This window comes from Nonomuraea sp. NPDC049378 (assembly GCF_055586745.1).
Window position 1 is genome coordinate 169557 of sequence record NZ_JBVJHP010000019.1, and the last position, 54398, is coordinate 223954.

57 protein-coding genes (2 of these 57 cut by a window edge) are annotated in these 54398 nt (G+C 72.0%); 29 read left to right on the forward strand and 28 right to left on the reverse strand.

What is annotated here, in order from left to right; translation table 11 throughout:
* Positions 1-48, reverse strand: the start of a protein-coding gene (locus ACZ6SA_RS35900) for a MarR family winged helix-turn-helix transcriptional regulator (protein ID WP_347644587.1). 492 nt of this gene lie to the left of the window's left edge; 48 of the gene's 540 nt are visible here — the first part of the coding sequence; it begins with the start codon at positions 46-48; the stop codon falls past the left edge of the window.
* A gap of 107 nt (positions 49-155) precedes the next feature.
* Between ACZ6SA_RS35900 and ACZ6SA_RS35905 the strand changes: the two genes are divergently transcribed.
* From ACZ6SA_RS35905 to ACZ6SA_RS35915, 3 genes are read left to right on the forward strand one after another with little or no spacing between them, the layout of a single operon-like run.
* Positions 156-1067: an FKBP-type peptidyl-prolyl cis-trans isomerase gene (locus ACZ6SA_RS35905; RefSeq protein ID WP_347644586.1), complete on the forward strand. Its 912-nt coding sequence runs from the start codon at positions 156-158 to the stop codon at positions 1065-1067.
* Positions 1068-1127: 60 nt separating this feature from the next.
* Positions 1128-1778, forward strand: coding sequence for a helix-turn-helix transcriptional regulator (locus tag ACZ6SA_RS35910; RefSeq protein ID WP_465833212.1), 651 nt, complete (start codon positions 1128-1130; stop codon positions 1776-1778).
* A gap of 33 nt (positions 1779-1811) precedes the next feature.
* Complete coding sequence (locus ACZ6SA_RS35915) at positions 1812-2291, forward strand: DUF3291 domain-containing protein (protein ID WP_443153285.1); 480 nt, start codon at positions 1812-1814, stop codon at positions 2289-2291.
* On the opposite strand, the gene ACZ6SA_RS35920 is transcribed toward ACZ6SA_RS35915, so the two are convergent.
* Positions 2237-3310 (reverse strand): DUF3866 family protein, encoded by a 1074-nt coding sequence (locus ACZ6SA_RS35920; protein WP_347644584.1) that lies wholly within the window; start codon positions 3308-3310, stop codon positions 2237-2239. The genes ACZ6SA_RS35915 and ACZ6SA_RS35920 overlap by 55 nt on opposite strands.
* A gap of 39 nt (positions 3311-3349) precedes the next feature.
* Between ACZ6SA_RS35920 and ACZ6SA_RS35925 the strand changes: the two genes are divergently transcribed.
* The 7 genes from ACZ6SA_RS35925 (at position 3350) to ACZ6SA_RS35955 (ending at position 10491) form a co-directional block, all read left to right on the forward strand.
* Positions 3350-4312, forward strand: a complete 963-nt coding sequence (locus ACZ6SA_RS35925) for a helix-turn-helix transcriptional regulator (RefSeq protein WP_347644583.1) — start codon at positions 3350-3352, stop codon at positions 4310-4312.
* The gene (locus tag ACZ6SA_RS35930) at positions 4309-5280 is read left to right on the forward strand and encodes a helix-turn-helix transcriptional regulator (RefSeq protein ID WP_347622111.1); all 972 of its coding nucleotides are present in this window, start codon (positions 4309-4311) and stop codon (positions 5278-5280) included. The genes ACZ6SA_RS35925 and ACZ6SA_RS35930 overlap by 4 nt, the downstream gene beginning before the upstream one ends.
* A complete protein-coding gene (locus ACZ6SA_RS35935) occupies positions 5277-5432 on the forward strand; it encodes a hypothetical protein (protein WP_465833216.1) in 156 nt (51 codons plus the stop codon). Before ACZ6SA_RS35930 ends, ACZ6SA_RS35935 begins: the two co-directional genes overlap by 4 nt.
* Before the next feature lie 67 nt (positions 5433-5499).
* Entirely contained in the window at positions 5500-5823 is a 324-nt protein-coding gene (gene tatA, locus ACZ6SA_RS35940; protein ID WP_465833218.1) for a Sec-independent protein translocase subunit TatA, read from the forward strand.
* A gap of 30 nt (positions 5824-5853) precedes the next feature.
* Positions 5854-6753: a twin-arginine translocase subunit TatC gene (gene tatC, locus ACZ6SA_RS35945; protein ID WP_465833220.1), complete on the forward strand. Its 900-nt coding sequence runs from the start codon at positions 5854-5856 to the stop codon at positions 6751-6753.
* Positions 6754-6769: 16 nt separating this feature from the next.
* Complete coding sequence (locus ACZ6SA_RS35950; protein ID WP_465833222.1) at positions 6770-7657, forward strand: diacylglycerol/lipid kinase family protein; 888 nt, start codon at positions 6770-6772, stop codon at positions 7655-7657.
* Between the two features lie 98 nt (positions 7658-7755).
* On the forward strand, positions 7756-10491 hold the full coding sequence (locus ACZ6SA_RS35955; RefSeq protein ID WP_465833224.1) for a DEAD/DEAH box helicase: 2736 nt from the start codon (positions 7756-7758) through the stop codon (positions 10489-10491).
* Between the two features lie 113 nt (positions 10492-10604).
* Here the strand turns inward: ACZ6SA_RS35955 and ACZ6SA_RS35960 are convergent, their stop codons facing one another.
* Positions 10605-10790, reverse strand: a complete 186-nt coding sequence (locus ACZ6SA_RS35960) for a hypothetical protein (protein WP_465833226.1) — start codon at positions 10788-10790, stop codon at positions 10605-10607.
* A 514-nt stretch (positions 10791-11304) separates the two neighbouring features.
* On the opposite strand from ACZ6SA_RS35960, the gene ACZ6SA_RS35965 reads away from it, so the two are divergent.
* Positions 11305-12972 carry an ABC transporter ATP-binding protein gene (locus ACZ6SA_RS35965; RefSeq protein WP_347644576.1) on the forward strand — a complete coding sequence of 556 codons (1668 nt, stop codon included), beginning with the start codon at positions 11305-11307 and terminating at the stop codon, positions 12970-12972.
* Between the two features lie 329 nt (positions 12973-13301).
* Entirely contained in the window at positions 13302-13880 is a 579-nt protein-coding gene (locus ACZ6SA_RS35970; protein ID WP_465833229.1) for a TetR/AcrR family transcriptional regulator, read from the forward strand.
* A gap of 18 nt (positions 13881-13898) precedes the next feature.
* On the opposite strand, the gene ACZ6SA_RS35975 is transcribed toward ACZ6SA_RS35970, so the two are convergent.
* Positions 13899-14225, reverse strand: coding sequence for an STAS domain-containing protein (locus ACZ6SA_RS35975; RefSeq protein WP_347644574.1), 327 nt, complete (start codon positions 14223-14225; stop codon positions 13899-13901).
* Between the two features lie 614 nt (positions 14226-14839).
* Here ACZ6SA_RS35975 and ACZ6SA_RS35980 point away from each other — a divergent pair.
* The gene (locus ACZ6SA_RS35980; protein ID WP_465833231.1) at positions 14840-15847 is read left to right on the forward strand and encodes a hypothetical protein; all 1008 of its coding nucleotides are present in this window, start codon (positions 14840-14842) and stop codon (positions 15845-15847) included.
* Positions 15848-15974: 127 nt separating this feature from the next.
* On the opposite strand, the gene ACZ6SA_RS35985 is transcribed toward ACZ6SA_RS35980, so the two are convergent.
* Positions 15975-16862, reverse strand: a complete 888-nt coding sequence (locus tag ACZ6SA_RS35985) for a siderophore-interacting protein (protein ID WP_347644572.1) — start codon at positions 16860-16862, stop codon at positions 15975-15977.
* A 235-nt stretch (positions 16863-17097) separates the two neighbouring features.
* Between ACZ6SA_RS35985 and ACZ6SA_RS35990 the strand changes: the two genes are divergently transcribed.
* Positions 17098-19170, forward strand: coding sequence for an alpha-galactosidase (locus ACZ6SA_RS35990; protein ID WP_465833234.1), 2073 nt, complete (start codon positions 17098-17100; stop codon positions 19168-19170).
* A gap of 16 nt (positions 19171-19186) precedes the next feature.
* Here ACZ6SA_RS35990 and ACZ6SA_RS35995 read toward each other — a convergent pair whose 3' ends face one another.
* From ACZ6SA_RS35995 to ACZ6SA_RS36050, 12 genes are all read right to left on the reverse strand, one after another.
* Positions 19187-20077 carry a dihydrodipicolinate synthase family protein gene (locus tag ACZ6SA_RS35995; protein ID WP_465833236.1) on the reverse strand — a complete coding sequence of 297 codons (891 nt, stop codon included), beginning with the start codon at positions 20075-20077 and terminating at the stop codon, positions 19187-19189.
* Positions 20074-21429, reverse strand: coding sequence for an aminopeptidase P family protein (locus tag ACZ6SA_RS36000; protein WP_347644569.1), 1356 nt, complete (start codon positions 21427-21429; stop codon positions 20074-20076). The genes ACZ6SA_RS35995 and ACZ6SA_RS36000 overlap by 4 nt, the downstream gene beginning before the upstream one ends.
* Entirely contained in the window at positions 21426-22724 is a 1299-nt protein-coding gene (locus ACZ6SA_RS36005) for an alpha/beta fold hydrolase (protein ID WP_465833238.1), read from the reverse strand. The genes ACZ6SA_RS36000 and ACZ6SA_RS36005 overlap by 4 nt, the downstream gene beginning before the upstream one ends.
* On the reverse strand, positions 22721-23533 hold the full coding sequence (locus ACZ6SA_RS36010) for an ATP-binding cassette domain-containing protein (RefSeq protein ID WP_465833240.1): 813 nt from the start codon (positions 23531-23533) through the stop codon (positions 22721-22723). The genes ACZ6SA_RS36005 and ACZ6SA_RS36010 overlap by 4 nt, the downstream gene beginning before the upstream one ends.
* The gene (locus ACZ6SA_RS36015; RefSeq protein WP_347644566.1) at positions 23530-24339 is read right to left on the reverse strand and encodes an ABC transporter ATP-binding protein; all 810 of its coding nucleotides are present in this window, start codon (positions 24337-24339) and stop codon (positions 23530-23532) included. The genes ACZ6SA_RS36010 and ACZ6SA_RS36015 overlap by 4 nt, the downstream gene beginning before the upstream one ends.
* Entirely contained in the window at positions 24336-25331 is a 996-nt protein-coding gene (locus ACZ6SA_RS36020) for an ABC transporter permease (RefSeq protein WP_347644784.1), read from the reverse strand. Before ACZ6SA_RS36020 ends, ACZ6SA_RS36015 begins: the two co-directional genes overlap by 4 nt.
* Positions 25331-26275 carry an ABC transporter permease gene (locus ACZ6SA_RS36025; RefSeq protein WP_347644565.1) on the reverse strand — a complete coding sequence of 315 codons (945 nt, stop codon included), beginning with the start codon at positions 26273-26275 and terminating at the stop codon, positions 25331-25333. The genes ACZ6SA_RS36020 and ACZ6SA_RS36025 overlap by 1 nt, the downstream gene beginning before the upstream one ends.
* On the reverse strand, positions 26276-27964 hold the full coding sequence (locus ACZ6SA_RS36030; RefSeq protein ID WP_465833243.1) for an ABC transporter substrate-binding protein: 1689 nt from the start codon (positions 27962-27964) through the stop codon (positions 26276-26278). It abuts the gene before it with no gap.
* Entirely contained in the window at positions 27961-29877 is a 1917-nt protein-coding gene (locus ACZ6SA_RS36035; RefSeq protein ID WP_465833245.1) for a glycoside hydrolase family 127 protein, read from the reverse strand. Before ACZ6SA_RS36035 ends, ACZ6SA_RS36030 begins: the two co-directional genes overlap by 4 nt.
* A 169-nt stretch (positions 29878-30046) precedes the next feature.
* Entirely contained in the window at positions 30047-30349 is a 303-nt protein-coding gene (locus ACZ6SA_RS36040) for a hypothetical protein (protein ID WP_347644562.1), read from the reverse strand.
* Positions 30350-30404: 55 nt separating this feature from the next.
* Positions 30405-30692, reverse strand: a complete 288-nt coding sequence (locus ACZ6SA_RS36045) for a hypothetical protein (protein ID WP_443153303.1) — start codon at positions 30690-30692, stop codon at positions 30405-30407.
* Between the two features lie 165 nt (positions 30693-30857).
* Positions 30858-31598 (reverse strand): GntR family transcriptional regulator, encoded by a 741-nt coding sequence (locus ACZ6SA_RS36050; RefSeq protein ID WP_443153304.1) that lies wholly within the window; start codon positions 31596-31598, stop codon positions 30858-30860.
* Between the two features lie 121 nt (positions 31599-31719).
* Here ACZ6SA_RS36050 and ACZ6SA_RS36055 point away from each other — a divergent pair, with 121 nt between their 5' ends.
* Entirely contained in the window at positions 31720-32511 is a 792-nt protein-coding gene (locus tag ACZ6SA_RS36055; protein WP_347644559.1) for an inositol monophosphatase family protein, read from the forward strand.
* Here the strand turns inward: ACZ6SA_RS36055 and ACZ6SA_RS36060 are convergent.
* Both ACZ6SA_RS36060 and ACZ6SA_RS36065 read right to left on the reverse strand, forming a co-directional pair.
* A complete protein-coding gene (locus ACZ6SA_RS36060) occupies positions 32455-33168 on the reverse strand; it encodes an HAD family hydrolase (RefSeq protein ID WP_465833249.1) in 714 nt (237 codons plus the stop codon). The genes ACZ6SA_RS36055 and ACZ6SA_RS36060 overlap by 57 nt on opposite strands.
* Positions 33165-33839, reverse strand: a complete 675-nt coding sequence (locus ACZ6SA_RS36065; RefSeq protein ID WP_347644557.1) for a GntR family transcriptional regulator — start codon at positions 33837-33839, stop codon at positions 33165-33167. The genes ACZ6SA_RS36060 and ACZ6SA_RS36065 overlap by 4 nt, the downstream gene beginning before the upstream one ends.
* Positions 33840-33918: 79 nt before the next feature.
* Here ACZ6SA_RS36065 and ACZ6SA_RS36070 point away from each other — a divergent pair, with 79 nt between their 5' ends.
* The 4 genes from ACZ6SA_RS36070 to ACZ6SA_RS36085 all read left to right on the forward strand — a co-directional run bounded on the left by ACZ6SA_RS36070 (position 33919) and on the right by ACZ6SA_RS36085 (position 37612).
* On the forward strand, positions 33919-35106 hold the full coding sequence (locus tag ACZ6SA_RS36070) for a CaiB/BaiF CoA transferase family protein (protein ID WP_465833251.1): 1188 nt from the start codon (positions 33919-33921) through the stop codon (positions 35104-35106).
* Positions 35103-35951 (forward strand): HpcH/HpaI aldolase/citrate lyase family protein, encoded by an 849-nt coding sequence (locus ACZ6SA_RS36075; RefSeq protein WP_443153308.1) that lies wholly within the window; start codon positions 35103-35105, stop codon positions 35949-35951. Before ACZ6SA_RS36070 ends, ACZ6SA_RS36075 begins: the two co-directional genes overlap by 4 nt.
* Before the next feature lie 69 nt (positions 35952-36020).
* Positions 36021-37361: a TRAP transporter large permease subunit gene (locus tag ACZ6SA_RS36080; protein ID WP_347644554.1), complete on the forward strand. Its 1341-nt coding sequence runs from the start codon at positions 36021-36023 to the stop codon at positions 37359-37361.
* Between the two features lie 14 nt (positions 37362-37375).
* Positions 37376-37612 carry a hypothetical protein gene (locus ACZ6SA_RS36085; protein ID WP_347644553.1) on the forward strand — a complete coding sequence of 79 codons (237 nt, stop codon included), beginning with the start codon at positions 37376-37378 and terminating at the stop codon, positions 37610-37612.
* On the opposite strand, the gene ACZ6SA_RS36090 is transcribed toward ACZ6SA_RS36085, so the two are convergent.
* On the reverse strand, positions 37609-38247 hold the full coding sequence (locus tag ACZ6SA_RS36090) for a TetR/AcrR family transcriptional regulator (RefSeq protein ID WP_443153310.1): 639 nt from the start codon (positions 38245-38247) through the stop codon (positions 37609-37611). The two genes, ACZ6SA_RS36085 and ACZ6SA_RS36090, sit on opposite strands and share 4 nt — an antisense overlap.
* Positions 38248-38416: 169 nt before the next feature.
* Here ACZ6SA_RS36090 and ACZ6SA_RS36095 point away from each other — a divergent pair, with 169 nt between their 5' ends.
* From ACZ6SA_RS36095 to ACZ6SA_RS36110, 4 genes are all read left to right on the forward strand, one after another.
* Positions 38417-39397 (forward strand): sugar ABC transporter substrate-binding protein, encoded by a 981-nt coding sequence (locus ACZ6SA_RS36095; RefSeq protein WP_347644551.1) that lies wholly within the window; start codon positions 38417-38419, stop codon positions 39395-39397.
* Positions 39398-39452: 55 nt separating this feature from the next.
* Complete coding sequence (locus ACZ6SA_RS36100) at positions 39453-40460, forward strand: ABC transporter permease (protein WP_347644783.1); 1008 nt, start codon at positions 39453-39455, stop codon at positions 40458-40460.
* Positions 40457-41212, forward strand: a complete 756-nt coding sequence (locus ACZ6SA_RS36105) for an ATP-binding cassette domain-containing protein (protein WP_347771688.1) — start codon at positions 40457-40459, stop codon at positions 41210-41212. Before ACZ6SA_RS36100 ends, ACZ6SA_RS36105 begins: the two co-directional genes overlap by 4 nt.
* A gap of 253 nt (positions 41213-41465) precedes the next feature.
* Positions 41466-42086, forward strand: a complete 621-nt coding sequence (locus tag ACZ6SA_RS36110; RefSeq protein WP_465833256.1) for a YigZ family protein — start codon at positions 41466-41468, stop codon at positions 42084-42086.
* Here ACZ6SA_RS36110 and ACZ6SA_RS36115 read toward each other — a convergent pair whose 3' ends face one another.
* The gene (locus ACZ6SA_RS36115) at positions 42087-43316 is read right to left on the reverse strand and encodes an isochorismate synthase (protein ID WP_465833258.1); all 1230 of its coding nucleotides are present in this window, start codon (positions 43314-43316) and stop codon (positions 42087-42089) included. It abuts the gene before it with no gap.
* Between the two features lie 218 nt (positions 43317-43534).
* On the opposite strand from ACZ6SA_RS36115, the gene ACZ6SA_RS36120 reads away from it, so the two are divergent.
* Entirely contained in the window at positions 43535-44371 is an 837-nt protein-coding gene (locus ACZ6SA_RS36120; RefSeq protein ID WP_465833260.1) for an SGNH/GDSL hydrolase family protein, read from the forward strand.
* Positions 44372-44374: 3 nt separating this feature from the next.
* Here the strand turns inward: ACZ6SA_RS36120 and ACZ6SA_RS36125 are convergent, their stop codons facing one another.
* The gene (locus ACZ6SA_RS36125; protein ID WP_347644544.1) at positions 44375-45088 is read right to left on the reverse strand and encodes an HNH endonuclease family protein; all 714 of its coding nucleotides are present in this window, start codon (positions 45086-45088) and stop codon (positions 44375-44377) included.
* A 75-nt stretch (positions 45089-45163) separates the two neighbouring features.
* Between ACZ6SA_RS36125 and ACZ6SA_RS36130 the strand changes: the two genes are divergently transcribed.
* Together ACZ6SA_RS36130 and crcB are read left to right on the forward strand one after the other, a co-directional pair.
* On the forward strand, positions 45164-45628 hold the full coding sequence (locus tag ACZ6SA_RS36130; RefSeq protein WP_347644543.1) for a fluoride efflux transporter FluC: 465 nt from the start codon (positions 45164-45166) through the stop codon (positions 45626-45628).
* Between the two features lie 61 nt (positions 45629-45689).
* Complete coding sequence (gene crcB, locus ACZ6SA_RS36135; protein WP_347644542.1) at positions 45690-46049, forward strand: fluoride efflux transporter CrcB; 360 nt, start codon at positions 45690-45692, stop codon at positions 46047-46049.
* 106 nt (positions 46050-46155) lie between these two features.
* Here the strand turns inward: crcB and ACZ6SA_RS36140 are convergent, their stop codons facing one another.
* The 5 genes from ACZ6SA_RS36140 to ACZ6SA_RS36160 all read right to left on the reverse strand — a co-directional run bounded on the left by ACZ6SA_RS36140 (position 46156) and on the right by ACZ6SA_RS36160 (position 51345).
* Complete coding sequence (locus ACZ6SA_RS36140; RefSeq protein WP_465833263.1) at positions 46156-47508, reverse strand: glycosyltransferase family 4 protein; 1353 nt, start codon at positions 47506-47508, stop codon at positions 46156-46158.
* 395 nt (positions 47509-47903) lie between these two features.
* Positions 47904-48026: a hypothetical protein gene (locus ACZ6SA_RS36145; RefSeq protein ID WP_281284160.1), complete on the reverse strand. Its 123-nt coding sequence runs from the start codon at positions 48024-48026 to the stop codon at positions 47904-47906.
* 89 nt (positions 48027-48115) lie between these two features.
* Complete coding sequence (locus ACZ6SA_RS36150; RefSeq protein ID WP_465833265.1) at positions 48116-49972, reverse strand: GTP-binding protein; 1857 nt, start codon at positions 49970-49972, stop codon at positions 48116-48118.
* Between the two features lie 170 nt (positions 49973-50142).
* A complete protein-coding gene (locus ACZ6SA_RS36155) occupies positions 50143-50643 on the reverse strand; it encodes a DinB family protein (RefSeq protein WP_347644539.1) in 501 nt (166 codons plus the stop codon).
* Positions 50644-50646: 3 nt separating this feature from the next.
* The gene (locus tag ACZ6SA_RS36160; protein ID WP_465833268.1) at positions 50647-51345 is read right to left on the reverse strand and encodes a class I SAM-dependent methyltransferase; all 699 of its coding nucleotides are present in this window, start codon (positions 51343-51345) and stop codon (positions 50647-50649) included.
* A gap of 133 nt (positions 51346-51478) precedes the next feature.
* Here ACZ6SA_RS36160 and ACZ6SA_RS36165 point away from each other — a divergent pair, with 133 nt between their 5' ends.
* The gene (locus ACZ6SA_RS36165; protein WP_347644537.1) at positions 51479-52057 is read left to right on the forward strand and encodes a helix-turn-helix domain-containing protein; all 579 of its coding nucleotides are present in this window, start codon (positions 51479-51481) and stop codon (positions 52055-52057) included.
* 36 nt (positions 52058-52093) lie between these two features.
* Here ACZ6SA_RS36165 and ACZ6SA_RS36170 read toward each other — a convergent pair whose 3' ends face one another.
* Positions 52094-53125, reverse strand: coding sequence for an Rv2578c family radical SAM protein (locus ACZ6SA_RS36170; RefSeq protein WP_347644536.1), 1032 nt, complete (start codon positions 53123-53125; stop codon positions 52094-52096).
* Positions 53126-53259: 134 nt separating this feature from the next.
* Here ACZ6SA_RS36170 and ACZ6SA_RS36175 point away from each other — a divergent pair, with 134 nt between their 5' ends.
* Both ACZ6SA_RS36175 and ACZ6SA_RS36180 read left to right on the forward strand, forming a co-directional pair.
* Positions 53260-53541, forward strand: a complete 282-nt coding sequence (locus tag ACZ6SA_RS36175; protein ID WP_347644535.1) for a DUF3040 domain-containing protein — start codon at positions 53260-53262, stop codon at positions 53539-53541.
* A 253-nt stretch (positions 53542-53794) separates the two neighbouring features.
* Positions 53795-54398, forward strand: the 5' portion of a protein-coding gene (locus ACZ6SA_RS36180) for a TetR/AcrR family transcriptional regulator (RefSeq protein WP_465833271.1). The gene runs 122 nt beyond the window's last position; 604 of the gene's 726 nt are visible here — the first part of the coding sequence; the start codon lies at positions 53795-53797; its stop codon lies beyond the right edge, outside the window.

Below are 54398 nucleotides of genomic sequence, written 5' to 3' on the forward strand. Positions count from 1 at the left end.
CAGCGCGGTGGCGCCCAACAGGTTCGCTGTCGTGTTGGAATCATGCATTCCTCATTTTAACATGCACTACTCATGATTGCCGGTCCGCGGCGTGGCGGCGCGGTAGCATCGCGTGGCCCCGGCAGCCCCCGCCTGGGCCACGCGGGAGGTCTCCTATGCGTCGCCGTATCGTCGCGCTGCTGCTTGCGGCGCTGCTCGCGCCGGCCGGTTGCACGGGCGAGGCCGCGGACGGCCCGGAGCTGAAGGTGGACGGCGCGTTCGGCGCCCGGCCCACGATCGTCTTTCCCGCCGGCAAGCCGGTGGACGAGCTGCAGGTCGACGAGCCGGCCGCGGGCAAGGGCGAGCGGCTGCGCCCCGGCGACGTGGCGATCGTCCAGTACACCGCGCACGTCTGGAACGGCAGGGACAACCGCCTGGTCGACTCCAGCTTCACCCGGGGCACCCCCGCCGCGTTCCCGGTGGGGCGGCTGCTGCCGGGGCTGGAGCGGGCTCTCCAGGGCCGCAGGGTGGGCAGCAGGGTGATCGCCGCCATCCCGCCGGGCGACGGCTTCGGCGCCAACCCGCCGCGGGGGATCGCGCCGGACGAGGAGCTGCTCTACGTCGTCGACATCCTCGGCGCCCACCCCAAGGGCGTGTCGATCGAGGCGCGCGGCGGCTCGCTGGCCGGCGTGCGCGTCTCCGGCGGCGCCAGGAACGGCAGACCGCCGGCGCTGTCGGTGCCGGCGACCGCGCCGCCCGCCCGGTTCGCGGCCAAGGTGCTGCACCGCGGCAAGGGGCGCAGGACCCAGGCGGGGCAGCTCGTGGTCGCCCAGTACGAAGGCGCGATCTGGGGCCGGCGCCGCGTCTTCGACGCGACCTGGACGACCGGCGGGCCCAGAGCGTTCAAGCTCGGCGACGGAAGCTTGATCAAGGCGTGGGACAGGGCGCTCGTCGGCGTCCCCACCGGCAGCCGGGTCGTGATGATCGTGCCGCCCTCCGACGGGTACGGACGCTCCGGCAACCCCGCGTACGGCGTCAAGGGCTCCGACACGCTCGTCTTCGTCGTGGACGTCGTCGCGGCCTACTGACGCCGCCGGGGCCCGCCGGGGCCCGCTCCGGCCGGCCGGAGGCTTTCGTAGACTCCCGCTGTGAGTAGCGACGACCTCGACGCGCTGGCCCTGCTGCACGACCCCGTACGCCGCAGCCTGTACGACGTGGTGGCGGGCAGCGGCGGCGACGTCGGGAGGGGAGAGGCGGCCGAGGCCGCGGGCGTGTCCAGGACCCTCGCCGGCCACCACCTCGACCGGCTGGTCGAGGCCGGGCTGCTGGAGAGCGGCCTGCGGCGGCCGGAGAAGAAGGGGCCGGGCAGCGGCCGGCCCGCCAAGGTCTACCGCAGGGCCGGGGGCGAGCGGTCGGTGAGCCTGCCGCCGCGCGACTACACGACCCTCGCCTCCGTCCTGGCCGGCGTGGTCGACCTGCTCGGCGCCGAGGAGCAGGCCGAGCTGGCGGCGCGCGGCGCGGGCGCGAGGATGGCGGGGCGGCACCGGGGAGAGCCGGTGGAGCGGGTGCTGGGCGAGCGCGGCTACGAGCCCTACGAGGAGGACGGCCTGCTGCGGCTGCGCAACTGCCCGTTCCACGTGCTGGCGAAGGAGCAGCCGCTGCTGGTGTGCTCGGTCAACCTGGCCCTGTGCCAGGGGCTGCTTGAAGGGCTGGGCGACGACCCGGGCAGGGCGCGGCTCGACCCCCGGCCGGGGGAGTGCTGCGTGGCCTTCGCCGCTTCTAAAACAAATGAAGATTGACATAGAAGGCGGAGGGGTGATGTGCTGAGCGGCATGCATCTGGCCCAGCTCAACGTCGCGCACTTGCGCGCGCCCGTCGACAGCCCCGAACTCGCCGAGTTCATCGCCCTGTTCGAACCCGTCAACGCGATCGCCGACGCGGCGCCGGGGTTCGTGTGGCGGCTGAAGGAGAGCGAGACCGACCCCACCGCCACCGTCGTGCACGACTACGGCGACCACCTGCTGGTCAACTTCTCGGTGTGGGAGTCGCGCGACGCGCTGTGGAACTACGTCTACCGCAGCCCTCACCTGGGCGTGCTGCGCCGGCGCAGGGAGTGGTTCCTGCGCGTGGCGGAGCCGTACACCGTCATGTGGTGGATCCCGGAAGGGCACATCCCGCCGCTGGCTGAGGGCATGCGGCGGCTGGAACGCCTCAAGGCCGAGGGGCCGAGCCCCGAGGCGTTCACCTTCAAGGACTCCTACGCCAGCAGCGAGGCCGCCAGCCTGCCGGCCGCCGCCGAGGCCAGGAAATAGGGCAGATCCTCCTCGAGGCCCCTGCCCATCGTCGACAACCGCACCGGAGACCCGCGCAGCGCCTCGTGCAGGCCGTCCACCGGCACCGGGACGAGGCGGTGGCGCACCGCCAGCAGCTCCGCCTGGTCCCTGACCCGCTCGCCGAACGCGCCCGGCAACTCGGGCACCGGCACGTCGGCGGGCGACAGGGCGACCCGGCCGTAGGCGGTCAGCGAGTGGTGCGAGACGCCGTAGTGGCGCTCGCGCTTGTCGCCCTCGCTGACCCGCAGCGCGGCCACCGGCCGCCCCAGCAGCACGCCCGCCGCGTTCACCGCCTCACCCGCCGACACCCCCGAGAAGCCCCACCGGGTCCCCGTGCCCAGGTTGCCCGGCCCCTGCGTGACGATCGCCAGGTCGGCCTCCAGCACGTGCCTGGCCGCCAGCAGCCCGGTGTGGACGGTGACCGCCTCCACGTCACCGCCGAACGACTGCCCGACCGTCACCACGCCCGCCAGCCAGCCGGTCTCACGCAGCCGGGCCGCCGCCATCGAGAACCACGCCGGCAGCGCGCCGCCGTCCAGCATCACGTACGCCACGCGGATCCCGGATCGCGCGGCCGAGGCGTACAGGCCGCACAGGATCGGCGGCAGCGCCGAGTGCAGATCCGCCACGATCACCGGCATGCCGTCCAGCGAGTCGGCCTCCCGCAACCGGTCGTGATGAGGGGAGTCCTGCTCGTCGGCGCCCAGCACCGTGGCCTGCAGCGGTGTGTACCGGGCCTTCACCAGGTGCCCGGGACCGTCAGGATCTTGCGGCAAACGGTTCGGGACGGCCACCACCATGGCGTAACCTCCCGTACCGAGACCCATCGCGAGCGCGGTCGTGTTGAGCAGCACCTCGTCGCCGGGTTCCGGGCGCCCGACCAACGGCGGATACGCCAGCGCCCGGCACTCCCCCTCGGGGACGGCGACATCCAGCTCCACCGCTCCCGGCCACTCGCGTCGGATCCGGACAACCTCGCCCTTGCGCCATCTGATCACGGGGGCAGGGTAGCGTCGATCGAAGGAGGAGTGAGGCAGATGTCGCGCCGGAAGACAGAACGGTTGCTCAATCTGGTGATCTGCCTGCTCGCCACCCGGCGCCCGCTGTCGGCCGAGCAGATCCGCCACGCCGTCCCCGGCTACGACCGCGACGGCGACGAGGCGTTCCAGCGCATGTTCGAGCGCGACAAGAACGAGCTGCGCGAGCTCGGCATCCCCATCGACGTGGTGCGCGACCCGTGGGAGGACGAGCCCGGCTACCGGATCGAGCGGCAGTCGTACGAGCTGCCCGAGATCACCCTGGAACCCGACGAGGCCGCCGTGCTGGGGCTGGCCGCCCAGGTGTGGCAGCGCGCCAGCCTGGCCGAGGCCGCCTCGGGGGCGCTGCTGAAGCTGCGCGCCGGCGGCGTCGCCACCGACCAGCCCGTCGGCGCGGCGATGGGCGGGGGAGCGCTGGAACTGCGCGTCGACACCCGCGACCCCGCCTTCCCCGCGTTGTGGAACGCCGTACGCGACCGGCGGGTGGTGCGCTTCGACTACCGCGGCGCCGGCAGCGAGGAGGTCCGCACCCGCACCGTGGAGCCGTGGGGCGTGGTCAGCAGGCGCGGCCGCTGGTATCTCGCCGGGTTCGACCGCGGCAGGGACGCCCCGCGCGCCTTCCGCCTCAGCCGCATCACCGGGCAGGTCGCGGCGGTCGGCAAGCCGGGCGCGGTCGAGGTGCCGGAAGGCGTCGACGTGCGGTCCATGGTCGGCTACCCCGACGAGGCGACGGACGAGCGGGTCGCGGTGGTCCGCGTGCGCCAGGGGACGTGCGAGGGGGTTCGCCAGCTGGCCAGGGCCGTGCACACCGGCGCGGACGGGTGGGACGACGCCGAGCTGACCTTCTCCGACCCCGAGCGGCTGGCCGGGTGGATGGCCAGCCTCGGCGGCGACGTCGAGGTCGTCGAGCCCCCCGACGCCCGCGAGGCCGTCATCCGCCGACTGAAAGGGGCGCTCGCATGAGCGGGTCCGCCGACCGGCTGCCGCGACTGCTGTCGCTGGTGCCGTACTTGATGTCCCACCCCGGGGCGCAGGTCGGCGAGGTGGCCGCGATGTTCGGGCTGAGCGAGAAGCAGCTCATCGACGACCTGCAGCTCGTATGGATGTGCGGGCTGCCCGGTCACACCCCCGGCGACCTCATCGACGTGTCCTGGGACGGCGGCGAGATCCTCATCGACAACGCCGACACCATCGCCAGGCCGCTGCGGCTGGGCATCGACGAGGCCAGCGCGCTGCTGGTCGCGCTGCGCATGCTGGCCGCCACCCCGCAACTGGCCGACATGCAGGGGGCGGGCGACGCGCTGCCCCGCGTGATGGCCAAGCTGGAGCAGGCGGCCGGCGAAGGCGCGGCCACCGTCAGCAGCCAGGTCGCCGTCGACGTCGAGGCCGCCCCCGACGCCCTGCCGCGCGTGCGCGAGGGCCTCACCAAGGGGCGCAGGTTGTCGCTGCGCTACTACGTGCCGGGCCGCGACGAGGTGACGCCGCGCGAGGTCGACCCCATGCGCATCGTGGTCGTCGACGGCCGCGCCTACCTGGAGGGCTGGTGCTACCGCGCCGAGGCGATGCGGCTGTTCCGGCTCGACCGGATGCTCGGCGTCGACGTCCTCGACGTGCCCGCCGACCCGCCGGCCGAGGCCGAGCCCATCGACCTCGCCCAGGGGGTCTTCCGGCCCTCGCCCACCGACGAGCTGGTCGAGCTGGAGGTCAGCGCCGCCGGCCGGTGGATCGCCGAGTACTACCCGTGCGAGCAGGTCACCGAGCTGGGCGAGGGGCGGCTGCGGGTGGCGCTGCGCGCCCGCGACCAGGACTGGATCCTCAAGCTGGCGCTGCGCCTCGGCGACACCGGCAGGGTCGTCGCGCCGCCCGCGATGGCCGAGGCCGTGCGCCAGGAGGCCGAGCGGGCCCTGGCGCTGTACGCTCACCGGTCATGACGTGGATACTCCTGGCCGCCGGGCTGTGCCTGGCCGGGCTGGCCGTGCTCGGGGTCGCGGGCGCCCGGGTCGTGGCCGCCGCACGTGACCTGAACAGGGAGATCGCTCAGGTTCATGAGCAATTCAGGAATAAACAGGACGCCAAGGGATGAGGCAGCGGCCCCGGCAGCGTACGATCGGTCGTGAAGGACAGCACTCGTTAACCATGAAGGACGTCACATGAACTTGGGACCTGCGGAGATCATCCTGATCCTGGTGGCCCTGGTCCTGCTCTTCGGCGCCAAGAAGCTGCCCGACCTCGCCCGTGGCGTCGGACGGTCCCTGCGCATCTTCAAGGCCGAGACCAGCAAGCTGCACGATGACGACGATGACAAGCCGACCGTCGTGCAGACACAGCCCGAGGCCCAGCAGCAGCCGGCCGCGCCGCAGCAGCTCCAGGCCGCGGCGCCCGCGCCGGAGCCGCCGGCCGAGGAGCAGGCCCGTCGGCTCGAGGAGCAGGCCGCCAAGCTGCGTGCGAGCGCCCAGGCCGACAAGCGCCCCTGACCCCTCTCCTCCTCACTCCCTGGACTGGTGATGGCGCTGCTGAAACGGTCGGGGCCCAAGCGCAAGCCTGAGCCCGATCCCGAAGGCCGGATGCCGCTCATGGAGCACCTGCGCGAGCTGCGCAACCGGCTGCTCATCGCGCTCGCCGCCCTCGTGGTGGGCCTGATCATCGGGTGGATCGTCTTCGACCCGGTGTGGGCGGTGCTCAAGGAGCCCTACTGCTCGACCGCCCAGTCGCGTCAGCTCACGGGCGAGTGCAGCCTGACCTACAACGGCATCTTCTCGTCGTTCTTCCTGACGTTGAAGGTCTCGCTGATGGTCGGCCTGGTGCTGTCGTCGCCGGCCTGGCTCTACCAGATCTGGGCGTTCGTCACCCCGGCCCTCTACCGCACCGAGAAGCGTTACACGGTGCTGTTCCTGGCGCTGGCCATCCCGCTGTTCGCGCTGGGCGCGGGGCTCTCCTACTTCATCATGGACACCGCGCTCGGCTTCCTGCTGGGCTTCTCGGTCGACGGCTCGGTCGCCACCATCGCGATCGACGAATACCTCGACTACGTCCTGATCATGTTGCTGATCTTCGGGGTGTCGTTCGAGCTGCCGCTGCTGCTGGTGTTCCTCAACATCATCGGGGTGCTGTCCCACGAGGCGGTGGCCAAGCACCGGCGGCTGGTCATCTTCCTGATGTTCGTGTTCGGCGCCGTCGTCACGCCCGGCGGCGACCCCATCACCATGATGGCGCTGGCCGCGCCGATGATCGTGCTGTTCGCGGCGGCCGAGCTGTTCATGTACCTGCGGGAGAAGCGCAACCCGGCGAGCGAGTTCGGGCACCTGTCCGACGACGAGGCCTCACCGCTGGAGGCGGACGACACGCCGCTCGACGACGGTCCCGACACCACCCGCGCCGAAGAGGATTCCGGTTCCGGGCGATAGGCGATAAGTTCCGGGCGTGTCCCCTCAACTCGCCCTGCTCGTCAACCCCGCCGCGCGCGGCGGCCGCACCCTGCGCCTGCTGGAGCCGGTGGCGCGCCGCCTGCGCGCCGGCGGGGCCGAGCTGTCGGTGATCGTCGGCGACGACGCCGGCGACGCCCTCGACCGTGCCTGCACCGCCGTCGCCGAGCGCCCGGACGCGCTCGTGGCCTTCGGCGGCGACGGCCTGGTGCACCTCGCCGTACAGGCCGTGGCCGGCACGGACGTGCCGCTCGGCATCATCCCCGCCGGCACCGGCAACGACATCGCGGCGGCGCTCGGAGTGCCGTGCGGCAACCCCGTCGCCGCCGCCAGGACCGTGCTGCGGATGAGAGCGCGGCGCGTCGACGCCGCCCGCGTCGTGGCGGGGCCGGCGGACGAGCTGTTCGCCGGGGTGATGTGCTGCGGGTTCGACTCGCGGGTCAACGAGCGCGCCAACCGGCTCACCTGGCCGCCGGGGATGCTGCGATACGTCGTGGCGATGGTGGACGAGCTGCGGTCTTTCCGGCCCATCCCGTTCCGCGTCACGCTCGACGAGGACGAGGTGATCGAGCGGGAGGCCATGCTGGTGGCCGTCGCCAACACGCGTTCGTACGGCGCGGGGATGCGGGTGTCGCCGGACGCCAGCCCCGACGACGGGCTGCTGGACGTGGTGATGCTGGAAGCCGTGCCGAAGGCCGAGTTCCTGCGGGTCTTCCCCAGCGTCTACCGGGGCACGCACGTGGCTCATCGTGCCGTGTCGATCCGGCGGGCGCGCAGCGTGCGGCTGGAGGCGCCGGACGTCGTCGCCTACGCCGACGGCGAACGGGTGGGGCCGGTGCCGGTGCACTGCGAGGTCCGGCCTGGGGCGTTACGCGTTCTCGTATGAAATCTACATAGTAAAGGCGCCTGGTCCGGGCGCCCGCGCGCCCTCCCCGCAAGCCCGGCGGGACGGACCGGAATGGCGATTTCGGTAGGCTGGCCGGTATGACAACGCCAGCGGAACGCTATGCGGCCTTCCGTCAGAAGCACGGAGACGACGGGGCCGCTCTCAGATCGTTCCGAGGCCTCTACGACTTCGCGCTGGACGACTTCCAGCTGGACGCCTGCCGGGCTCTGGAGGCCGGTGACGGCGTCCTGGTGGCGGCCCCCACGGGGTCGGGCAAGACGGTCGTCGGCGAGTTCGCCGTCCATCTGGCGCTGGAGCAGGGCCTCAAGTGCTTCTACACCACCCCCATCAAGGCGCTGTCCAACCAGAAGTACAACGACCTGGTCAAGCGCTACGGCACCGCCAAGGTGGGCCTGCTGACCGGCGACAACAGCGTCAACGGCGAGGCGCCCATCGTGGTCATGACCACCGAGGTGCTGCGCAACATGCTCTACGCCGGCTCGGCGACGCTGGCCGGGCTCGGGTTCGCCGTGATGGACGAGGTCCACTACCTCGCCGACCGCTTCCGCGGCGCGGTGTGGGAAGAGGTCATCATCCACCTGCCCGAGTCGGTCCGGCTGGTGGCGCTGTCGGCGACCGTCAGCAACGCCGAGGAGTTCGGCGAGTGGCTGGGAGAGGTGCGCGGCGACACCACCGTGATCGTCGACGAGCACCGCCCGGTGCCGCTGTGGCAGCACATGATGGTCGGCAACCGCGTCTACGACATGTTCGTCAGCGACGACCTGACGCCCCGCATCAACCCCACGCTGATGCGGGTGACGCGCGACGCCGAGCGGCTGACCGCGGGCCGGGGCAGGCGCGGCTACGGCAGGCCGCAGCGCTCCCGCCCGCCCGACCGGGTGCAGGTGATCGAGAAGCTCGACGCCGAGGGGCTGCTGCCGGCGATCACGTTCATCTTCTCCCGCGCCGGCTGCGACGCGGCCGTGCAGCAGTGCCTGTACGCCGGCATCCGGCTCACCACCGAGCGCGAGCGGCACGAGATCAGGCAGCTCGTCGACGAGCGCACCGCCCACCTGCCCGACGAGGATCTCGCGGTGCTCGGCTACCTCGAGTGGCGCGACTGCCTGGAGCGGGGCCTGGCCGCGCACCACGCGGGCATGCTGCCGGCCTTCAAGGAGGTCGTGGAGGAGCTGTTCACGCGCGGGCTCGTCAAGGCCGTGTTCGCCACCGAGACGCTGGCCCTGGGCATCAACATGCCGGCCCGCAGCGTGGTGATCGAAAAGCTCGACAAGTGGAACGGCGAGACCCACGCCGACCTCACCCCCGGCGAATACACCCAGCTCACCGGGCGGGCCGGGCGCCGCGGCATCGACGTCGAGGGCCACGCCGTGGTGTTGTGGCAGCCCGGCATGGACCCGCTGTCGGTGGCGGGCCTGGCCGGCACCCGCACCTACCCCCTGCGCTCCAGCTTCCAGCCCTCCTACAACATGGCGGTCAACCTCGTCGGCCAGTTCGGCAGAGAGCGTGCCCGCGCGCTGCTGGAGGAGTCGTTCGCGCAGTTCCAGGCCGACCGGGCGGTCGTGGGGCTGGCCAAGCAGCTGCGCAAGCACGAGGAGGCGCTGGAGGGCTACCAGGAGGCCATGACGTGCCACCTGGGCGACTTCCCCGAATACGCCGCGCTGCGCCGCCGCCTGTCCGACCGCGAGGCCGAGCTGTCACGGCAGCGCGGCGCCGCCCGCCGCGCCGCCGCCGTGCGGTCGCTGGAGGCGCTGCAGCCGGGCGACGTGATCCGGGTGCCCGGCGGGCGCCGGGCGGGCCTGGCGATCGTGCTCGACCCCGGCCGCAACCCGCGCGGCCGCGCCGCCGGCACCGGGCCCAGCCCGCTGGTGCTGACCATCGGCAAGCAGGTCAAGAAGCTCGACCCGGCCGACTTCCCCGTGCCGGTCGAGCCGCTGGAGAAGCTGCGCATCCCGAAGAACTTCAACGGGCGCTCGCCCAAGGAGCGCGCCAACCTGGTCTCCACGCTGCTGGCCAAGATCGGCGACCGGGATCTGGGCAAGCCGCCCAGGGTCCGCGACCACGCGGTGGAGGACGACGAGGTCAACGAGCTGCGCCGGCGCATCCGGCAACACCCCTGCCACGGCTGCGACGAGCGCGAAGACCACGCGCGCTGGGCCGAGCGCTACCACAAGCTGCTGCGCGAGACCGAAGGCTTGCGCCGCCGGGTCGAAGGCCGCTCCCACGTCATCTCCCGCACGTTCGACCGCATCTGCACGGTGCTGGAACAGCTGGGCTACCTCGACGGCGAGGCCGTCACCGACGAGGGCCGCCGGCTGGGCCGCATCTACACCGAGCTCGACCTCCTCACCGCCGAATGCCTGCGGATGGGGTTGTGGGAGGAGCTCGACCCGAGCGAGCTGGCGGCGTGCGTGTCGGCCCTCGTGTTCGAGTCGCGGGCGGCCGACGACGCCCGCAGGCCCAAGATCCCCGCGGGACGGGCCCAGGACGCCCTGACCTCGATGGCGCGGTTGTGGGGCGAGCTGGAGGCCATCGAGTCCGACCACGGGCTGTCCACGATCAGGGAGCCCGACATGGGCTTCGCGTGGGCGGCGTTCCGCTGGGCCAAGGGGCACAGCCTCGACGCGGTGCTCCTGGAGGGCGTCAACGGCAACGAACTGGCCGCCGGCGACTTCGTACGGTGGGTCAAGCAGCTGATGGACCTGCTCGGCCAGCTGGGGAGCGCCGCGCCGCAGGGCAGCAAGATCAAGCAGACGTCGGTCAAGGCCATGGACGCCATGCGGCGCGGCGTGGTGGCCTACTCCTCGCTCACCTGAGCACCCGCCCGCGCGCGAGCCCCGTACGAGCCGCGCGCGGGCGTCAGGGAGTGCTCCGCAGCGCTGGTTCCCCGGGCTGTTTCCCGGGCTGTTTCTCGGGCTGCCTCTTCGGGCTACTTCCCGGCGCGGCCGCCGAACACGGTCAGTGCCAGGCCGAGCAGGCCGGCGACGACGCTGGCGGCCGTCAGCGCGGCGCCGTCGAGCACCAGGTGCAGCAGGCCGAAGTGACGGTCGAAGGCGAAGTCGGCGATGAGGCCGCCGAAGCCCTGGATCATGAGGAGCACACCGAGGATTGCCATGCCTCGACGATCGCAGGTCGAGGCGGCCGGATCATCGAACCAAAGTATCGGCGCCCCTGTTCCTTGGAACCAGTTCTCAGAAGCATCCTTGACGTTCGCCTGACTTCTCCTAGGACATTATCCCGTTTACATGAGATTTAACGGCGATGCGAAGTGCCGTTCTCGCCGGGATTCTCCGGTCAAGTCTCTTTTAAATGGCGAATATGCCGTGCTATATCGCAATTCGGGTGCTAGTGTCCGTTTTGTGCAAGTTAGCCAACGGGGGAGGAATCATGGCTAGCACGCAGTTCACACAGGTCGGCCACCAGCTCGGATGGGGATGCCGTAGGCGGCGTCGTCGCCGCTGGTGCGGCGGATGCCGTCGTCGCCGCTGGTGGGGCTGGGGGTGGTAAACCGCCCCGCTGAGAGCCGGCGGCTGAGCCGCCGGCTCTCATTCTCTGTCTCCGGCCGAGAGCTCGCTCCGGCGATTTCCATTCGCCGGACATTCCGCCAGTTCTGGCCGGACACTCGCGGATTGCGCCGCCTATTCGCGGCCGGTGTCGTCCTCGCCATCGTCGCCGCGCTCTGCGAGGTCGCCGCGATCCGCCTGTTCGGTCACATCACCGATGAAGTGCTCACCACCAAAGAACTCGGGGCCTTCTGGACTCCGGCATTCACCTGGCTCGGCCTCGCCGCGATCGCGGGTGCGGCGTCCTTCGGCGGGACGTACATCACCGCGCTCGGCGCCGAACGGTTCCTGCTGAAGTTGCGCGACCGGGTCTACGCCCACCTGCAGACGCTCGCGCCGGAGTTCTCGGAGAAGCGGCGGCTGGGCGACCTGATGGCACGCCTGACCGACGACGTCGAGGCCATCGAGGAACTCGTCGGATCGGGTGTGGTCAAAGCCGTCACCACGGTCGCCAGTGTGATCTTCTTCGCGGGAGCCGCCTTCTTCATCCGGTGGGACCTCGCGCTGATCACGATGGCCCTGATCCCGGCGTTCCTGGTGGTCTCCAAGGTGTTCGCCGCCAAGTTCAGGATCGCCGCGGCGCGCGAGCGCCAGAGCAACGGCGTCATGAACAGCGTCCTGGAGGAGGGGCTGGCCAACCAGCCGCTCGTGCAGGCGTACAACCGGCAGGGCGCGGAGTCGCGGCGCCTGCACGGGGAGGGCCGCAACTGGCTGCGCGCCAACATGACGCAGGCCTGGCTGTCCGGCCTGTACGGCCCCGCCGTGCAGGTCATCGAGACCGTCTGCCTGATCGTCATCCTCGGGTTCGGCGCGTGGGAGATCGCCGCCGGCCGGCTGACCATCGGCGGCCTGCTCGCCTTCGCCGCCTACCTGGCCATGCTGTACCCGGCCGTGCAAGGGCTGGGAGAGCTGGCCCTGACGGTGTCCGAGGCGGCGGCCGGGTCCGACCGGGTCATCGAGATCCTGCGGACCGGGGCCACCGTCACCGACGCTCCCGACGCCGTGCCCGCGGGCAGGAGCAGCGGGCGGATCGCGTTCGAGCGGGTGGGCTTCGCCTACCCGGGACGAGGGCGGCCGGTCCTGCGGGACGTGTCGTTCACCGCCGAGCCGGGCGACGTCGTCGTCATCGCCGGGCCCAGCGGATCGGGCAAGTCGACGCTGGCCAAGCTGCTGCTGCGCTTCTACGACCCGGACGCCGGACGCATCCTGCTGGACGGCGCCGACATCCGGGGCCTGACGCGCCGGTCGCTGCGCGAGAACGTCACGATCCTGCACCAGGAGACGCTGATGTTCTCGGGGTCGGTCCGCGACAACATCGCCTACGGGCGGCCCGGCGCCTCGCTCGACGAGGTCATCAGGGCCGCCGAGGCAGCGGGCGTGCACGACTTCGTCAAGGTGCTGCCCCAGGGCTACGACACGCCGGTGGGGCAGCGGGGACGGCTCCTGTCCGGCGGGCAGCGGCAGCGGATCGCGATCGCCAGGGCCATCCTGCGCGACGCGCCCGTGCTGGTGCTGGACGAGCCCATGACCGGGCTGGACGCCGCGACGGCCGCGCAGATCATGCAGCCGCTGCGGCGCCTCATGGCAGGGCGTACGACGCTGATGATCACGCACGACCCGCGGCACGTGCCGGAAGGCGCGCGCAGGGTGGAGCTGGAGCCGGTGCGAGCGCCGGAGCGCATCCGGCTCAAGCGCGTCGGCGCCCGCGGCACCCGCTCCCCGGTGCGCTGCTGACCCCCTCTCTGACCCGCCGGATGGTTGCCCCGGCCCGCGACACCCGCCCTACGGGGCGGGTGTCGTGGTTCCTGGCCCGGCTCGCCGCCGGAGCGGCCGCCCGCTAGAATCGCGAGGCTCTCTCCGCTCGCGCCCGACCGCGTGGAGAGACTCTCCCCGCGTCGAAGGCAGGTTCCCCTCGTGACTCCTCCAGTGCCTGGTGGGAGCGGCTTCTCGCGTCCCCATGCCGAGACCGGCGACACCCGGGCCCTGCCCGTCACGAGCACAGGAACTCCGCCAGGGAGACGGCGTCCCCGCGGGGTCGCGCGGCAGTCCTCACGCCGGGTCTGATGGGCGACGACCACAGCTCGGCCCGGCCGCTGCGCGCCGACGCCCGGCGCCACCGGGAGCGGGTGCTGCAGATCGCGCGGGAGGCCCTGGCCGGAGACGGGCTGACGATCTCCTTCGACGAGATCGCCCGGCGGGCCGGATTCGGGGTCGGCACCGTCTACCGGCACTTCCCCACCGAGGAGGCGCTGTTCGAGGCGGTGCTGCTGGGGCGGATCGAGAGGTTCCTGGCCGACGCGCGCGGGCTGGCCACCTCCGAAGACCCGGGCAGGGCGTTCTTCGGCTGGTTCGCGAAGGTCGTCGATGAGGCCGCGGCCAACCAGGCGCTCTGCGACATGCTGGGAGGAGGCCCCCGGCCGGCCTTACGGCCGGGTTCCACGCTGGAGGACGACTTCGCCGCCGCGATCGACCGTCTGCTGGCCAGGGCCCAGCGGGTCGGCGCGGTACGCCCGGGCCTGACCGGCCAGGACGTGGCCGACCTGCTGAGAGGATGCCTGGTCGCCGAGCGGAGGGCGCGGTCCAGGCACGGCACGGTGCGGATGGCGGAGGTGGTCTGCGACGGCATGCGGCCCCCCGGCTGACCTCTTGGCCGGGGCACGTCAAGGTGATGTGAGGTGCGCGTCCAGGCCGGTGATGCGCAGGAGCCGTCTCATGGGGGGCGGTGCGCCCGTGACGCGCAGCGGGGTGTCCTGGCTCATGGCCTGATTCCGGACGGAGACGAGGGCGCCGAGCCCGGCCGCGTCGATGAAGGACAGGCCGCTCACCTCGACGACCAGGTTAAACGTGCCGTTGCGGGCACCGGCCTCCCGCAGCAGCCGGGCCAGCCGCCCGCGGAGCACCTCGGCGGTGGCGATGTCGAGCTCGCCGGAGACGCTGACGGTCACCGTGCCGTCGTGGCGGCTGGTGGTCAGGTGCAGTGGGTCCATCCGCGTTCTCTCCAGGGCTGGAATCGTCCCGTAGGTGGCGCGAACCCCGCCCTTGCCGTACACGCCGGATGCTGTATTCGTGTTACACGTAGTTTCGTGCGTGTTTCTGGTGGAGTGTACAGGTCCGGCGCCGCTTGTTCAGGGGACTTGCGGGGTTTCGGGGGAAAAGAGAAATCTCGAGGAAAACAATTCCGGTTACCAGATGCAAGATTCCCTGCCCTTCAGCGTCGTTTGGCCCCGAGAAGGATGACCGGCGAAGTCCCGCGGGTCGCCGGGCAGCTCAGCGCGCCGGGACGGTGGCAGGCGGCCCCCGCCACGGCCCGCCACGGCCCGCACGGCCCGGCGTCCGTGCGGGCCGCGGCGGGGGCCGCGCGGGCGAGCTCGCCGGACCACGGGCGGGAGCGGGGCGAACGGTGTCGCGCGGAGGCCTGTCGCCGTGGAACGGCGCCGACCACCCGGGTGCTGTTCTCATGCCGGAGGCGACCAGACGAAATTTAGGGAAATTGTATGATTTGACAGGCAAGATCACACTACGCTGCTCCTCGGTAAGATACGAGGGAAAGTACAGAACAGTGTGGATCGCAATCGCAGTGCCGGCCGCCATCGTCGTGGGCATGGTGATCTGGTGGCTCCGCAGGGACACCGTCGGTGGCGATGCCGCCGGTCAGTTCGAGGTGGAGCGGAAGCGGGGCTGGGAGCTCCGGCTCACGCCGGAGGCCCAGGCGGCGTTCATGGAAGGCCTGCGGGCCTACAACGACGCGGGCAACCGCCTGGCCGTCGCCGGCGAGCAGGGAGTGCTCACGACGTACGACCCGCCGCGGCTCATCTCGCTGCACCTGCTCGCCGACGTGTTCGCGGCCCGGGGGGACGCCGCGCTGCACGACCCGCAGGAGACGGTGGCGGCGCTGATGGACCGGCTGGCGGGAGCCGAGCGGCCTGGAGTGCTGCACCTGCGCCCCGGCTGGCTGAGCGGTGAGGTCGACGGCATGGACCGGGCGCGCTTCACCGAGGCGGTGCGTGACATCGTGTGCGGCGAGCGGGCCGCGGGCGTCGTGAGCCGGTCGGCTGACGAGACGGTGGGGGCGCTCCAGGTGGCCGTGCTCGGCGAGCCGTCCGCCGCGCAGGCCGGGGAACCGGCGCCCGTCAACGGCAGGCCGGTGCCCGCGACGGCCGGGCCGGCCACGACGGCGGTCAAGGACCGCACGGACGAAACCCCCGTCTCGGACGCTCCGCTCGGGTCGGACGCTCCGCTCGGGCAGCATCCCCCGCCTGTGTCGGATCCTCCGCCTGTCTCGGACCCTCCGCCTGTGGCGGACGCTCCGCTCGGACAGCACGCTCCGGCCGTGCCGGACACTCCAGCTGCGCCGGACGCTCCACCGCTCGGCGCTTCGCCCGCGCCGGGAGGGCGCGTCAACACGATGATGCTGGATCTGGCCCGGGTGCTCGACCGCTACCGGGAGGCTCGCGGCAAGCAGCCGGACGCCACCCCCGAGGCGCTGCTGCGCGAGGTCCTGCCGCGCCTGATCGCCTCCGGCGGGCCCGGGCTGACCTGGACCCGGCCGCCCTCACCGGACGACCTGCGCATCGTGCTCGCCGGCACGGGCTCGCCCGGGCTGCGCTGATCCGGCCTGTACGGGCTTCGCCGACGCCGGCGCCCTCCGCCGTGCGGGCCCGCGGCAGAGGGCGCGGGCCGGGCCTTCGCGGCGCGCGGCGCCGGAGGCGCGTCGCACGAGGCGGGACGGTGTGCCGTCAGTTCTCGGCGCGGCCCTGGCGCCAGTAGCCCATGAAGGCCACCGCGCGCCGGTCCATGCCGCGTTCGGCGACCAGGTGCCGGCGCAGGGTCCTGATGACGGACGCCTCGCCGGCCAGCCACGCGTACAGCGGCCCGTACGGCGGCGCCTCCTGCGGCACCTCCCACAGCTCCTCGGCGTCCACGTCGACGTCGTCGAAGGTGTCGGGCACGGGCAGCGGGGGCAGCAGGCGCCCGGCGGCGGCCCGTACGGCGGGGACGAGGTCCGCGCCGCGCTCACCTCCGTTCCTGGCCAGCCAGGTCACCTTGACGGAGGCGGCCGTCTCGACCGGCAGGAAGTCGTCCTCTCCCGGTACTTCCATCAGCACCTCGCCCGCCAGGTCGGCGGGCAGCCGCTCCAGCACGCCGCAGATCGCCGGCACCGCGGTCTCGTCCCCGGCCAGCAGCACGCAGCCGGTGCCGGTCGGCGGGCGGAACTCCAGGCCTCCGTGCGTGCCCTCGTAGCGCGCGTCGGGGCCGAAGAGCGCCGCGACGTCGCCGGGGCGCACCTTCTCCGCCCACCGCGCGACAGGGCCGCCGTCGGGGTGCATGACCACGTCCACGTCGACCTCGCCGGCCTCGGGGCGCACCAGCCTGGCGGTGTACGTGCGCATCGGGTTGCGCTTGTCGTCGTCGAGCTCCCGCCAGCGCATGTACCAGTCGGGGCCGGTCGGCAGGTGCGCCAGGCCGTGCCCCGGCAGCGGCAGGATGAGCTTGAGCCGCTGGTCGTAGCCGTTGTCGGCGAACACGCGCAGGTTCTCACCCTTGAAGGTGACCCGGAGGAAGGACGGGCTCAACCGCTCGAGCCGGTCCACCCGTACGTCGAACATGCGATACGGCTCGGTCATCCCCGCGCACTCTCCGATCTTAATTAGGTGAGCCTAACCTAACGGATCGGAAGCGGTATGGCCAGCCGGGGGAGGTGGATGCAAGGTCGCCGGATATTTCCGTATATGGCGGAAGACGTGCAACTCCCGCGCCAGGCCCCTCGGTCGCGGTGCGGCGAAAGGCCGTCCGGTAGCGTCGTACCGCTGAAACCTCAAGGCGCCGGCCCGCGCCTGCCCCCGAGCCGAGGAGGCCGACGTGTCCCCCCACATCCTTTCCGCCGCGGGCGTCGCCCTGGTGCTCGACGGCTCCGGTCCAGGTCTGCCACGGGTGCTCCACTTCGGCGCCGGCCTGGGGCCGGTCGCCGGATCCGCGCTGGAGCCGGTGCTGGCGTCCCTGACTCCCGCGCCGCCGCTGCTGCCCGCCCAGGGAGACGGCTGGTACGGCAGGCCGGGCCTGTCGGGTGGCCGGGCCGGCGAGCACTGGCCGGTCCGCTGGAGCCTCGACCGGCTCGACGTGACGGCAACCCCCGGAGCGGGCGGCACGGTGACCGTCGCGGCCTCCGACGCCAGGGCCGGGCTCGCGCTGGAGAGCGAGCTGGCCATGGACGCCCGTGGCCTGGTGACGATGCGGCACACGGTGACCAACACCGCCGCCTCCCCCTACCGGCTGGAGGGGCTGACCTGCTCGCTGCCGGTGCCGCCGCGGGCGGGGGAGCTGCTCGACTTCACCGGCCGGTGGGCGATGGAGAAGGCGCCGCAGCGCCGGGCGTTCGGGTTCGGCGTGTGGTCGAGGGAGAGCCGGCGGGGCCGCACCGGGCACGACGGCACCGGCCTGCTGGTGGCCGGGACCGAAGGGTTCGGCTTCCGTTCCGGCGAGGTGTGGGGGGTGCACGCGGGCTGGAGCGGCAACCACCTGCACCACGCCGAGCGCCTGCCCGAGGGCCCGGCGCTGCTGGCCGCGGGCGAGCTGCTCGAGCCCGGCGAGGTCGTGCTGGCGCAGGGGGAGAGCTACCGCACGCCCCGGGTGTTCTTCACCTGGTCGGGCGGTGGGCTCGACCAGGCGAGCGGACGGCTGCACGACCACCTGCGCGCGCAGGGCCCGCTGCCGGTGCGGCCCGTCACCCTCAACAACTGGGAGGCCACCTACTTCGACCACGGCCTCGACCGGCTGCTCGAACTGGCCGAGCGGGCCGCGGCGGCCGGGATCGAGCGGTTCGTGCTCGACGACGGCTGGTTCCGCCACCGCCGCGACGACCGGGCCGGGCTCGGCGACTGGTACGTCGACGAGGGCGTGTGGCCGGACGGCCTGCACCCGCTGGCCGACCGGGTGCGCAAACTCGGCATGCAGTTCGGGCTCTGGTTCGAGCCCGAGATGGTCAACCCCGACTCCGACCTGGCCCGCGAGCATCCCGACTGGATCCTCGGCCAGGCCGAACGCCTGCCGCCGCCGCAGCGCAACCAGCAGGTCCTCGACGTCGCCAGGCCGCAGGCGTACGCGTACCTGCTGGAGCGGCTGGACACCCTGGTCGGCGAGTACGCGCTCGACTACATCAAGTGGGACCACAACCGCGACATCGCCGAGCCCGTGCACGACGGAGCGCCGGGCGTGCACGCGCAGACCGAGGCCGCCTACCGGCTGATCGACGAGCTGCGCCGCCGCCATCCGGGGCTGGAGATCGAGTCGTGCTCGTCCGGCGGCGCGCGCGTCGACTACGGCATCCTGGCCCGCACCGACCGGGTGTGGACCTCCGACAGCAACGACGCGCTCGACCGGCAGGCCATCCAGCGCTGGACCGGGCTGCTGGTGCCGCCGGAGCGGCTGGGCTGCCACGTCGGCGCGCCGAAGGACCACGGCTCCGGCCGCCGGCTGCCGCTGGCCTTCCGGGCCGCCACCGCGCTGTTCGGGCACATGGGCGTCGAGTGGGACCTGACCTCGGCGAGCGAGGCCGAGCTCCAGGAGCTGGCCACGTGGATCGCCCTGCACAAGCGGCTGCGCCCGGTGCTGCACGCGGGCCGGGTGGTGCGGGCCGACCACCCCGACCCGTCGGCGCTGCTGCACGGCGTGGTGACGCCCGGGCGCGGGGTGTTCGCGTTCGTGCAGCTCACCACCCGGCTCACCACCGGGCCCGGCCCGCTGCGGCTGCCCGGCCTCGACCCCGCGGCCACCTACGACGTGCGGGTGGCCGGGCCGCTCCCCGAGGGGGCAGGGCTGCCCGGGTGGACCGCCGCCCCGGTGCGGCTGCCGGGCTCGGTGCTCGGCGAGCTCGGGCTGCCGGCGCCGACGCTGCGGCCGGCGTCGGCGCTGGTCATCGAGGTGGAGCGGGCCTAGAGGCGCGGGCGAAGGCCTAGCGGTAGCCCTTCGCCAGCACCTCCTGCGTGTCGTGGGTGATCCGGGCAGCCAGCTCGGAGGGGAGCGCGGTGCGCGGCGGGCGGCAGACGCCGCCCTTGCGCCCCGCCAGGTCCATCGACAGCTTGATGGACTGCACGAACTCCGTCTTGGAGTCCCAGCGCAGCAGCGGGTGCAGGTCGCGGTAGATGGGCAGCGCCTTGTCCAGGTCGCCGGAGGTGGCCAGACGATAGAGCTCGACCGTGGAGCGCGGGATCATGTTGGGGTAGCCGGCGATCCAGCCGACCGCCCCGGCGATGCCCAGCTCCAGCAGCACGTCGTCCGACCCGATGAGCAGGTCGAGCCCGGGCGCCAGCTCGGCCAGCTCGTACGCCCTGCGCACGTCGCCGGTGAACTCCTTGACGGCGACGATCAGCCCTTCCTGGTGCAGCTCGGCCAGCAGGTCGGGAGTGAGGTCCACCTTCGTGTCCAGCGGGTTGTTGTAGGCCACGACCGGCAGCCCCGCCTTGGCGACCTCCCGGTAGTGGCCGACCACGGCCTGCCGGTCGGCGCGGTAGGCGTTCGGCGGCAGCAGCAGCACGGACCCGGCGCCCGCCTCGGCCGCCTGCTCGGCCCAGCGCCGCGCCTCGGCCGCGCCGTAGGCGGCCACGCCGGGCATGACGTGGAAGCCGTCGGGGGCGGCCTCGATGGCGGTGCGCACCACGCGGGCACGCTCCTCGGCCGTGAGCGTCTGGTACTCGCCGAGCGAGCCGTTGGGGCAGACGCCGTCGCAGCCGCCCTCGGCCAGGAACCGCACGTGCTCGGCGTAACCGTCGTAGTCGACGGACAGGTCGTCGTTGAAGGGCAGCGCGGTCGCGACGTGCACGCCGTGCCAGACGGGGGCGTTCATGATCTCTCCTTGCTCCAGTTCTCCAGCCCGCTCGCGTCGATGGGCAGGGCGGCGGAGAGGTTCTCCGCGCCGCCCGCCGTGACCAGCAGGTCGTCCTCGATCCGCACGCCGATCCCGCGCAGCTCCGGGGGGAGCGTGCGGTCGTGGGCGTGGAAGTACAGTCCGGGCTCGACGGTGAGCACCATCCCCGGCGCCATCTCCGCGCCGTGGTACGCCTCGGGGCGGGATCGTGCGCAGTCGTGCACGTCGAGGCCCAGGTGGTGGCCGATGCCGCAGACCAGGTAGCGGCGGTGGTGCTGGCCGCGCTCGGACAGCGCCTCGTCCACCGAGACCGGCAGCAGCCCCCAGTCGTGCAGCCCGCGCGCGATGACCTCCATGGCCGCGTGGTGGAAGTCGGTGAAGCGGCGGCCCGGCGCCACCTGTGCCAGCCCCGCCCGGTGCGCCCGCTCGACCAGGTCGTGCACCTGCCGCTGGGCGGCGGAGAAGGCGCCGGAGACGGGGAAGGTGCGGGTGACGTCGGCGGTGTAGTGGCCGCGCACCTCCACGCCCATGTCGAGCAGCAGCAGCTCGCCGGGCACCACGGGGCCGTCGCAGCGCACCCAGTGCAGCGTGGGGGCGTGCGCGCCGCCGCCGACGATGGTGGCGTAGCCGGGGCCGTTGCCGTGCGTCCTGGCGTAGCGGTCGAAGGTGCCCTGCAACCAGCGCTCGCCGCCGCCCGCGACCGCGGCCGGGATCTCGGCGAGCACCGCGGCGAAGCCCTCCACGGTACGGTCGACCGCCTCGCGGAGCCGGGCGGTCTCCCACCCGTCCTTGATCATGCGCAGCTCGGCCAGCACCCGCCCGAGCTCCTCGGACGGTTCCGCCCAGCCGGGTCCCGCGAGCAGCGCGCCGCCCGGCGGCCCGGCGAACTCCGGCAGCGGCCGCACCCCCACCCCGAGCGCCCCGGCCCACTCGGCCAGGGACGGCGAGGGGCCGACCCACAGCTCGCCGTAGGCGGCGTCGGCGTAGAAGCCCTGGTCGCCGGGGCGGGCGGGTGCGGGCAGGTAGAGCGTGGCCTCCCCGCCCGCGACGACGGCCACGGCGTTCTCCACCGCGCAGCCGGTGAGCCAGTAGAAGTCGCTGTCCACCCGGAAGTCGTAGGCGGTGTCGTTGCTGCGCACCGGAGCCCGGCCGGCCGCCACGACGGCGGTCGTGCCGGGCAGCGCGGCGGCGAGCCTGGCCCGGTGGGCCGCGGCGGCCTCGGCCGCGCCGGGCTCCACCGGAGGTGTGCACGCGGGGGAGTCCCAGCCCTCGGCGATGTACGCGGCGAACGCGGGGATCTCCGCCAGCTTGGGCAACCGGCCGTCGGTCACGGGGTGATTCCTCCTCCTAGGTCGCGGACGAGCCCGGTCAGCCGGGTGAAGACCCGGTCGTCGCCGATGCCGTCGTGCTCGTACTCGTTGGTGACCCACGCCTGGGTGTTGCCGACCCGGGCGGCGGTGTCCAGTTGCAGGCCGGCGTCGACGTACATGTCGTCGAAGTAGACGGCCGCGGCCACCGGCACCTCGTTGGCGGCCAGCCGGTCGAGGTCGTACAGCGGCGGCCACGCGGCGCGCTCGGCGAGCAGTTCGACGGCCGGGCCGAAGGGGCGCAGCGCGCGGATCTCCCCGAACATCCAGGGGTAGATCATCTCGCCGGTGAACAGCAGCGGCCTGGCGTCCTCGGCGAAGGCGGGATGCCGGGCGCGCTCCCGCTCGGCCGCCCACGCGGTCGCGCCGGGCCCCGAGCCGTAGATGCTCTCCTGCAACGCCGCGAACAGCGGGTTGTCGGCGTAGGAGGAGCGGGCCAGCACCTGGTGCAGGAACGTCTCCGGCAGGTCGCCGCGCCCGCCGGGCAGAGTCTTGTCGGGCAGCTCGTCGAGCAGCCAGTGCATGCGCTCGTAGCCCGGCTTCATGCCGAAGTCGATGCCGAGCGACTGCAGCCGCCGCACGGTGAGGGTGTCGCCGTCGGGCAGGAGCACGTCGCCGGCGGCCAGCCGGTCGGCCAGCCGGCCGGTGGTCTCCACGTGGTGCGGGTAACGGCGGTAGAAGGCGTCGTTCCTGGCCGCCACCCGGGGATAGGTGCGCCGGTAGACCTCCGCGGCGTCGGGGTCGAGCGAGGGCAGCCCGCCCGCCACGTAGCAGGCGCTCAGCCCGCCGGGCGCGCGCGAGAGGTAGGTGAGGGTGAGGAAGCCGCCGTAGCTCTGCCCCAGCGTCGACCAGCGCCGCCCGCCGAACACGGTCGTGCGCAGGTGCTCGGCGTCGGCCACGATCGAGTCCGCGCGGAAGCGGGCCAGGTGGTCGGCTCCCTCCCGCGGGCTGAGCGCGCTCATCACGCGCCCGTCGACGCGCGAGCTGCGGCCCGTGCCCCGCTGGTCGAGCAGGATCACGCGGTACGTCTCCAGCGCCTGCCCGAGCCAGCCCGACGTGCCGGTGGGGCGCGGCCCCTTGCCTCCGGGGCCGCCCTGCAGGTAGAGCAGGCACGGCAGGTCCTCGCCGTCGCGCGCCGGGTCCACCACCTCGCGGGCGAAAACGGTGATGGTGGCATCCGGGGCCGACCAGTCGAGCGGCACCTCCACGACGTGGTCGCGCATCCGCATCCCGGGGATCGTGTAAGTCGCGCTGATCAAGCTTTCTCCCTCCTGCGGCGCTCCCACTCCGGGTCGATGCGCGGGATGGCCGCCAGCAGCGTGCGCGTGTACTCGTCCTGGGGGTCGTCGAACACCTGGCCGGTCGTCCCCAGCTCGACGATCCTGCCCTCGCTCATCACGGCGACGCGCTGCGCGATCTGCCGCACCACGGCCAGGTCGTGGGCGATGAACACGTAGCTGAAGCCGCTCTCGCGCTGGAGCCGCCGCAGCAGCTCGATCACCTGCGCCTGCACGGACACGTCCAGCGCCGACACGGCCTCGTCGCAGATCACCAGCTTGGGGTTGACGGCCAGCGCGCGGGCGATGCCGATGCGCTGCGCCTGCCCGCCGGAGAACTGCGCCGGGTAGCGCAGCGAGTGGTCCGGGTTGAGACCGACGCGTTCCATCAGCTCCTTGGCATGCGCCCGGCGGCTGCCGTTGGGCGCGATGCCCTGGTAGACCAGCGGCGCCATGAGGATGCGCTCCACCGTGTGCCGCGGGTTCAGCGAGGAGAACGGGTCCTGGAAGACGACCTGGACGTTGCCGCGGAAGCGGGCCAGCGCCGCCCCCTTTGCGCGGGTGACGTCCTCGCCCTCGAACTCCAGCGTGCCCTCGCTCGGCTCCAGCAGCTTGGCGATCATCCTGGCGGTCGTCGACTTGCCGCTGCCCGACTCGCCCACCACGGCCAGCGTCTCGCCCAGCCGTACGTCGAAGCTCACCCGGTCGACGGCCGTGAACCCGGCCTTCGCGCCGAGCGGGCCGCGGGCGACGAAGCGTTTGGTCAGGTCCTTCGCGCGCAGCAGCGTCATGCGCTCACCTCGTCGAGGGGGTCGTCGATGCGGGGGATGCTGTCCAGCAACATCCGGGTGTAGTCGTGGCGGGGCTCGGCGAAGACCTGTTCCGCGGTGCCGTACTCGACCTGCTCGCCGCGCCGCATCACCAGCACGCGGGTGGCGATCGAGCTGATCACGGCCAGGTCGTGCGTGATGAACACCATGCCCATGCCGCTCTGCCCGCGCAGCTCGGCCAGCAGGCGCAGGATCTGCGCCTGCACGGTCACGTCCAGGGCCGTGGTCGGCTCGTCGGCGATCAGCAGCGAGGGCGAGCACACCAGCGCCATCGCGATCATGATGCGCTGCCGCTGCCCGCCGGAGAACTGGTGCGGGTAGTGGCGCGCCCGCCGCTCGGGGTCGGGCAGCCCCACCTGGCGCAGCGCGGCGGTGACGACCTCGCGTGCCGCCGCGCGCGAGCCGCCGCGGTGCGCGCGGTAGAGCTCCTCGATCTGCAGGCCGACCGTGTAGTACGGGTTCAGCGACGACAGCGGATCCTGGAAGATCATCGACATCCGGTCGCCGCGCAGCCGCCGCAGCTCCCTGGCGGAGGCGCCGAGCACCTCGGCGCCGTCCAGCCGGATGCTGCCGCGGGTCGTGGCGCCCTTGGGCAGCAGGCCCATGATCGCCAGGCTGGTCATCGACTTGCCGGAGCCCGACTCGCCGACGATGCCGACGGTCTCGTCCCTGCCGACGGTGAAGGAGACGTCCTTCACCACGTCGACGGGGCCGCGCGTGGTGGGGAAGGTGACGGTGAGGTCCTCTACGACCAGCAGCTCGCTCATCTCGCCGCGATCCTCACTCTCGGGTCCAGCCTCGTGTAGACGACGTCCACCACCACGTTGCCGATCACCACGAAGAACGCCGCCAGCAGCGTCACCGCCATGATCACCGGCTGGTCGTTCTTGGCGATGGAGTCGGCGGCCATCTTGCCGACGCCGTTCAGCCCGAACACCGTCTCGGTGATCAGCGCGCCGCCCAGCAGCGCCGCGAAGTCCATGCCGAAGATCGTGGCGATCGGCGTCAGCGCCGGCCGCAGCGCGTGCCTGCGCATGGTCAGCGCCGGGCTGAGCCCTTTCGACCTGGCCGTGCGCATGAAGTTCTCGGCCAGGGTGTCGATCACGTTCGCGCGGGTGAGCCGCGCGTACAGGCAGGCGTAGCCGGTGGCCAGCACGAGCCACGGCATCAGGTACGACTGGAACCAGAGCGCCGGGTCGTCGGCGAACGGCACCGCCTGCGGGAACGGCAGCACCTGCAGCTGCACCACCAGCACGTACTGCAGGGCCAGTGCCAGCACGTAGTTGGGGATGCTGGAGCCGCCCAGTGCCAGGCCCATCGCGGCGCGGTCCCACCAGGTGCCCTCCTTGACCGCGCTGAGCAGGCCCGCGACGACGCCGAGGAGCAACCACAACACCGCCGCGCCGATCGCCACGGTCGCGCTGACCGGCAGGCGCTCGACGACCATGTCCCACACGGACTGGTTGGTCTGGAAGCTGTAGCCCAGGCAGGGCGCGGCGCAGTGCACGAGGTTCGCGCCCTCGCCGTAGTCGCGCCCGGCGAGGATCCCGATGAGGAAGCCGAAGAACTGCGCCAGGAAGGGCTCGTCGAGGCCCAGGACGTCGCGGATCTGGTCGATGCGCTCCGGCGTGCACGTCTTCCCGCAGATCATCACCGCCGGGTCGGGGGAGAGCGTGAAGAAGATGACGAACGTGAACAGGCACACCAGGAAGAGGATCAGCACCACCCCGGCGGCCCGCCCGGCCAGGTAACGCGCCATCACGCGGCCTCCCCGGAGTCGAACGCGGCCCGCAGCCGGTCGCCGAGCACGGTCAGCGACAGCACGGTGAGGAACAGGAACGTGCCGGGGATGGCGAAGTACATCGGGTCGACGGCGTACCAGCCGACGGAGCTCGCGATCATCTGTCCCCACGACGGCGTGGGCGGCGTGACGCCGACGCCCAGGAACGACAGGCCCGCCTCGGTGCCGACGTAGCCGGGCACCGCCAGCGTGGTCATGACGATCAGCGAGCTGCGCAGGTTGGGCAGGATCTCCTTGAACACCAGCGCCCCCGTGGAGGCGCCCGAGGCCCGCGCGGCCTCCACGAACTCCCGGTTCACCAGCGTCATCGTCTGCCCGCGCACCACCCGTGCCAGGTACGGCCAGCCGAACACGCTGATCACCACGACCAGCAGCACCGGCCGGTTGCCCTGCGGCAGCGACGACAGGATCGCGATCATGAAGATGAGCGCGGGGAAGGCCATCAGGAAGTCCATGACCCGGCAGATCACCTGGTCCGCCCAGCCCTGGTAGAACCCGGCCAGCAGGCCCAGCACCACGCCGAGCAGGGTCGTGAGCGCGGTGGCGGCGAGCGCGATCAGCAGGGACACGCGGGCGCCGTACGCGATGCGGGCGAGGATGTCGCGGCCGTTCTGCGGTTCGACGCCGAGCGGGTGTTCGGCGCTGATCCCGCCCAGCGGCCCGTGCGGGACGCCGCCCAGGTCGGTGTCGACCGCGGCGGTGTCGAAGTCGTTCGGGCCGTGCCCGGTGATCAGGCTGATCAGCGGCGCGCAGATCGCCATCAGCACGATCAGCGCCAGGAACGCGCTGCTGAGCACGGCCGCCCTGTCGTGCAGCAGCGCGCCCGCGACCCGCCGTCCCGAGGTGGTGGGCGGGGTGGCGGGCGCGCCCGCCACCTGCTGTGAGTGAGCTGCGACGGTCATCTACGTGGTCGGCTTGGCCAGGCCGACGGAGATGAGGTCGATGCCGCCGGAGAACGAGCTGGACTGGTAGGCGCCCGCGATGTTCGAGCCGACGACGAGGATGAGCTTCTCGTAGGCCAGCGGCACGATCGGCGCCTGCTTCATGATCTCCTTGTCCAGCTCGCCGTAGGCGGCGTTGGCCTCATCGACGTCGGTCATCGCGGCGATCTCGTCGATCCGCTCGTTGATCGCCTTGTCGTCGATCTGGGCCAGGTTCGCGTTGCCCTTGGTGGTGATGTTGCGGCCGTCGAACAGCGGCGGCAGGAACGTCGCGCCGGAGGCCCAGTCGGGGCACCAGCCGGTGACGGCGGCGTCGTGCTGCTGCGCCGGCGTGCCGATGACCTCGTAGAACGTCGAGGTGTCGATGTTGTTGATCTTGACGTTGATCTTCACCTGCTTGAGGGCGTCCTGGATCGCCACCGCCACCGCCGCCATCTTCGGGTCCGGGCGGGTGTCGAGCGTCAGGGAGAACCCGTCCGCCAGGCCCGCCTCGGCCAGCAGCTTCGTGGCCTGCTCGACGTTGTACGGGTACGGGTCGTAGTCCACCCGGCCCGCGACCGTGGGCGGCTGGATCGAGGTGCCCTTGGCGGCCAGGGCGCTGCCGCCCATCCCAGCGACGACGGTTTCCTTGTTGATCGCGTGGTTGATCGCCTGCCGCACCCGCACGTCGTCCAGGGGCTTCTTGGTGGTGTTCAGGCTCATGTACGTGGTGCAGCCGTTGAGCCCGGACAGGGTGCGCTGCTTGATCTGCGGCTGCTGCACCCGCGCCACGGTCGCCGCCTGGATCGACTCGCCGATGGCGTCGGCGTCGGCGCCCTGCCCGGCCAGCATGCGCTCGTCGATCGTGGCCGGGTCCAGGCCGAACGTCCACTCGAAGGCGTCCGGCTTGGCCGCCCGCACGCTGTCCGTCTCGGGCTTCCACTGCGGGTTGCGCACCAGCTTCAGTGAGGAGCCGCGCTGGTAGCTCGCCACCTTGTACGGCCCGCTCGCGATCGGCTTGGTGTCGAACGCCGCGCCCGCCCCCGTGCCCTTGGGGAAGGGCGTGAAGTTGGCGAGCGCCAGCGCGCTCGGGAAGTCGGCGAAGGGCTTCTTCAGATGGAAGACGACCGTCTTGTCGTCGGGCGTCTCGATGGTGTCCAGGTCGCCGTCGAGGTACGGGCCCTGGTAGTCCTTCGGCGCGTCGAGCAGCAGTTTCCCGTACGGTGAGCCGATCCCGGCCTCCGGGTCGAACGTTCGTGAGAAGCCGAACTTCACTGCCTCGCTCGTGATCGGCGTGCCGTCCTCGAAGAACAGGTTGTCCTTGAGCGTGAACGTCCAGGTCTTGGCGCCGTCGGACGGCGTGCCCGTGTCCGTGGCCAGGTCGGGCACGATCTTCGTGCCCTCGGCGCCCGGACCCGCGCCGAACATCGTCAGCCCCCGGTAGATGAGCCGGTAAAAGTTGTTGACGCCGCCGTCGAAGCCGCGCACCGGGTCAAGGTGGGAGAAGTCCGCCTTGGCGAGGACGTGCACCGTGCCGCCTGTCGCGGGTTCCGCGGCCGGCCCGGCCGCCGCCGTGCCGGGGCCGGGAGCCGCGCCGCCACCCCCTCCGCACGCGGTCAGCGCCAGCACGACGGTCATGGTCACGCTCGCGAGCGCCGCCGATCTCCTCATGTCGCCTTCTTTCCGTTGGTCGCGGGGGTCCTGACCCAGACCCGCATGGCTTGGGGGCCGCGGTTGCCCCACAGGAAGTAGGGGGTGAAGGTCGCGGTGACCTCCACTCGCGGGGACGTCTCCTCCAGCGGCAGCTCGGGGTAGAGCTCGGCGGAGGGCGGGGGAGCGGCGCCGGCCGCCACGCGGAGGACGACGGTCCCGTCCCGCCGCTCGATGTTCGCGTTAACAATGTCGGCGACGCCGAGCACCAGGTCATCGACGGGCACGGGGCTGTCCTGCTGCTCCACGCAGTAGACGAGCGGGCCGCGGGCCAGGGCGACCGCGCCCCTGGTGGCGTCGAGGTAGGGGTGGGAGCCGTGCGCCCTGACCGGCATGGGCAGGCTCAGCCGTACCTCGTCGCCCGCCGACCACGCGCGCCGCAGGGTGATCCATCCGTCGCGGGCGGCGGCCTCCGGCGGCTCGCCGTTGACGGTGACGGTCACGTCCCTGGCCCAGCCGGGAACGCGCAGCACCAGCTCGTACGGCTCGCGCGGCGCCCGCTCGACGGTGAGGCGCACGTCGCCGTCCCACGGGTAGCCGGTCTCCATGGCCAGGCCCAGCTCCGAGGCCTCGATCCTGGCGGTGGTGTAGGCGGCGACCAGCACGGCGCCGTCCCGCTCGGCCGCCACGTAGTCGGCCAGCTGGGCCATCCACCGCACGACGTTGGGCGGGCAGCAGGGGCAGCCGAACCAGGCCCGCCGCAGCGGCTCGCCGCCGGATTCCGCGCCGCTGCGCTGCTCGTGGTCGGGGCGGCGCTGGAGCGGGTTGTCGTAGAAGAAGGCCGTGCCCTCCGCCGACAGCCCCACGGCGTAGGCGTTGTGGAGCACGCGCTCGAACACGTCCACGTACTTCGCGCCGCCCGTGGCCAGGAACATCCGCCAGGCCCACTGCATGACGGCGATGGCCGCGCAGGTCTCGCTGTAGGCCCGTTCCGAGGGCAGCTCGTAGCGGTCGCCGATCGCCTCGTCGGAGTGCCGGCTGCCCAGCCCGCCCGTGATGTACAGCTTGGTCGCGACCATGTCGTCCCACAGCCGCTCCAGCGCTCCGGCCAGCGACGGGTCGCCCGTCTCCAGGAGGACGTCGGCCGCGCCGGCCGCCAGGTAGCCCATGCGCACCGCGTGCCCGGTCACCGACGGCAGCTCGCGGAAGGGCAGGTGGTCCTGGAAGTAGTCGCCGGGGAAGATGGTGTGCCTGAGCGCGCCCGTGCCGCGGCGGTCGACGAACCGCGCCGCCTGGGCGAGATAGCCCCGCTCGCCCGTCTCCCTGTACAGCTCGACCAGTGCCATCTCGACCTCGGGGTGCCCGCAGACGCCCGCCTCGCCGAACCGGGAGACCACCAGGTCGGCGAAGCGCACCGCCACCCGCAGCAGCCGGTCGTCGCCCATCCGGCGGTGCGCGGCGACGGCGGCCTGGATCAGGTGGCCCAGGTTGTACAGCTCGTGTCCCCAGCCCGGGTCCTCCCACGGCTTCTTGGCCGCCGCCGGGTCCTGGAAGAAGGAGTTGAGGTAGCCGTCGGGGGCCTGGACACGTTCCAGGAGGCCGACGACCTCCTCGTAGAACTCCCGCACCGGCTCCGCGGCGACGCCGTCGCCCAGGTCGTACGCGAGCCCTTCGAGGGTCTTGTACAGATCGGTGTCGAGGAACGGGTAGCGGCCGCGGTAGGGGGCGGGGTCCGGCTCCAGGAGGCGGCTCAGGTTGGCGACGTTGCCGGCCGCCCTGAGCTGCTCGATGGTGTGCGGGATCGTGGCCGTGCTGTTCCGGCGCCGCCAGTCGTGGAGCAGACCGCCGGTCATGCGCACCCCGGAGACGGGCCGTACCGCTCCGGCGGCCGTACGCACGGCGCCCGCCGGGGGCTTGACCTGCTTAGACGTCATGAACCATCCCAGTAATGTGTGGCATTGCACTGAACGATAAATGTCGGGATGGTCTGTTGCCAAGGGCCGGGAGTGCACTGGTGACAAGAAGATGACCCGTCCGGAAATTTCCGGACGGGTCGGGATTCGTGGCTGCCAGGCCGGCGCCGGCGCGCGCGGCCGGCGTGTCTCAGCAGGTCCTGAGCCCGTCGAAACGCTGCGGCCATTCCCAGGTGAACTTGCTGTAACGGCTGCCGGGCTCCTTGTACGTGCAGACGCCGTCCGGTCCGTTGGCCAGCCGGACCCGGAACTCCACGCCCTTGGAGCAGTTGTTCCAGACCCACAGCTCGTCCTGGGCGCCGTCGTCGTCGAGCTTGTACGCCAGGCAGGAGGGCGCCCGCCCCGAGGCCGCGGCGGCGGCGTGAGCGGGGGCGGCGACCGTCGTGGCCGCGAACCCGGCCAGGGCGAGCATGGCGATGGTGGTTGCGCGCATGGTGGGGGTGCTCCCTGTTCGTTTGTGAGGGTTCGTCGGTGTGAAGGAGGTACGGTCAGCAGCTCACGAGCCCGTCGAAGCGGCGTGGCCAGTTCCACCACCACTTGTCGTAGCCGCTGCCGGGCTTCTTGTACGTGCAGGGCATGTCCTGGCCGTTGGCGAGCCTGACCTTGTAGCTCTTCGCCCCCTTGCAGGTGTTCCAGACCCACAGCTCGTCCTTGCCGCCGTCGTCGTCGAGCTTGTAGGTGAGGCAGGACGGCGCCGCCGCCTGCGCGGGGGCGGGGGAGACGGCTATGGCGGCGGCCGCGAAGACGCCCGCGGCGACGATCGTTCTGGTGCGCATCTTTCCTCTTCCGTCGGTGTCGGTCCCCGTGACCGGGCTGATGACAGGACGGTAGGCGGCGCCGTGTTGAGAACCTGTTGAGTCCGTGTGAGCCCGCCTGCCGGAGTACATGTGCTCGCGGTGCGGCGCATATCCGTCCGGCTGGGCGCGCGAGGAGTCGCGGCCTCAGCGCTCGATGAGGGTGACCTCCAGGGAGTAGTGCGAGGCGCGGTAGACGTGCGAGCCGTGTTCGACGGCCCGGCCCTGGTCGTCGTACGTCGTCCGGATCATGGTGAGCAGGGGGGCGCCGCGGCGCTCGTCCAGCAGCTTCGCCTCGGACTGGCTGGCGGCGCGGGCGCCGATGCGCTGGTTGGCCACCCTCATCCGCACGCCCGCGCCGCGCAGCAGCTCGTACAGGCCGCGGCCCTCGAGGTCGGCGGCGGTGAGCGGGGCCAGCCCGAGCGGCAGCCAGTTGTGCAGCACGGCCAGCGGCTCGCCGGCCGCGAAGCGCAGGCGTTCGAGATAGAGGATCTCCGTGCCGGCCTCCACGCCCAGGATGGCGGCGATGTCGTCGTCGACCGGGCGCGGCTCCAGGGCCAGCACCTGCGTGGCCGGCTCCTGGCCGGCCCTGCGCAGGTCGTCGTAGAGGCTCGTCAGCTCCACCGAGCGTTTGACCTGCCCGTGCACCACCTGCGTGCCGACGCCGCGCTTGCGGACGAGCAGGCCCTTGTCCACGAGATACTGGATCGCCTGGCGGATCGTGGGCCGCGACAGGCCGAGCTTGTCGGCCAGCAGGATCTCGTTGTCCAGCCGCGAGCCCGGAGCCAGGTCACCCCGCCGGATCGCCTCGGCGATCTGCTCGGCCACCTGGAAATAGAGCGGCACGGGGCTGGATCGATCCAGGTCGATGGCGAGATCGCGGCTCATACTGATCAGCTTAACCGAGGTCATAATGTCCTGACAAACAGGTCATGAAAGGGCGTGCGTGGCGCTCGGGATTGGGCATGACGGTTGCGATGACCTCGATCGGCTGAAGCTGGAGCACCACATGGACGTGACCCCTCTGCTGGACACCGCCACCGAAGCGGCCAGGGCCGTCGGGCCCAGGCTGCGCAAGGCCTTCAGATCCCGGCCCGGTGTGACCACCAAGCGGGACTTCCACGATCCCGTGACCGAGCACGACAGGGCGGCCGAGGAGACCATCCGCGCGGTCATCGGCGCCCGTTTCCCCGTCAGCGTGATCGTGGGGGAGGAGGGCGGCACGACCGGCTCCGGCGACCTCGTCTGGTACGTCGATCCCATCGACGGCACCGCCAACTTCGCCGCCGGGCTGCCGTTCTTCTGCGTGTCCATCGCCGCCGCCGTCGGGGGCGAGCTGGTGGCGGGGGTGGTGTACGACCCGGTGCGCGAGGACGAGTTCACCGCCTCCGCCGACGGCGCCTGGTGTAACGGCACCCCGCTGCGCAGCGCCGGCGCCGCCGCCGACCGCGAGGCGATGCTGCTGACGAGCTACCCCTCACCCCACGACCTGGACGCGGAGGGCGACGAGGCGCTGCGGCGCTACCGGCGCTTCCTCGAGTCCTTCGCCGCCGTGCGCAGGCCGGGCAGCGCGGCGCTGAACCTGGCGCACGTGGCCGCCGGATGGTCCGACGCCGCGTACGGCACCCGGGCCAACCCGTGGGACGTGGCGGCGGGAGCCCTGCTGGTGCGCCGGGCGGGCGGCGTCTACCTGGGAGATCCTCTGGCCCCCGGCGACTACCTGGCGCACGTGGGCGGCTTCGCCTTAGAGCACTCCGTGCTGGCCGAGGTCGCCGACGAGCCGCGCCAGGCCGGTCAGTGAGGTGATGCGGGGGAACCCGGCGGGCGGCCGCTGCACGCCGAGCCGGTCGAGCCAGACCGAGCGCATCCCGGCCGCCGCCGGCCCCGTCACGTCGTTCACCACGTCGTCGCCCACCAGCACGACCTCCTCCGGCGCCAGGCCGAGCGCCGCGGCGGCCCTCGTGTACGACGAGGGTGACGGCTTGAAGTGCCCGCCCAGCACCTCGCCCGTCAGCACCGGGCCGACCAGCCCGCCCAGTCCGATCGCCCGGACCTTCTCCTCCTGCACCGGTTGGGCGCCGTTCGTCAGCACGCCGAGCGCGAACCCGCCCAGCTCCTTCACCGCCTCCGCCGCGTCGGGGAAGGCCGCCCAGCCGCGCCGGTAGCGGCCGGTGAAGTCGGCGTAGGCCGCGTCGAGGTCGCCGGGCTCGGGCACGGCCAGCTCGGCGCAGAGCGCGCTCAGCCGCAGCCGCCGCTGCTCCTGCACCGAGCACTCGCCGCGCTGCCACATCGCGAGGTACGGCCCCTCCAGCTCCGCCCAGAGCGCGGCCACCTCGCCCAGCCGGGGATGGCCGGGCGCGCGGGCGGACACCCAGGAGACGATGGCGCCGTCGGCGGCGCCCCGGTGGTCGAGCAGCGTGCCGTCCAGGTCGAACAGGACCCCCTTGACGCCGGTCATGCCAGGCCGCCCGTCAGCGGGCCGGGGGTCTCCTTGCGGAACTCGCCGGCGCGGTTGACGTGGTCGACCATGATGCGTTCCGCGGCCGCCCCGTCGCCGGCCGCGAGCGCCGCGAGGATGCCCTCGTGCGCCGCCATCTGGGCCTTGACCTGGGCCTCGTCCAGCCAGAGTGACGCCTCGGCGGGCACGGGGAAGCTGTTGCGCACCGATCGGGCGTGCCCGCCAAGGAAGGCGGGGCCGCCGATGTCGACGATGCTCAGGTGGAAGCGCCTGCTCTGCTCGCCGAGCAGGTCGTACCGGCCGTGTTCGGCGTCCTCGGCCATCGCGGCGTGCAGCTCGCGCAGCGAGGCCAGCTGCTCCGGAGTGATCCTGGCCGCCGCCAGCCGCGCGCCCAGGCCCTCGACGACCGCGCGCAGGCCGTAGTATTCCGCGAGCGCCTCGTCGCCCAGGTCGACCACGGTCGCGCCGTGGTGTGCCTCATAGCTGATCAGCCGGTCCTTCTCCAGCCTGCGCAGGGCCTCGCGCACGGGCGTGACCGACACCCCGAGCCGTTTGGCCACCTCTCCGGCCCGCAACGCCGTGCCGCCGGGGATCCGCGCGCTGCGGATCTCGTCGAGGAGCACGCTGTAGACGTACTCGGCCTTGCTCATGGGCGGTCGTGGGGTCGGCATGCGTCAAGTGTCTCCCAGATTCAGGACCAATCAGGCGAACGTCTTGACCTATGACATATTTCTTATAAGTTACATTCCCATGACTAGCCTCGCTGACCTGCGGGTCATCGACGCGGCGACGTTGTTCGCCGGTCCCTCCGCCGCGATGATGCTGGGCGACTTCGGCGCCGATGTGATCAAGATCGAGCATCCCCGCCGCGGCGACCCCTCACGCGGGCACGGTGCCTCCGTGGACGGTGTGGGGCTGTGGTGGAAGACGCTGTCGCGCAACAAACGCAACGCGGCCGTCGACCTGTCGCAGGCCGAGGGGCAGGAGATCCTGCGCCGCCTGGCCGAGCGGTCCGACGTGCTGATCGAGAACTTCCGCCCCGGCACCCTGGAGCGCTGGAACCTGGCCCCCGAGGACCTCCTGCGCGTCAACCCGCGGCTGATCGTCGCACGGATGACCGGCTTCGGGCAGTTCGGGCCGATGTCCGCGCGGCCCGGGTTCGGGACGCTGGCCGAGGCCATGAGCGGGTTCGCGGCCATGACCGGCCAGCCCGACGGCCCGCCGACGCTGCCGCCGCTGGCCCTCGCCGACGGCATCGCCGGCCTGGCCATGTCGTACGCGATCATGGTGGCGCTGCGCGCCCGCGAGAGCACCGGGCGCGGGCAGGTCATCGACCTGGCCATCATCGAGCCCATCCTCGGCCTGCTGGGGCCGCAGGTGAGCGCGTACAAGGCGCTCGGGATCGTGCCCGAGCGCACCGGCAACCGCTCCACCAGCAACGCCCCCCGCAACACCTACCGCACCCGCGACGGCCGCTGGCTGGCCATCTCCACCAGCGCCCAGCCGATCGCCGAGCGGGTGGTGACCCTCGTGGGGCGGCCCGACCTCGTCGAGCAGCCGTGGTTCGCCAGCGGGCACGGGCGGGTCCAGCACGTCGACGAGCTGGACGAGGCGGTCGCCTCCTGGATCGCCGAGCGGGACGCCGACGAGGTCATCGCCCGCTTCGAGGAGGTGCAGGCCGCGGTCGCGCCCATCTACGACGTCTCCGACGTCGCGGGCGACCCGCAGTACGCGGCGCTGAACACGTTCGTGGACGTGCCCGACGAGGAACTCGGCTCGGTCACCATGCAGAACGTGCTGTTCCGCATGTCGGACACGCCGGGCGAGATCCGCTGGCCGGGCCGGCCCCTGGGCAGGGACACCGACGAGGTGCTCGCCGGGCTGGACTACCCGGACGAGCGGATCGCGGCGCTGCGCGAAGCCGGAGTGATCGCGTGAACCCGCCCGTGACCTGGTTGTACGTGCCCGGCGACCGGCCCGAGCGGTTCGGCAAGGCGGTCGCGTCCGGAGCCGACGTCGTGATCCTCGACCTCGAGGACGCGGTCGCCCCCGCCCGCAAGGACGAGGCCCGCGCCAACGCCGTCGCCTACCTGCGTTCCCGCCGGGACGGCCCGTCCGGCGACGCGGCGGTCCAGGTGCACGTCCGGGTCAACGACCTGGCGACCGGGCGCGGCCGGGCCGATCTGGAGGCGGTCGCCGGCCTCGCCGACGGTGTACGGCTGCCGAAGGTCGAATCGCCCGCCTCGTTGGACACGATCGCCGGGGTGCCCGCGTACGCGCTGCTGGAGTCGGCGGCGGGGATCGTCGCCGCCCGCGAGATCGCCGCCCACCCGAGCGTCGCCGGGGTGGCGCTCGGCGAGCAGGACCTGGCCGCCGAGCTGGCCGTCACCGACGAGCACGCCATGAACCACCTCAGGCTCCAGGTCGTGCTGGCCGCCGCCGCGGCGGGCCTGCCGCCGGTGCCCATGTCCGTCTATCCGGACGTCAAGGACGAGGCCGGCCTGCTGGCCTCGTGCCGGGCCGGCCGCGCGCTCGGCCTGTTCGGCAGGACCGCGATCCACCCCCGCCAGATCCCCGTGATCCGGCAGGCCTTCCGCCCGGACCGCGAGGAGGTGGCCAGAGCCGCCGAGATCGTCGAGGCCGCCGAACGGGCCGAGCGGACCGACACGGGCGCGCTCGCGCTGCCCGACGGCCGTTTCGTGGACGCTCCCATCGTCGCCAGGGCCCGCCGCACCGTGGAGCTGGCCCGCAGGCTCGCCGACCCGCCGTCCTCGGACGGCTGACCCCGGACCCCCGTCCGCCGTCCGCCGTCCGGAACGCGTGGAATCGTCCCCCACTGGAGGAATTTCGCCATGGGAATCGCCGTATGGGCGCTCGTCGCCTACATCGCCATCATCGTCGTCTGGAACGGCGTGCTGAAACGCGGCATCGGTGAGGCGATGCTCCTCGGGTTCGTCGCCATCTGCCTGTTCGGCGGCACCGAGTTCTTCGGCCTGGCCTGGGCGGGCATCACCGAGGCGCTGGCCGAGGAGGTCGTCTTCGCCGCGCTGGCGTTCGTGTTCATGGGTTACCTGCTCACCAAACTGGGGCTCATCCAGGAGCAGGTCACCGTGCTGAACTCCGTCTTCGGCCGGCTGCGCGGCGGCGCGGGATACGTCTCCACCTCGGCGGCCGCCCTGCTCGGCGGGCCGTCGGGCTCGGGGTCCGGCATCGCCGCGTCCGTGGGGTCGGTGACCATCCCGTGGATGACCAGGTCGGGCTGGCGGCCCGACCTGGCCGCCTCGCTGGTGGCGGGCAACGCCGGGCTCGGCATCTCGATCCCGCCGAGCTCGTCGATCTTCCTGCTGCTCGGTTCCGCCGCCGTGGCGCCCGTGCTGACCGCCGACCAGCTGTTCGTGCCCGCGCTCGTGGGCGGGTTGTGGACGGTGGCGTACCGGTTCGTCCTGGTGTTCCTCTGGGTGCGGCGGCACAAGATCGCCGCCACCGATGCGGCCGACATCGTCCCGCTGCGGGCCGCTCTGCGGGCCGGGTGGACGTCGCTGCTGGTGTACGCGGGCATCGTCATCCCGGTGCTGATGACCCTGGACTTCGGCGTCAAGCTCATGGAGTCGCGGGTGGGGGAGGCGGCGGCCGACGACGTCAGCATCGTCGTGTGGATCCCCGTGCTGACCGTGCTGGTCACCCTCGCGGTGGCGTGGAAGCGGCTGCCGCGCACCGGCCGCGCCTGGAGCGAGCTGCTCGCCGACATGGGCCCCAGGTACGCGGTCATCGGCGCGACGTTGTTCTTCGCCTTCGCGGCCGCCGCCACCCTGGGCGAGCTGGGCCTGGTCGAGCAGCTGACCACGATCATGCAGGCGCTCGACGCCCCCGCCGTGGTCATCGCCACCGTGGTCGGCCTGCTGATCGTGGTCGTCGCCGCGCCGCTGACCTCCACCGCGACGATCGCCGCGGTCGGCGGGGTGGCCTTCAGCGCGCTGACCGCGGCCGGGATGGACCCCGCGGCCGCGGCCACCGCCGTCATGATCTTCGCCTCGACGGAGGGGGCGTCCCCGCCTGGCGCGGCCCCCATCTACATCGCCTGCGGCATCGCCCAGGTGGACCCGGCCAGGACGTTCGTCCGGCTGATCGTCTGGTTCGTCATCCCGACCCTGGTCATCGGCGTGCTGGTGGCGACCGGCGCGCTGCCGATCTGAGAGGAAGTCACATCGTGAACGCCGTCAAGACCGTGACCATGGTCCTGTTCAAGATCGGCCTGGTGCTGTTCCTCGCCCTCGGGGTCGTCGTCGTGCTCGCCCAGGCTGTCGGCCTCGTCGCCGGAAGCCCGGGCCTGGTCTCCGGCGTGGTGTCCGCGCTGGGCCTGCCGATGACCGTGGCGGCGGGCGCGACCGGTCTGCTCGCCTTCGTGATGGCCTACGTGTTCGGCTGGAAGCCCGGCGAGGACTAGCCGGCAGGGTTCCAGCGGGCCTTGAGCTCGTCGTCCTCAGGTGGCGGGCCGGGCAGCTCGCGGTGGCCGGGCGGCACCCTCAGCGCGTCCGTCGCCAGCGCCAGGAAGCGGTGGCGCAGCTGCGCGGTGCGCTTCTCGTCGCCCAGCTTGATCGAGGCGATCTGCTCCAGCAGCAGCGCGATGTCGGCGACCGTCACGTCGGGCCGCAGCGCGCCCGCCTCGACCGTGCGGCGATGGATCTCCGTGGCCAGGCCGTCGGCCCTGACGGCGTCGCGATAGAGCTCCTCCGTCGGGCGGAAGGTGCCCGCCAGCCTGATCGTCAGCGAGTTGGTGTCGGCGTCGACGATGCCGCGCAGGTAGCCGGCGAACGCCTCCCACGCGTCGCCCTCCTCGGCCAGCGCCCGCTCGGTCACCTCGATGTAGAGCTTCAGCCCGTCGCCGCAGAGCTTCTGCAGCAGGGCCTCCTTGCTGGGATAACGGCGGTAGAGCGCGCTGATCCCGACCCCCGCCCTCTCGGCCACGGCCGCTATGGGGGCGCCGGGGTCGGCGGTGAACACCGCCCTGGCCGCCTGGAGGATCAGCTCGTCGTTACGTGCGGCCTGGGCCTTGCGGCCGCTCATGGGTGCGCTGGTCATGCCGCCATCATATGGGAACGTACGATTCCGTTCTACTCTCTGTGCTATGCGTATACGATACGCACCAGGCTGCGAAGAGAAGAAGATCGCCGCATTAGTCCGCATGTCTATACATGGTGTTGACATTGAGGTAGAACCGTGGCTAGCCCGTTGGTCTTGGAGGTGTCCTGTGAGACGTACCCCGATCGTGCTGGCCCTGGTGGGCGCGCTGGTCATGACAGGTTGTTCCTCGGGAGGAGAGAGCGCGCAGAGCGCCCCTCCCGCCTCCTCCACCGGCGCGGGCGGGGGCGGTGACGCGAGTTTCTCGGTCATCACCCACGGCGCGCCCGGCGACTCCTTCTGGGACGTGGTCAAGAACGGCGCCGAGGCCGCGGGCGAGCAGTACGGCGTGCAGGTGACCTACCAGGGCGACGGCGACCCCGCCAAACAGTCGCAGCTCATCGACCAGGCCGTCTCCGGGAAGGTGGACGGCATCGTGGTCTCCATGGCCAACCCCGACGCGCTGAAGGAGGCCATCGGCAAGGCGGTCGCGGCGAAGATCCCGGTGGTGACGATCAACTCGGGCGCCGAGTCGTCCAAGGCGTTCGGCGCGCTCACGCACGTCGGCCAGTCGGAGGACGTCGCCGGGCGCGGCGCGGGCGAGCAGCTCAAGGCGGCCGGCGTCACCAAGCTGGTCTGCGTCGTCCACGAGGCCGGCAACGTCGGCCTCGACCAGCGCTGCAAGGGCGCGGAGGAGACGCTGGGCGGCACGGTCGAGCGGCTGCAGGTGGACATCAGCAACCTGGCCGACGTGACGTCCAAGGTCACCGCGAAACTCCAGTCGGACCAGCAGGTCAACGGCGTGCTGGCGCTCAACCCGGCCATCGCGGTCGCCGCCAGGGACGCGATCAGCGACTCGGGCTCGCAGGCCAAGCTGGCCACGTTCGACCTGTCGGCCGACGTGGTCGACGCGATCAAGGCGGACGAGATCCTGTTCGCCGTGGACCAGCAGCAGTACCTGCAGGGCTACCTGCCGATCACGTTCCTGAACCTGTACAGGACCAACCTCAACACCGTCGGCGGCGGCCTGCCGGTCAACACCGGGCCGGGCTTCGTCACCAAGGACAACGCCGAGCAGGTGTCCAAGCTGGCCGAGGCGGGCACCCGATGACGCCGTCCGCCGGGGAGGCCGCGTGACGGGCGCGCAGGCCCGGGCAGACGACCGCATGGCCGACGTCGGCATGGTCCGGCGGCTGCTGATCAGGCCCGAACTGGGCGCGGTGGTCGGCCTGGTCGTGGTGTTCGTGTTCTTCGCCACCCAGTCACCGGTGTTCCGGTCGCCGGCCGGCATCGCCAACTGGCTCGACCCGGCCGCCACGCTCGGCATCATGGCGGTCGCGGTGGCGCTGCTGATGATCGGCGGCGAGTTCGACCTGTCCGCCGGCGTGCTGACCGGCACCAGCGGGCTGATCCTCGTCACGCTGGCCACCCGGTTCGGCCTCAACGTGTGGCTGGCCATGCTCGCCGGCCTCGTCGTGGCGCTGGCCGTCGGGTACGCCAACGGCCTGATCGTCACCAGGACGCGGCTGCCCAGCTTCATCGTCACCCTGGGCACGTTCCTCATGCTGCAGGGGATCAACCTCGGCGTCACCAAGGCCATCACCGGAACCGTCCAGGTCAGCGGGCTGCGCCGGGCGGAGGGGTTCGAGGGCGCGAGCGCGATCTTCGCGGGCACGGTCGAGATCGGCGGCACCTCGTTCCGCGTGGCGATCCTGTGGTGGATCCTCGTGACCGCGCTGGCCACCTGGGTGCTCATGCGCTCCAGGGCCGGCAACTGGATCTTCGCGGTGGGGGGCAACGAGCAGGCCGCCCGCGCCGTGGGCGTGCCGGCCGCGCGGACGAAGATCGCGTTGTTCATGACCACGGCGTTCGCGGCCTGGCTGGTGGGCTCGATCATGGCGCTGCGTTACACGTCCGTGCAGGCCAACATCGGCATCGGTCAGGAGTTCATCTACATCATCGCGGCCGTGATCGGCGGCTGCCTGCTCACGGGCGGCTACGGCTCGGCCGTCGGGGCCGCCATCGGCGCGGTCATCTTCGGCATGGCCGACAAGGGCATCGTCTTCCTGGGCTGGGACGCCGACTGGTTCAAGTTCTTCCTCGGCGCGATGCTGCTGCTGGCGACGCTGGCCAACCGCCTGGTCCGGCGGTACGCCGAGGAGGTGCGGCATTGATTCTCGAGACCCGTGGCATCGGGAAGACGTTCGGCTCCGTGCTGGCGCTGCGCGACGTGTCGATGAGCGTGACGGCCGGGCAGGTCACCTGCGTGCTCGGCGACAACGGCGCGGGCAAGTCGACGCTCATCAAGATCCTTGCCGGGGTGCACCGGCATGACGCGGGCACGCTGCTCGTCGACGGCGCGGAGGTGAGCTTCGCCAGCCCGCGCGAGGCGCTCGACCGCGGCATCGCCACCGTCTACCAGGATCTGGCCATGATCCCGCTCATGTCGGTGTGGCGGAACTTCTTCCTCGGCTCCGAACCGCGCAAGGGCCTTGCCTTCGACGTGGCCAAGGCCCGGAGGGTGGCCCGCGACGAGCTCCGCGCGATGGGGATCGACATCCGCGACGTGGACCAACCGGTCGGAACGCTGTCCGGGGGCGAGCGGCAGTCGGTGGCCATCGCCAGGGCCGTGTACTTCGGCGCCCGCGTCCTCATCCTGGACGAGCCCACCTCGGCGCTGGGGGTCAAGCAGGCGGGTGTGGTGCTGCGCTACATCGCCAGGGCCCGCGACCGGGGGCTCGGCGTGGTCTTCATCACCCACAACCCGCACCACGCCTACCCGGTGGGCGACCGGTTCCTGCTGCTCAACCGGGGCACGAGCCTCGGCGAGTACGGCAAGGGCGAGATCACCACGCAGGAGCTGACCGCGCTCATGTCCGGCGGGGCGGAACTGGAGGAGCTGGCGCACGAGCTGGAACGGGAGTGAATTTGGGCGACACTTGACCGATTCCGGCGTTCACCTGGGCGGATGCACCGGGCAAAGACCCCATAGGTACGTCTAGTGCCATCGGGGGATCTGTTGATCTACAACGTAAAGGCGCCGGGCGTCGTACGGTGGCGCTCGCTCCTGTACGGCCCCTTATTACCCGGAGCGACGGCCGCCCGAGCTCCAGGCCGGGCGGCCGTCGCATGTCATGCCCGAGCGTGGTGCGAGGCGGGAAGGCAATACCCTGTCGGATGTGCCTGCGCCGTACCTGACCATCACCACCACCGTCGAGCACGAGACCGAGGCGCGGCGTTCGCGGTTCATCTGCGCGCTGGCGCCGGCGCGCACGGTCGAGCAGGCGGCGGCCTTCATCGGCGAGCGCAGGCAGCGGCATCCGTCCGCCACCCACAACTGCACGGCCTACGTCATCGGCGAGCGCATCCAGAAGGGCGACGACGACGGCGAGCCGGGCGGCACCGCGGGCACGCCCATGGTGCAGGCGCTGGTGGGCAGGGGGTTCAGCGACGTGGTGGCGGTGGTGACCCGCTATTTCGGTGGCACCCTGCTGGGCGCCGGCGGGCTGGTGCGGGCCTACGGTTCGGCGGTGACCGAGGCACTGGACCGGGTCGAGCCGGTGCGGATGGTGCCGGCCAGGCTGGTGCGCGTGGCGGTCGCCCACGACCAGGCCGGCCGGGTGGAGAACGACCTGCGCGCCTCCCGCCACACGGTGCGGGACGTGACGTACGCGGGCGAGGTCTGCTTCGGCGTGGCGGTGGGCGCCGACGAGGTGGCGGCGTTCACCGACTGGGTGGCCGGGCTGACGGCCGGCCGGGCCCGCGTCTCGCTGGGCGAAGACCTCCACGTCCCGGAGTGATCAGCCCTCCAGGGCGTACTGCATGACACGGAACTTCGCCTGGGCCTCGGCCAGCTCGGCGGCCGGGTCGGAGTCGCCCATGATGCCGCCGCCGGCGAACAACCGTGCCCGCCGCCCCTGCACCAGCCCCGAGCGCAGCGCGATGCCCCACTCGCCGTCGCCGTTGGCGTCGATCCACCCGACGGGGCCGGCGTAGCCCGCGCGGTCCATGCCCTCCAGCTCGCGGATGACCTCGATGGCGGTGCCGGTGGGGGTGCCGCCGACGGCCGCCGTCGGGTGCATCGCGGCGACCACGTCGAGCACCGACGCCCCGTCGGCCAGCCGGCCGGTGACGTGGCTGGCCAGGTGCTGGACGTTGGGCAACATCAGCAGCTCGGGCTCGTCGGGCGTCATCAGCGCGGAGCACAGCGGCGCCAGCGTGTCGCGTACGGAGGCGATCGCGCACTCGTGCTCGTGGCGGTCCTTCGCCGACGCGAACAGCGCGGCGCCCCTCGCGAGGTCGTCGGCGGGGCCGGTGCCGCGCGGGGTCGTGCCGGCCAGCACCAGCGACTCGATCTCCTGGCCCGTGCGCCGGATCAGCAGCTCGGGCGTGGCCCCCACCAGCCCCGCCACCGAGAACGTGTAGCACTCGGGGTAGCGCCGCGCCAGCCGGGTGAGCAGCAGGCGCACGTCGATGGGCCGTTCGGCGGTGGCGAGCAGGTCGCGGGCCAGCACCACCTTCTCCAGCTCGCCGTCGCGGATGCGCCGCGCGGCGCGGGCGACGACGTGCTCCCACGCGGGAGCGCTCAGGCTGCCGTCGCCGTAGCTGATGCGGCCCGGCGCGCGTACGGGGGAGAACGTCTCCAGCGGCGCCTCGCCGATCGTGGTGAGCCAGGCGCGCCCGTCGCGCCGGGCGAGCACGGCCCGGGGCACGACCAGGACGGAGCCGCGGGCGTCCTCGTCGAAGGTGAAGCTGCCGAAGGCGACGGGGCCCGAGGCGGGGGTGCGCACGGCGTCGTCGACGTGGGCGTCGCCGAGGACGGTGGCCAGCCACTGGCGGGCCCAGGCGAACCGGCCGGGGCCCGGTGGGACGGTGACCCGAGCGGCCTCGCCCCAGCCGACCAGGCCCTCGCCGTTTCTGACCCAGGCGTAAGGTGTCGTCCTGGGCAGGGAAGCCAGCAGGTCACCGGGGTCGCCGACAGGGGTGGTGCGAACCGGTAGCGGGCGGGTTGTTCCGAGCGCGACACTCACCCGAGACACTCTATGCGGGAACTGAACATGTTCGACTCGGACCCCCGCGAATGTGAGGTTGTGGACATCGAACCCGGATATGACCGCACGGGCAGGGGCATCGGCCACACTCTCACCACCTGCGGCCCTGTCAAGCGGCGATATGAAGTCGGTCCTGAAATGACAGACCTTGCCCTGACGTCATAGGACCCTCGTGATCGGCTCCCTACCTTAGGGCCATGATCGCTCGTCTGGGCTCCGCCTCCCTCGCCGCCGTGGTCGTCCTCTCCGGCTCAGGTGTCGCGCGCGCCGCCGCCGTCCAGCCCGTTCCCGAGATCATGGCCGCGCTCGGCGACTCGATCTCCACCGGGTTCAACGCCTGCGGCTGGTACGTCTCCTGCCCCTCACGCTCCTGGTCGTCGGGCGACCACGGCGAGGTGTCCAGCCACTACCTGCGCCTGTCGCAGCTCTCTGGAACGCTCCACAAGCACAACCTCAACTTCGCCGCGCCCGGCTCGACCAGCGCCGACCTGCTCGGCCAGGTGAAGAAGGCGGTCGCGGCCAAGGCCGACTACGTGACGATCCTCATCGGCGCCCAGGACGCCTGCGTGCGCACCGAGCAGGCGATGACCCCCGTGTCGACCTACCGGGCCCGGCTGGACCGGGCGCTGCACGAGTTGCGGGCGGGGATGCCCGGCGCCAGGGTGTTCATCGCCAGCATTCCCGACCTGCGGCGGTTGTGGCGCGTGGGCAAGGACCAGGCGCTCGCCCGGTCGTTCTGGACGCTGGGCCGCATCTGCCAGACGATGCTGGCCAGGCCCAAGTCGGCCAAGCGGGCCGACAAGGAGCGCAGGTCCAGGGTGCGGGAGCGGGTGATGGCCTACAACCGCGAGGCGGCCAGGGCCTGCGCCGCGTACGGGGCGGCCTGCCGCACCGACGGCGGCGCGGTGTTCTCCTTCCCCTTCACCCTCGAGCACGTCAGCAGGTGGGACTACTTCCATCCGAGCACGGCCGGGCAGCGGGTGCTGGCGGAACAGACGTTCGAGCGCGGTTTCGACTGGCTCGACCCGCGGTAGCCGTCACCGGCACTGGGCGAGCATGGCCTTCTTGTCGGCGCGGGTGACCGGCACGCCGTACTTGAGCGCGACCTGCGCGAAGCGGGTGACGTAGGCGCAGCGGATGACCCGGCGCGGCGGCAGCCAGCGTGACGGGCCGGAGGCGTCCTTGTCCTCGTTGGTGTCGCCGTCCACGGGCAGCAGGTTGAGCGGGTCGTTGGCGAAGTCGAGCCGCTTGGACATCGGCCAGCGCGGCGCGCCCATGCGCCAGCCGTAGTTGAGCGGCACCACGTGGTCGACCTGCACCTCGTCGGCGCGGGACTTGCGCCAGTGGATGATCCGGCCGGTGTAGGGGTCGGCCAGCCTCATCGAGACGACCTCGCAGCTGGAGCCCGCCCGGTAGGTCACGTCGCGGCCGTCGCGGGCCAGGAGGTCGTCCCGGGTACGGCAGCCGTTGCGCGCGTACGGCACCCCCACGGCGTCGTCGGCCCAGTTCGCTCCGTACCTCGTGCGCCGGTATCCGGTGTTGGGGCCGAGCCGTTCGACCCGCAGCCGCTTGATGAGGGCGCGCGCGTCGGCCTTCTCCGCGTCGGAGATGATAGGTGCCAGGCCGGGCAGCGTCCCGCTGACGTTGCCCAGAGGGCCGGCCGCGGTGGCCGGTCCGGTCTTGGCGCTGTTGATGAGAGAAACGACGATGACGGCTCCTGCGAGGAAGGCGATCGCGTCCTTCGTGCTCAACCGGTCCTCCGTGCGGCTCCCCAGGTTGTCTAGAGAGGTGCCCGGCATCCGGGGTGCCGACACGGGAAGGGTTTCGTGACTGATCGCCCGATCGATCCGGCATCCGATCTCCACGTGCCCGCTCGGCGCGCCGAGGTGAGCGGTCAGGTGCTCGCGGTGATCGCGGCCGGCGGCGCGCTGGGAGCGCTGGCGCGGCACGGCCTGCAGACCGCCGTGCCCGCCGGTCCCGCGGACTTCCCGTGGGCGACGTTCTGGGTCAACGTGTCGGGCTGCCTGCTGATCGGGGTGCTCATGGTGGTGATCACCGAGGTCCGGCGGGCCCACCGGCTCGTGCGGCCGTTCCTTGGAGTGGGGGTGCTGGGCGGCTACACGACGTTCTCGACGTACGCGGACGGCGTGCGGCAGGCGGTGGAGGCGGGCGCGCCGGTGACGGGGCTGGTCTACCTGGTGGGCACCCTGCTGGCGGCGCTCGCGGCGGTGGTCGCGGGCATGTGGCTGACCAGGCGGATCCCCGTTGTCGCGCGGGCGAGGGCGAAATGAGGGCGGCGCCCGCCAGGCGGGCCGATGACGGCGCACGCGCGGTGAGTGGCCGGTGCGCGCCATGACGGTGCTGCTGATCGTGCTGGGCGCGGCCGTAGGGGCGCCGCTGCGGTATCTGGCGGACCGGGCGGTGCAGGCACGCCACGACACGGTCTTCCCGTGGGGGACGCTGACGGTCAACGTGGCCGGGTCGGCGCTGCTCGGGTTCCTGGCCGTGCTGCCCGCCGGCGACGGGGTGATGGCGCTGGCGGGCACGGGGTTCTGCGGGGCGCTGACGACGTACTCCACCTTCGGGTACGAGACGGTCCGGCTGGTGGAGGAGGGCGCCCGCTTCCACGCGGTGGCCAACGCGGTGGCCAGTGTGCTGGCCGGGCTGGGCGCGGCCTACTGCGGAGTGGCGCTGGCTCAGGCCGTGGCCTGAGCGGCGGCGGCCTGAGCGGTGGTGGCGGGCGTCGGTGTGGGGCGGGTCGCGCCGGTGAACGCAACGACCCGCTCCGTCATCGCCGCGCTGATCAGGGACGGCCGGGTCAGGAAGGTGTTCCCGGGACCGGCCACCTCTCCCGCGCCGCTGCCCGAGCACCTGCGCGGGTGGTGTTCGTGTCGTGCTGGGGGTCCGGCGGCGCATCCTGGGCGGCGTCCGCGGCCGCTCTGCGCCGGCGGGCGCGCGTGCCGTCGCGGCGGGCCAGCAGGTCGGCCAGCAGCTTGTCCCACTTCAGGCCGATCACGTCGGGGTCGTAGCCGCGGGCCGTCTCCAGCGCACGCGCGGCCAGGTCCCTGCGCAGCCCCTCGTGCTCGATGACGCGGATGATCGAAGACGCCAGGTTGGCGTTGGTACGCGGCTTGACCAGCAGCCCGTCCACCTCGTGCGTGATCATCTCCTTGGGGCCGTGCGGGCTGTTGAAGCTCACGATGGACAGCCCCTTGGCCATCGCCTCCAGGATGGTCATCGGGAATCCTTCGTGGCGTGAGCTGAGCACGTAGATCGACGCCTTCTCCAGCGCCGCCCCCACGTCGGAGGTGGGCCCCGGCAGTTCCACCGTCTCCTGCAGGCCCAGCTCCACGACCTGCTGGGCCAGGCTCTCCTCCTGCGGCCCGGCACCGTAGATGCGCAGCTTCCAGTCGGGGTGGGCCGCCGAGACGGTCTGCCAGGCGGTGATGAGCCTGTGGAAGCCCTTGATGCGGGTCATCCTGCCGACCGCCACGGCCACCTTGGCGTCGAGCTTGGCCTGCTCGCCCGTCATAGGGGGTACGGCGTTGGGGATGCGGACCAGCTTGCGCGGCTGCTTCGGCAACATTTCCCGGTAGTCGCGCAGGTCGGCCTTGGTCAGGGTGACCAGAGCGTCGAGGCGGCGGTACCGCCACTTGATCAGTTCCTGGATCGGCTCGGCCTGGGTGCGCAGAGCCACGTGCTCCTGCCCGATGGTGATGACGCCGGGCCTGGCTAACTGGGCCATCGCGAGGTTGAGCCCTGGGCGGGTGCCCATCAGCACGCCGGTGTCGAGCGAGCGGAGGTAGCGGGTGAGTGCGAGGTCCGTCCACAGGGAGAACCGGTGGTAGGCCGTCTCTCCCTTCGGGATGAGCTTGCTCGGCAGCTTCGACAACATCGCGCGCAACGGGTTGGCGCCGGGCTTGAGCCGGTCGTCCAGATAGCGGAACCTCACGCGCGGATCGATGGGAAAGAACGGGTGCTCGCTCTCCTTCAGGATGCTCACGATCTCGACGTCGTGCTCCTTGGTGAGGTGGCTCGCCAGGTTGAACACCGTCCTGATGGTTCCGCCCATCCCGTTGGCGTGCAGCAACAGGATGCGAACCTGCCGCGTCGTGGGTGGCGGGGCCTTCCTGCCCCTGCGCCGGTCGTACCCCCGATACAGCCTGACCACGGCCGACTTACCCTTACGAGCCAGTGCGCGCACCTGACGTAATCCCCTCTGGGCCGGAAGAACTGCGAACACACGTAGCCGGTGGCGCGGGTTTCCACCCTGCCACCGGCCTTTTCATCGCGTCGGCGGAGTGCACGTTGTTCATCCCCTGTGCGCTTTCCCCACCTATGATCTTTAGACGCCATATATATGGCTAAGGTTGCACGCGCGGCTTATGCCGGATGATCTCCCAGGTCTGACGCTGACCACGCTTCGGGATGCGCTCGCCCGCGGTGCCGTCGCGGCCCTGCGGCTTCCGGTCGACGGGACAGCCGAGGCGCGGCGCCCTCGGCTGTCCGGTCATGGTGTCCGGCTCGGCGGGCGGGTGCCCCGGACCGCCCGCCGTCCGGCCAGGGTCACCCCTCGTCCGGAGCCTTTCTGGTCTCCTTCTTCGTCTCCTTGGCCTGCCTGCTCGTCTTGATGGCCTGCTTCTTCGACTTGCCGGTCTTGGCCGCGGGTTTCTTCTTCGTGTCAGCCATGGGAATCCCCCCGTGTACGGACGTGGTGCACCCCTATTAGTGCACCACGGGCGTTAATACCCAACTAACGAAGAAATCCGACATACCGCCTATCGGGCGGGACGGTCGCCCGACGGCTCCGACCACCACACGCCCTCGCCGTGCGTCAGGCCCGGCAACCGCTGCTCGGCCTCGTGCACCGCGGCCGCCGGGATCTGCCCCGCCAGCACCCACGTGGCCTCCTGCCTTCGGGTGTCGCGCAGCACGCCGCCCAGCACCGCCAACTTCCCGGTGACCGCGCCGAACGACTCCAGCGGCACCTCCGCCTCGAAGCGGTGGCACGGCTCGTACACCGTGGTGCCCGCCAGGCGCAGCGCCTTCGACAACACGATCGGGGTGCGGCCGCGGAAGTCGGCCGCGACCGTCGTCGGCGCCGCGTAGCCGGTCCTCGTGAGCGTGACCGTGACATCGGTGACCGGCCAGCCGTGCGGGCCCGCGCGCAACGCCGAGCCCACACTCTCCTCGATGGCCCGATGGAACGCGGCGGGCAGCGACCCCGGATCGACCCCCATGATGTAGGTGAGGCCCGAGCCGGGAGCGGCCGGCTCGACGCGGAGGCCCACCGTGGCCATGAACGCGTTCGGGCCGTGACGCTGGATCTCCTCGACCGCTTCGGCGGTGCCCGCGGGACGTTCGAAGTAGACGGGGCGGCTGGGCTCGAAATCGGCCTCCACCCCGAAGTCCCTGGCCAGGGTCTCGCCGATGACCTCCTTCTGCACCTCCCCGTACAGCAGGACGGAGGTGTCGCCGCCGGCCAGCGTACGGGTGGCGATCAGCGGGTCCTGCTCGGCCAGCGCGAGGAGGGCGGCGTGCAGGCGCGACTCCTGGCCGGGCACGCGGGCGCGTACGACGGTCTCCAGGCCGGGCGGCGTGAAGTGTGCCTGCCCGGCGGGGCCCGGCGCGCCCAGGTGGTCGCCGACGCGGATCTCCGGCACGCCCCGCACCTTGACGATGTCGCCCGCCGCCGCCTGCCGCTGTCTCGGGGAGCCGATGACGGTGAGCGCGGTCAGGCGGCCGGCGTACTCGTGCCTGCCGCGGTGGAAGGACAGCTGCTCGCGGGCGCGCAGGACACCCGCGCGCATCCGCAGGTAGGCGACCTTCTCGCCGGAGCGGGTGCGCTCGATCGCGAACACGCTCGCCCGCACACCCTGCCGCCTGCCGCGCTCGGGGGAGCGGCGGGTGGCGGGCAGCAGGCCGATGCCGTCGAGCAGGTCACCGATGCCCTGCCCGGTCAGCGCGGAGCCGAACAGCACCGGATGGGCCACGCCGCCGGCGCACTGCCGCGCCAGCGCCGCGCGTACCTGCCGGTCGCCGGGCGTTCCGCCGTCCACGAGAAGCTGGAGCAGCCCGTCGTCCCGCTCGGCCAGCACCTCGGCCGCCTCCTCCATGGAGGCGAGGGGCCGCGTCGTGGCGGCCGGGCCGCCGACGTCGCGCACCGTGTTGAGCGCGACGCAGTACGGCGAGAGCCGCCGCCGGATGTCGGCCAGCAGCTCCCGTTCTCTCGCGCCGGACCGGTCGATCTTGTTGACGAAGATCAACGTGGGCAGGCGCACCTTGCGCAGGGACCTCATCAGGACCCGGGTGTGCGGCTGGACGCCCTCGACGGCCGACAACACCAGAACGGCGCCGTCGAGCACGCCGAGAGCTCGTTCGACCTCGGCCACGAAGTCGGCGTGGCCCGGCGTGTCCACCACATTGACCTGCAGGTCGTCCAGGGTGAAGGAGGCGACGGCCGTGCGGATGGTGATGCCGCGACGGCGTTCGATCGCGCCGGTGTCGGTCTGGGTGCTGCCGTCGTCGACGCTGCCGAGCCGGTCGATCACGCCGGTCTCGAACAGCAGCCGCTCAGTGAGGCTGGTCTTGCCCGCGTCTACGTGCGCGAGCATGCCGATGTTCAGGATGTGCATGTGTGGTGGAGCCCTCGAGAACTCTCGTGCCGATGGGGCGCTGGGAGATTCCGAGGCGGCGCCGCATCTTGTGCTCCTGATCGTCGGCGGGTACGTGCCCGCCCATGTTGCCACCGGGCACGGCGCCCGAGCCAGCCGTTTTCCGGCCGCGCCGCGCACCGGCCGGCAGGTCAGCGGCCGGTGGATCCGTCGATCTGCTCGCGCAGGATGTCGGCGTGGCCGGCGTGCCTGCCGGTCTCCTCGATCATGTGCACCAGGACCCATCGCATCGAGGGCGCCGGCCCGGGGCGGGTGGGCCGCGGGGCGGGAAGGTCCAGATCAGGGCAGGCGTCGATGGCCTGGTTCGCTCGCTCGACGGCCTTCCGGTAGCCGGCGAGCACGCCCTCCACGGTCTCCTCGGGCGACGGCCGCATGGTCGCGCGCCAGTCGCGGACGTCCTCGCCGAGGAAGTAGAACCGTTCGACGAACGTCAGATGCTTGAGCAGCCCGAGAAGATTGGTGCCCGAGGGCACTCCGGGGGTCCGTACCCGCGGTTCCGGCACCCCCGCGACCTTGTCCGCGATCGCGTTGCGCAGGTGGTCGAGAAAACCCCGCAGGGTGGCCTTCTCGCCGGAGCCGGTCCGCGGCGGCGTGGTGTCCTTCGCCCGTGTGCTGGAGCCTCTTGCCGGCATGGGTCACTCCGTTCCGCCGGCTCGCTGGACGAGCAGGATGTGGTCGATGACGGTGGCGCTCTCACCGGCCGGTCCGGTCGCCCGGCGGCTGGGCATGTCGGCGCGCAGGACGGGCCAGCGCGCGGGGTCGAGGGCGAGTTCCGCGGAGATCTCGGCGGGCGTGGGGTGGTGGGTGCCGGGCTCCTGGTTCCATGACCAGGGCGCCGTGGAACCGTGGTCGACGATCAGCAGCAGACCGCCGGGACGCAGGGCCTCCGCGGCGGTGCGCAGGACCCGGTTGCGCAGCAGGGGGAACGGGGTGTGGAAGTACTGGGCGGAGACGAGGTCGAACGCGCCGGCGGGGAAGCTCCTGCCCAGATCGTGCTGTTCGGTGACGACCCGGTCCGCGACGCCGAGATCGCGGGCGCGTTCCCGCACCCGCCCGACGGCGGTGGCAGAGACGTCCACGGCGGTGACGTGCCAGCCCTGCCGGGCGAGCCAGATGGCGTCGCCACCGGCGCCGCACCCCAGGTCCAGGGCGGCGCCGGGGCGCAGCGGTGCGACGGTCTCGGCGAGCAGCGGGTTGACGCGCGCGTCCCAGGAGCGCCGGGCGCGGTAGTGGCGCTCCCAGAACAGCTCGGCATCCTGCCCGGCGTCCTGTTCTGCCGTGCCCCGGCCGTCACTGGCGCCGGTGGCGGGTGGTCGTTGTCGGGTGGAATCCATCAGAGATGCCCCTTCGCCGGCCGGCGTGCCGGGCGTGATCCGATACGCGCCCGCGACGCCGGCGATGTACCGGCAGCATCGCCGCCGCCGTTTCCTGCTTGCAAGAAAAGTTGCGGATCCGCATTATCGAACGATGGACAACCCTGTGGGAGACGTAATGGCGGGAGTCGGGCCGCGTCTGCGTGCCCTGCGCCGGGAGCGCGGCACCACGCTGGCGGAGCTGGCCGGCGAGACCGGCCTCACGGCGAGCACCCTGTCCCGTCTCGAGAACGGCAGGCTCCGCCCCACCCTGGAACAGCTGCTGCCGCTGGCCCGGGCGCACGGCGTGCCGCTCGACGACCTGGTCGCGGCCCCGCCCACCGGCGATCCTCGCATCCACCTGCGGCCGGTGCGGCGATCAGGGTTGGTGCTGGTGCCGCTGACCAGGCGGCCGGGCGGGATCCAGGCCTACAAGGTGATCTATCCCCCCGCCGGCCCGACGCCCACGATGAAGCTGCGGACCCACGAGGGATACGAGTGGTTCTACGTCCTCGACGGGCAGGTCAGGTTTGTGCTGGGCGAGCAGGAGTTCCTGCTCGGCGTCGGGGAGGCCGCGGAGTTCGACACCCGCATACCGCACTGCATCGGCAGCGCCGGCAGCCGGCCCGCGGAGCTGCTCACCCTGTTCGGGGCGCAGGGGGAGCGCGCCCATCTGGGACCGTCCAGGCACTGACCACCCCAGGGGGCGGCGGTCAGGGTGGTGCGGTGGTCACAGGAGGCGGAGCTGCTCGGGCTCGGCCGGCGCGGGTGGGCGGCGGGGCGGGACGCGGCGGGCCATGGCAGGGGTGGCGCGGCCGACGCCGTGGCGCTCGGCCAGCTCCTTGACCAGCCCGGTCACGCGCGCCTGGTAGGTCTTGGGCGCGTACGCACCTCTGCCGTAGAGCTCCAGGTAGCGCGGCACCAGCCGTGGGTGCTCGCGCGAGAGCCACCCCAGCCACCACTCGCGCGCCCCCGGCCGCAGGTGCAGCACGATGGGCGCGAGGTGGGTGGCGCCCGCCTCGGCGATCTCCTTGACCGTGCGCTCCAGCTGGGCGGGGGAGTCGGTGAGGTAGGGCAGGATCGGCGCCATCAGCACGCCGCAGGCGATGCCGTTGTCGTTGAGGGTGGCGCACGTCTCCAGCCGTCGCCGCGGGTGGGGCGTGCCCGCCTCGACCGCCCGCCACACGCCGGCGTCGACGAAGCCGACCGAGACGTCGGCGCTCACGTCGGTCACGCCGGCGGCCTCGGTCAGCAGGTCGAGGTCGCGCAGAATGAGCGTGCCCTTGGTGAGGACGGAGAACGGGTTGGCGGCGTCGCGCAGCGCGGCCAGGATGCCGCGCATCAACCGGTAGCGGCCCTCGGCGCGCTGGTAGCAGTCGACGTTGGTGCCCATCGCGATGTGGTGACCGCCCCAGCGGGGCGCGGCCAGCTCCTTGCGGGCCAGCTCGGCGGCGTTGACCTTGACCACGATCCTCGAGTCGAAGTCCGCTCCGGCATCCATGTCCAGATATTCGTGTGTCTTTCGGGCGAAGCAGTAGACGCAGCGATGGCTGCAGCCACGGTAGGGGTTGATCGTGTACTCGAACGGCACCCGGCTGGCCCCCGGCACCTTGTTGATGATCGACCGAGCCTGGATCTCGTAGAAGGTCATCCCCTTGAACTCGGGCGTGTCGAACGTGCGGGTGACCGCGCCGCGGGCGAACAGCGGCACGGCCGGATCGTCCTGGCCGGGCGCGGCCAGGCGCAGGTTGTCCCAGCGCATCCCATGATTAGAACAAGGATTCGAGCGTGATCGCAAATGAAAAGAGGCGGCAATTACCTGGTCGGGCGGGGGCTAATGATCTTCATGGTTGGGCAGAAACACGCCTGAAGAGCTTGCGTTCTGGAGGTGCGCCCATGGCCTGGTCGCAGGACGAGGAGCGGATGCTGGCGGAGATCGAGCAGCACCTCGTCGACGACGACCCGCGACTCGTGGCTCGGCTCGAGTCGTTCAACGAGCGGGTCCGTCGCAGCGAGGCGACGGCCCGGCGGCCACCGGGCGCCCCGCGCAGGCCGCGCCGCTCGACCGTGATCATCCTGATCAGCTGGCTGCTCATCGCGACCCTCATCGCCACCCTCCTGATCATGGTGCTCCGCCTCGACGCCGCCGCCGCGCTGGCTCTGACCACGGCCTTCTGACCCCCAGCCTGCACCCCGGCCTTCCGTTCGCCTCCCGGCCGCGCGTAGCCGGATCTGCGACGCGTCGAAGGGCGGCCCCGCCCGGACATGTGACACGCGCGCACCGCCGCGCACGGCTCGCCGTCCCGTCGCAGGTGATCGCGGGGCGTGGTGCTGCCGCCACCGGTGCGACGTCGGTCGTTCTCCTTGAGGCACTAAGCTTCCTTACTCCGATGAGGAAGTCACCGTTCGTGTCCCCGGAGGAGGGCGGGCTATGGCCGCGCAGGGCCCAAGCAGGCGTGACAGGGTCAGGCAGGCGACGCTGGCGGAGATCCGCGCGGTCGCGCGCAAGCTGCTGATCGAGCAGGGTCCGGCCGCTGTGACGATCAACGCCGTGGCCAGGGAGATGGGGATGAGCGGGCCGGCGCTCTACCACTACTTCACCGGGCACGACGAGCTGGTCGGCGCGGTGACCGCCGACTTCTTCCGCGAGCTCACGGCGGTGGTGGAGGCGGCGCGCGACTCCTGCCCGCCCGGCGAGCACGGCCGCCGGCTGCTTTCTGCGTGCCGGGCGATGCGCGGCTGGGCGGTCACGCATCAGGCGGAGTTCGGCTGGGTGTTCGCCAGCCCGATCACCGCCGGGAGGCGGCCCGACTCGCCGCGCGAGCTGGCCGGGCGCGACTTCGAGCAGGTCTTCCTCGAGGAGGTCGCCGAGCTGTGGAAGGCGCGCCCGTTCCCGGTGCCCGCGCGGGGGGAGCTGCATCCGTCCATCGCGGAGCAGTTGCGCGCGTACGCCGACTCCTCCGGGGTGGACATGCCGGTGGAGGCCGTGCACGTCTTCCTGACGTGCTGGATCAGGCTGTACGGCCTGCTCTGCA

Coding starts and splice junctions, on each gene's coding strand:
- ACZ6SA_RS35955 (WP_465833224.1), top strand. CDS start 7,756: ATGACAACGCCAGCGGAACGCTATGCGGCCTTCCGTCAGAAGCACGGA.
- ACZ6SA_RS36040 (WP_347644562.1), bottom strand. CDS start 30,349: ATGCGCGCAACCACCATCGCCATGCTCGCCCTGGCCGGGTTCGCGGCC.
- ACZ6SA_RS36175 (WP_347644535.1), top strand. CDS start 53,260: ATGGCCTGGTCGCAGGACGAGGAGCGGATGCTGGCGGAGATCGAGCAG.
- ACZ6SA_RS36100 (WP_347644783.1), top strand. CDS start 39,453: ATGGCCGACGTCGGCATGGTCCGGCGGCTGCTGATCAGGCCCGAACTG.
- ACZ6SA_RS35915 (WP_443153285.1), top strand. CDS start 1,812: ATGCATCTGGCCCAGCTCAACGTCGCGCACTTGCGCGCGCCCGTCGAC.
- ACZ6SA_RS36035 (WP_465833245.1), bottom strand. CDS start 29,877: ATGACGTCTAAGCAGGTCAAGCCCCCGGCGGGCGCCGTGCGTACGGCC.
- tatA (WP_465833218.1), top strand. CDS start 5,500: ATGAACTTGGGACCTGCGGAGATCATCCTGATCCTGGTGGCCCTGGTC.
- ACZ6SA_RS35970 (WP_465833229.1), top strand. CDS start 13,302: ATGGGCGACGACCACAGCTCGGCCCGGCCGCTGCGCGCCGACGCCCGG.
- ACZ6SA_RS36090 (WP_443153310.1), bottom strand. CDS start 38,247: ATGACCAGCGCACCCATGAGCGGCCGCAAGGCCCAGGCCGCACGTAAC.
- ACZ6SA_RS36160 (WP_465833268.1), bottom strand. CDS start 51,345: ATGGATTCCACCCGACAACGACCACCCGCCACCGGCGCCAGTGACGGC.
- ACZ6SA_RS36080 (WP_347644554.1), top strand. CDS start 36,021: ATGGGAATCGCCGTATGGGCGCTCGTCGCCTACATCGCCATCATCGTC.
- ACZ6SA_RS36145 (WP_281284160.1), bottom strand. CDS start 48,026: ATGGCTGACACGAAGAAGAAACCCGCGGCCAAGACCGGCAAGTCGAAG.
- ACZ6SA_RS36020 (WP_347644784.1), bottom strand. CDS start 25,331: ATGGCGCGTTACCTGGCCGGGCGGGCCGCCGGGGTGGTGCTGATCCTC.
- ACZ6SA_RS36060 (WP_465833249.1), bottom strand. CDS start 33,168: ATGACCGGCGTCAAGGGGGTCCTGTTCGACCTGGACGGCACGCTGCTC.
- ACZ6SA_RS36155 (WP_347644539.1), bottom strand. CDS start 50,643: ATGCCGGCAAGAGGCTCCAGCACACGGGCGAAGGACACCACGCCGCCG.
- crcB (WP_347644542.1), top strand. CDS start 45,690: ATGACGGTGCTGCTGATCGTGCTGGGCGCGGCCGTAGGGGCGCCGCTG.
- ACZ6SA_RS35995 (WP_465833236.1), bottom strand. CDS start 20,077: ATGAACGCCCCCGTCTGGCACGGCGTGCACGTCGCGACCGCGCTGCCC.
- ACZ6SA_RS36055 (WP_347644559.1), top strand. CDS start 31,720: ATGGACGTGACCCCTCTGCTGGACACCGCCACCGAAGCGGCCAGGGCC.
- ACZ6SA_RS35975 (WP_347644574.1), bottom strand. CDS start 14,225: ATGGACCCACTGCACCTGACCACCAGCCGCCACGACGGCACGGTGACC.
- ACZ6SA_RS36070 (WP_465833251.1), top strand. CDS start 33,919: ATGACTAGCCTCGCTGACCTGCGGGTCATCGACGCGGCGACGTTGTTC.
- ACZ6SA_RS36165 (WP_347644537.1), top strand. CDS start 51,479: ATGGACAACCCTGTGGGAGACGTAATGGCGGGAGTCGGGCCGCGTCTG.
- ACZ6SA_RS36150 (WP_465833265.1), bottom strand. CDS start 49,972: ATGCACATCCTGAACATCGGCATGCTCGCGCACGTAGACGCGGGCAAG.
- ACZ6SA_RS35930 (WP_347622111.1), top strand. CDS start 4,309: ATGAGCGGGTCCGCCGACCGGCTGCCGCGACTGCTGTCGCTGGTGCCG.
- ACZ6SA_RS36010 (WP_465833240.1), bottom strand. CDS start 23,533: ATGACGCTGCTGCGCGCGAAGGACCTGACCAAACGCTTCGTCGCCCGC.
- ACZ6SA_RS35980 (WP_465833231.1), top strand. CDS start 14,840: ATGGTGATCTGGTGGCTCCGCAGGGACACCGTCGGTGGCGATGCCGCC.
- ACZ6SA_RS35925 (WP_347644583.1), top strand. CDS start 3,350: ATGTCGCGCCGGAAGACAGAACGGTTGCTCAATCTGGTGATCTGCCTG.
- ACZ6SA_RS36170 (WP_347644536.1), bottom strand. CDS start 53,125: ATGCGCTGGGACAACCTGCGCCTGGCCGCGCCCGGCCAGGACGATCCG.
- ACZ6SA_RS35935 (WP_465833216.1), top strand. CDS start 5,277: ATGACGTGGATACTCCTGGCCGCCGGGCTGTGCCTGGCCGGGCTGGCC.
- ACZ6SA_RS36030 (WP_465833243.1), bottom strand. CDS start 27,964: ATGAGGAGATCGGCGGCGCTCGCGAGCGTGACCATGACCGTCGTGCTG.
- ACZ6SA_RS36025 (WP_347644565.1), bottom strand. CDS start 26,275: ATGACCGTCGCAGCTCACTCACAGCAGGTGGCGGGCGCGCCCGCCACC.
- ACZ6SA_RS35985 (WP_347644572.1), bottom strand. CDS start 16,862: ATGACCGAGCCGTATCGCATGTTCGACGTACGGGTGGACCGGCTCGAG.
- ACZ6SA_RS36065 (WP_347644557.1), bottom strand. CDS start 33,839: ATGCCGACCCCACGACCGCCCATGAGCAAGGCCGAGTACGTCTACAGC.
- ACZ6SA_RS36015 (WP_347644566.1), bottom strand. CDS start 24,339: ATGAGCGAGCTGCTGGTCGTAGAGGACCTCACCGTCACCTTCCCCACC.
- ACZ6SA_RS35905 (WP_347644586.1), top strand. CDS start 156: ATGCGTCGCCGTATCGTCGCGCTGCTGCTTGCGGCGCTGCTCGCGCCG.
- ACZ6SA_RS35960 (WP_465833226.1), bottom strand. CDS start 10,790: ATGGCAATCCTCGGTGTGCTCCTCATGATCCAGGGCTTCGGCGGCCTC.
- ACZ6SA_RS36120 (WP_465833260.1), top strand. CDS start 43,535: ATGATCGCTCGTCTGGGCTCCGCCTCCCTCGCCGCCGTGGTCGTCCTC.
- ACZ6SA_RS36050 (WP_443153304.1), bottom strand. CDS start 31,598: ATGAGCCGCGATCTCGCCATCGACCTGGATCGATCCAGCCCCGTGCCG.
- ACZ6SA_RS36045 (WP_443153303.1), bottom strand. CDS start 30,692: ATGCGCACCAGAACGATCGTCGCCGCGGGCGTCTTCGCGGCCGCCGCC.
- tatC (WP_465833220.1), top strand. CDS start 5,854: ATGGCGCTGCTGAAACGGTCGGGGCCCAAGCGCAAGCCTGAGCCCGAT.